Origin of the sequence: Lelliottia sp. 489, assembly GCF_050435885.1 — a bacterium.
GTDB lineage: Bacteria > Pseudomonadota > Gammaproteobacteria > Enterobacterales > Enterobacteriaceae > Enterobacter > Enterobacter nimipressuralis.
The window spans coordinates 115344-172522 of record NZ_JBNDLC010000003.1; the positions used below are offsets into that span (position 1 = coordinate 115344).

Genomic DNA, 57179 nt, shown 5'->3' on the forward strand with positions numbered 1-57179 from the left:
CATGCGTATTGGCCAGACCGCGACTATCGTCAGTGATATTTACGGCGACGACGTGAAGTACACCGGTAAAGTGGTCGGTCTGGATATGGGTACCGGCAGCGCGTTCTCCCTGCTGCCTGCGCAGAACGCCACCGGTAACTGGATCAAAGTGGTTCAGCGTCTGCCGGTTCGTATTGAACTGGACGCTAAACAGCTGACGGATCACCCGCTGCGTATCGGTCTGTCGACCCTGGTAACGGTAGATACCGCTGACCGCGAAGGTCAGATGCTGGCGAATCAGGTCCGAAATCATCCGGCCTATGAAAGCAACGCCCGTGAAATCAGCCTTGATCCGGTCAACAAGCTGATTGACGACATCGTGAAAGCGAACGCCGGTTAATCCGAAGGTGAGTGGTATGCAACAGCAAAAACCGCTGGAGGGGGCGCAGCTGGTCATTATGACCATTGCGCTGTCGCTGGCGACATTCATGCAGGTGCTGGACTCCACCATCGCAAACGTGGCGATCCCGACCATCGCCGGTAACCTTGGCTCGTCCCTGAGCCAGGGGACCTGGGTGATCACCTCGTTTGGGGTCGCGAATGCGATCTCCATTCCGATTACCGGGTGGCTGGCGAAACGCGTCGGGGAAGTTCGACTGTTCCTGTGGTCAACGGTGTTGTTCGTCATCGCCTCCTGGGCGTGCGGCATGTCCAACAGCCTGACCATGCTGATCTTCTTCCGTGTGATTCAGGGGATTGTCGCCGGGCCGTTAATCCCGCTCTCCCAGAGCTTGCTGCTGAATAACTACCCGCCCGCCAAGCGCTCAATCGCTCTGGCGCTGTGGTCGATGACCGTTATCGTCGCGCCGATCTGTGGCCCGATCCTCGGTGGGTATATCAGTGACAACTACCACTGGGGCTGGATCTTCTTCATCAACGTGCCCATCGGTGCGTTGGTGGTGCTGATGACGCTGCAATCCCTGCGCGGTCGGGAAACCAAAACCGAGCAGCGGCGCATCGACGGCGTGGGCCTGGCACTGCTGGTGTTAGGGATCGGCAGCCTGCAGATCATGCTGGACCGGGGTAAAGAGCTGGACTGGTTTGCGTCGCAGGAGATCATTGTCCTTACCGTGGTCGCTGTGGTGGCAATCAGCTTCCTGATTGTCTGGGAGCTGACGGACGATAACCCGATAGTCGATCTGTCGCTCTTTAAGTCGCGAAACTTCACCATCGGCTGCCTGTGTATCAGTCTCGCCTATATGCTCTATTTCGGCGCGATTGTTCTGCTGCCGCAGCTGTTGCAGGAGGTATACGGCTACACGGCGACCTGGGCGGGTCTGGCTTCGGCACCGGTCGGTTTGATTCCGGTCCTGCTGTCGCCGATTATTGGCCGCTTTGCCCATAAGCTCGACATGCGTCGACTGGTGACCTTCAGCTTTATTATGTATGCGGTGTGCTTCTACTGGCGTGCGTACACCTTCGAACCGGGAATGGACTTTGGCGCGTCCGCGTGGCCGCAGTTTATTCAGGGCTTCGCCGTGGCGTGCTTCTTTATGCCACTCACCACCATCACGCTCTCTGGCTTACCGCCGGAACGGATGGCGGCGGCATCGAGCCTGTCGAACTTCACCCGTACGCTGGCAGGCTCCATCGGGACGTCTATCACCACGACTTTGTGGACTAACCGCGAGTCGCTGCACCATGCGCAGCTGACGGAATCGGTGAATCCGTTTAACCCGAACGCCCAGCAGATGTACTCCGAGTTGCAAAGTATGGGGATGACGGAGCAGCAGGCGTCTGGCTGGATTGCCCAGCAGATCACCAACCAGGGATTGATTATCTCCGCCAACGAAATCTTCTGGATTTCTGCGGGTATTTTCATTCTGTTGCTGGGGTTAATCTGGTTTGCCAAACCGCCGTTCGGCGCGGGCGGTGGCGGCGGTGGCGCGCACTAACGCACCGCTTCGCCGGGAAAGTTGTCCATTTCTCTACAGCTTCTGTCAGTCCTGATAAAGCAGCGCTCCTGAAATCGCTTCACGATAGTGAAAAGACAACAGGAGCGCATCATGCTGAAAAACCCCGCACAAAAATACCAACCCTATACGACTGTCTCCCTGCCCGACCGTCGCTGGCCGGAGCAACGCATCACCCAGGCACCGCGCTGGCTCTCCACCGATTTACGTGATGGCAATCAGGCGCTGGCTGAACCGATGGACAGCGCGCGTAAACTGCAGTTCTGGGATTTGCTCCTCGGCTGTGGTTTTAAGGAGATTGAAGTCGCCTTCCCCTCCGCCTCGCAGACCGATTTCAATTTTGTCCGCCAGCTGATTGAAGAGAACCGCATCCCCGATGATGTCACTATTCAGGTGCTCACCCAGGCGCGAGAAGAGTTGATTACGCGCACTTTCGAATCCTTACGCGGGGCAAAACAGGCAACGATTCATCTGTATAACGCCACCGCGCCCCTGTTCCGCCGCCTGGTGTTTGGCATGGATAAAGCTCAGATTATTGCACTGGCCGTTCGCTCAACGCGCCAGATCCGCACCTTGTGCGAGGAGAACCCGCAGACACACTGGCAATACGAATACTCCCCGGAGACCTTCTGCTTTACCGAGCCGGAATTTGCGCTGGAAATTTGTGAAGCCGTTGCGGAGATCTGGCAGCCGTGCGCGCAAAGGCCGATGATCATCAACCTGCCAGCAACCGTGGAAGTCAGCACGCCGAACGTCTATGCCGATCAGATTGAGTATTTTTGCCGCCACTTCAGCCGCCGCCGCGATGTCTGCATTAGCGTTCACCCGCATAACGATCGCGGCACGGGCGTGGCAAGCGCAGAACTGGCGGTGATGGCAGGGGCCGATCGCGTGGAGGGCTGTCTGTTTGGCAACGGCGAACGCACGGGGAATGTCTGTCTGGTCACGCTGGCGATGAATTTATACAGCCAGGGTGTTAGCCCTCACCTCGATTTCAGTAACATGACTCAGGTCGTCGAGGTGGTGGAGAGCTGCAATCAGCTGCCCGTTCATCCACGCCATCCGTGGGCCGGGCGTCTGGCTTATACCGCCTTTTCCGGCTCCCATCAGGATGCGATCAAAAAAGGCTTCGATGCCCGTAAACCGGATGAACGCTGGGAGATGCCCTATCTGCCGGTCGATCCGCAGGATATCGGCTGTTCCTACGAGGCGGTTATCCGCGTTAACAGCCAGTCGGGGAAAAGCGGCAGCGCATGGCTGATTGAGCAAAATCACGGACTCAAATTGCCCCGCGCCCTGCAGCAAGATTTCAGCCAGCACGTACAACAAGAAACAGACAGCCACGGCAAAGAGATGACACAAAACGCGCTGTGGCAGCTTTTTCGGGCGCGTTACGGCCTGGTGGCAACGCCGCATTTTGCCCTGCAAAGCTACCGCAGTGAGAGTCAGCAGGACGGGCAGCTGCGCTTAACCGCCACTGTCGCCGTCGATGGCGGTACGCGCCAGCTTGAGGGGCAAGGAAACGGTCTGTTATCGGCGGCGGCCAGCGGGATGCGTCTCTGGCTGAGTACGCCGTTTGTGATTAAGGATTATCACGAACACTCGCTGGGCGAGCGCAGCGACAGCCGTTCGGTGGCCTATATTCGCTGTCTTTTTCAGGATGGCACTAGCCGCTGGGGTGTGGGGATCGATAACGACGTGGCGCGCGCCTCGCTTCAGGCGCTGTTAAACGCGGTCGGTTAAGCGTCTTTGAAATAGTCGCTGGGTGAGATCCCCATCACCCGGCGGAACATCGCCGTGAAGGCGCTGTGGCTGCCGTAGCCCAGATCGAGTGCCACGCGCAGCACCGGCTGGCCCTGCGCCAGACGCACCAGCGCTTCCAGCAGGCGCGCCCGCCGCGTCCATTCCCCGTAGCTCAACCCGGTCTGCTGCTGAAAATGGCGGTTCAGGGTACGTTCACTCATATTGGTGAGGCTGGCGGCCTGCGCGCTGCTCCAGTTATTCTCTGGCGCGCGGCGGATTTGCTGACAGAGCTGGCGCAGCGTGTCCGTCTCCGGTTCAGGCAAACAGAATGGCAGCACCGGCATCAGGCGGATTTCATCGAGAATCAGCTCATAAACGCGCTCGTCGCGGCTGCCGGGAGAATACGATTCAGGCAGATCGAATGCGCTGACGATCAGTTCACGCAGTAACGGGGAGATCTGTACGATCTGGCACGAAGCGGGGAGATCGGCGCGGGCCAGGGGATCGATAAACAGCGTGCGCGCCGCCACCTTGCTGGTGATACGGATGGCGTGCTGTGTTCCGGCGGGCAGCCAGACGCCACGCCCCGGCGGGACCACCCAGCAGCCTGCTTTTGTATCGACCCGCACTACCCCACTCAGGCTGTGCAACAGCTGGGCACAGTCGTGCTGATGCCACGGCTCGCTGTCGCCGTGCTGATAGTCATGGGCGAAAGGAACCAACGGGCGATGGGTAAAGGAGAAGGTTGAGGTTGTCGTCATAGGGTTTTGCCGGATGGCGGCTGCGCCGTATCCGGCCTACCTGTCGATATTTCGGTAGGCCCGGTAGACGCAGCGCCACCGGGCATCTGCGGGCATCATGCTAGATGTGCAGTTCCTGCAGGGTTTCTTTCGGCAGCGCCAGCTCTTCATTGCTGTTCACGCGAACGTCACGATCGATGATGTGACGCGCGATTTCCTGCGCTTCTTCCAGAGAGTGCATCTGATAAGTACCGCACTGGTAGATGTTCAGCTCAGGGATCTGGTTCTGCTCTTTCACTTTCAGCACGTCGGCCATCGCCGCTTTCCAGGCATCCGCCACGCGCGTTTCATCTGGCTGGCCAATCAGGCTCATGTAGAAACCGGTACGACAGCCCATTGGGGAGATGTCGATGATTTCCACGCCGTTGCCGTTCAGGTGATCGCGCATGAAACCGGCGAACAGGTGCTCCAGAGTGTGAATGCCTTTTTCTGGCATCACTTCTTTGTTCGGCACGCAGAAACGCAGGTCGAATACGGTGATTGTGTCGCCGTGCGGGGTATGCATGGTTTTCGCAACACGTACTGCAGGTGCTTCCATACGGGTATGGTCGACAGTGAAGCTATCTAATAACGGCATACGTCACCTCCGATAGTGATTATTTTTAAAATAAAATGAACTCTTTCTTCCACTGCGCGTCTGAGTATATGAAAGACGCGCATTTGTTATCATCATCCCTGATTTCAGAGATGTATATTTTGGCCACAGCGATGTGGCCTTTTTCTTTTCTGTCAGGCGTTCTTCGCCAGAAACTCTTCAAACGACTCGGTATCCGCAGCTTCGATTTCACGCTGACGCACCACCGATGCCTCACGCTCCGCCACGAAATCCTCTTCGCTTAAGACTTCCAGCGGCTCCTGCTGCAGCATGTCGCGATACTGTGCGGCAAGCGAACGGCCGGTTCCACCGATACCTTGATCAATCATAGAACGCAGAATGCGCGCTGAGAACGTCAGTTCCGGGTTATCAAACGATTCGACCAGCTGATCGCACACCTTTTGATACTCCTCGCCGCCGTAAACGCTGTCCATCGTCTGCGCCACACGTTTGAGATCGCGGAATAGATCTTTGCCGACTTTCGCCAGCGGGAACTGCGCCGTTTCACAGCCGATACCCAGCGTCAGGCCAGGCTTGCGCCCTTCCAGAATCACACGATTCCAGTTGGTGCGCGTACAGAGCAGTTCGTCAGAACTCATCTCTGGCGCATCCGCGAGTACGCACCAGACCATAAACAGATCCAGGAAACGCACCTGCTGCTCGTCGACGCCAATTGGCGAGAACGGGTTGATGTCCAGCGAGCGCACTTCAATGTACTCAATGCCGCCGCGCTCCAGCGCATCTGACGGCGCTTCGCCACTACGCGTAACGCGTTTCGGGCGGATCGGCGCGTACAGCTCGTTTTCAATCTGCAGCACATTGCTGTTGATCTGCAGGCGCTTACCGTCTTTCTCAAGGCCGATTTTCTCGTACTCTTCCGACGGTGTTTTGATCGCTCGCTTCAAGCCTGTCACATATTCGTGCAATTCGTTAAACGTAATTCCGAGATTGCTTTGCGACTTATTGGTATAACCAAGGTCACTCAGGCGCAGAGAGGTGGCGTACGGCAGGTAATACATGCCGCAATCGGTCTTCTCAAACGGCAGTGTGGTCGGTTTGCCCTGCAGGAACGAGGAGCAAATCGCCGGTGAGGCACCGAACAGGTACGGAATCACCCAGCCAAAGCGGTAGTAGTTGCGGATCAGACGGAAATACCCCGCCGAGATCGCCTCTTTATCCGTTTCGCCGCACTTCGCCTGCCAGAACGCCATCGGCAGCGAGAAGTTGTAATGCACGCCGGAGATGGTCTGCATTAACGCGCCGTAGCGGTTTTTGAGGCCTTCGCGATAGAGCGTTTTCAGGCGGCCAATGTTCGAGGTGCCGTATTGCGCCAGCTCAATATCCTGCCCCTGCTCGATATAACACGGCATGCTCAGTGGCCACATGCGTTCATCGCCCAATTGACGGGCAGTAAAGCGGTGAACGTCACGCATCAGAGTCAGCATGTGGTCAATGTCGCCATCGACGGGCGTAATGAACTCAAGCAGCGCTTCGGCGAAGTCGGTGGTGATCCATTTATGTGTCAGCGCAGAGCCTAGCTCTTTCGGATGGCCGGTTGTTGCCAGACTGCCATCTTCATTCACGCGCAGTGTTTCGCGCTCAAGCCCACGCTGAATCCCCTTCAGGGCCTGAGGGTGTTTTTCCAGCCAGGCCAGCGCCTGTGATACGTCCGGGATCAAATTGACCTCCCGCCTGTCAAAATAAGAGTTATCCAGCATAAATTGTAATGGTTGACGATTGAAGGTCGCTTTTTCATTCCACCAATTAGTGCCACCACGTCATGCCCTGCAGGGTTGCCAGTGCCACGAGGACATAGCGCAACGCCTTGCCAAGGCATAAAAAAAAGAGCACTGGTCCCCAGGAGATGCGCATCCATCCCGCCAGCAGACACAGTAAATCGCCTATAACAGGCATCCAGCTTAGTAAAAGCGTGGCAGCACCATAGCGTTTAAGCCAGCCTGCTGCCTTTTCCTGCCAGCGTGATGTTTTACGCAGCGGAAAGAAACGCCCAAGAATAACGTTAGTCAGCCCTCCAAGGCTATTACCCATTGTTGCTATTACTACCAACAACCAGGGCTGACTCACACCAGATAACAGCATCGCGACCAGCACAACTTCCGAATTACCCGGTAAGAGTGTGGCACTTAAAAAACTGCTGGCAAATAAAGAGGTGAGTGACAGCAGGTCACTCACAGCAGGCGAACATCCACAGCGTCCATTCCGGCGTCACGCGCGGCCTGAATGCCAAAGTCTGCATCCTCAAACACCACGCACTTATGCGCCGGAACGCCCATCAGTTCCGCGCAAAGCAGAAAGGTGTCCGGAGCGGGTTTGTGGTTTTGAACATGATCGGCGGCGACAACCGCAGAGAAATAGTGACGCAAGCCCAGATGATTGAGCAGCGCTTCCGCAACAGCACTTTCACTTCCCGTGCCAACGGACATCGGACGACGACCGTGCCACTCTTTGACAACGTCAATCAGCGGAAGCGGACGAACGGTGTCTAAAAGCATGGCTTTGACGGCATCGGTTTTTTCACGGGCCAGCAGATGGGGGTCGAGATCGGCGTGGTTTAGCTCAATCACGGCCTGAGCGATTCGCCAGGTGGGTGAGCCATTCAGCGCAACCATCGCCTGTAAGTCGAACGTCATGCCATAACGACCCAGAACGTCATTCCAGGCTTTACGGTGTGTGGGTTCGGTATCCAGGATGGTGCCATCCATGTCGAAGATCAGACCGTCATACTGTGCGTACATCGTGCTCTCGCCAAACGATTAACAAGACATTACTTTATCGTAAACGAGGATTTTTGTCGCTGATTCTGGTTGTAATACAAAGGGGATGGTGAGTAATTGAACTGTGGTGGAGATACTGAAGAGAAATGGTACATCCGGGGGGATTACTCGGCTGCGCCTCACCCGACGGGCCGTTGCTAAAGCAACGTTATCCTCCCTGATAGTCGCGAGCATCTCGCAGACCTTGAAACAACAGCGTGGCTGCTATCTCGGAGAATATGGTGCATCCGGGAGGATTCGAACCTCCGACCGCTCGGTTCGTAGCCGAGTACTCTATCCAGCTGAGCTACGGATGCATCAGGGTGTACTGCTAATGACATAGTAAATGGTGCATCCGGGAGGATTACTCGGCTGCGCCTCACCCGATGGGCCGTTGCTAAAGCAACGTTATCCTCCCTGGTACTCGCGAGCATCTCGCAGACCTTGAAACAACAGCGTGGCTGTTATCTCGGAGAATATGGTGCATCCGGGAGGATTCGAACCTCCGACCGCTCGGTTCGTAGCCGAGTACTCTATCCAGCTGAGCTACGGATGCATCGGGATTTACTATTTTACTGCTTGATACGTCATATCACTTCTAAAGCAATATGAAGTAATAGATGGTGCATCCGGGAGGATTCGAACCTCCGACCGCTCGGTTCGTAGCCGAGTACTCTATCCAGCTGAGCTACGGATGCATCAGGGGGTACTGCTTTTACTGCTGATTCAATGTCACTCAACAAGCCGCAACACTGAGAATGATGGTGCATCCGGGAGGATTCGAACCTCCGACCGCTCGGTTCGTAGCCGAGTACTCTATCCAGCTGAGCTACGGATGCAAAATGGCGGTGAGGCGGGGATTCGAACCCCGGATGCAGCTTTTGACCGCATACTCCCTTAGCAGGGGAGCGCCTTCAGCCTCTCGGCCACCTCACCACACAACGCCTCTTTCGAGTGCTTCGAGTAACTCGTTAAGAGCTTCTCGTCGCTGCGTGGCGCATATATTACTTTCTGGGACTTATAAGTCAAACAATTTTCCACAAGCTTTTATCGTTTGCACAAATCACACTCAATTCGCATGTAAAAGCCGCAAAGAGGGTGTTTTATAAACGGATTTTGCGGACATCAGCACAGAAATCCTCAGGCAAAATTGCGGTCTTTGAGCGAGATAAGGGTTTGAGAGAGACAAAAAATGGAAGGAATGAAATCGAACGGTAACTTTATGCAGGAAGAATATCGAGAGCGTTGCGTCTCGCCGGGCGGCGAGACGCGATAATATCAGTAACTGGACTGCTGGGATTTTTCAGCCTGGATACGCTGGTAGATCTCTTCACGATGGACAGAGACTTCTTTAGGGGCGTTCACACCAATACGTACCTGGTTACCCTTCACCCCTAAAACTGTCACGGTGACCTCATCCCCAATCATGAGGGTCTCACCAACTCGACGAGTCAGAATCAGCATTCTTTGCTCCTTGAAAGATTAAAAGAGTCGGGTCTCTTGTATCCCGGCATTATCCATCATATAACGCCAAAAAGTAAGCGATGACAAACACGTAATGTGTAAGCAGTCACGGCATCACATTCTGTTAAACGTAAGTTTAGCCGATATACACAAACTCAACCTGACTTTATCGTTAGCGATAGCGTAGTGATAAAAACGCCATAACGGTGAGGTTATGGCGTCTTTTTACGCTTTGTAATTATTACAGTTTAGCGCTTACCCAGCTTTCAACGCTGGCCAATGCTGCTGGAAGTGCTGCCACATCCGTACCACCGGCTTGTGCCATGTCGGGACGACCACCACCTTTGCCACCCACTTGCTGAGCGACCATACCAATCAGTTCCCCAGCTTTCACGCGGTCAGTCACATCCTTAGAGACGCCCGCAATCAGAGAAACCTTACCTTCAGCCGCTGTCGCCAGAACGATAACCGTTGAACCGAGCTGGTTCTTGAGATCATCAACCATGGTACGAAGCATCTTAGGTTCAACGCCTGCCAGTTCGCTGACTAGCAGTTTAACACCTTTAATTTCAACCGCTTTGCTGGAGAGGTTTGCGCTCTCCTGCACCGCAGCCTGCTCTTTCAACTGCTGCAGCTCTTTTTCCAGCTGACGAGTACGTTCCAGCGCGCTACGTACTTTCTCACCCAGATTGTGGCTATCGCCTTTAAGCAGCTGGGCAATGTCGTGCAGTTGGTCGCTTTCAGCATGCAGGCTGGCGATCGCGCCTTCACCGGTCACGGCTTCGATACGACGTACGCCAGCGGCAGTGCCTGATTCAGACAGGATACGGAACAGGCCGATATCACCCGTACGTGAGGCGTGAGTACCACCGCACAGTTCGGTGGAGAAATCACCCATGCTCAGGACGCGAACGCGCTCGTCGTATTTCTCGCCGAACAGCGCCATAGCCCCTTTCGCTTTCGCTGCTTCGAGATCCATGATGTGGGTCTCGATTGGCAGGTTACGGCGAATCTGGGCGTTGACCATATCTTCCACCGCGCGAATTTCAGACGGTTTCATCGCTTCGAAATGCGAGAAGTCAAAGCGCAGTACTTTGTCGTTCACCAGAGAACCTTTCTGAGCAACGTGCGTACCCAGCACATCGCGCAGGGCGGCATGCATCAGGTGCGTTGCAGAGTGGTTCAGACGAATGCGCGCGCGGCGAGCTTCATCCACTTCGGCTTTCACGCCTGCGCCGACTTTCAGGGAACCTGAAGCCAGTTTGCCGACGTGACCAATTGCCTGGCCGTATTTCTGGGTGTCAGTGACGGTGAAGGCAAAATCGCTACCTTTTAGCTCACCTTTATCGCCCACCTGGCCGCCAGATTCCGCGTAGAACGGCGTTTTATCCAGAACGACAACCGCATCCTGGCCTGCGCTGATGCTGTCCACGGCTTTGCCGTCAACAAACAGTGCGGTCACTTTACCGGTCAGTTCCAGATGGTCGTAGCCCTGGAATTCAGAAGCGCTATCGACGCGAATCATCGCGTTGTAGTCTGCGCCGAAACCGCTGGATTCACGCGCACGGCGGCGCTGCTCTTCCATTGCGGCCTCAAAGCCCGCTTCGTCGACTTTAATATTACGTTCACGGCAAACGTCAGCAGTCAGATCGACCGGGAAGCCGTAGGTGTCGTACAGACGGAATGCGGTGTCGCCATCCAGCGTATCGCCGGACAGTTTTGAGAGTTCTTCGTCCAGCAGCGCCAGACCGCGCTCAAGGGTACGTGCAAACTGCTCTTCTTCGGTTTTCAGCACCTGCTCAACCTGCGCCTGCTGGCGTTTCAGTTCGTCGCCCGCCGCACCCATGACGCCAATCAGTGGCCCCACCAGTTTATAGAAGAAGGTGTCCTTCGCGCCCAGCATGTTGCCGTGACGGATCGCACGACGAATGATACGACGCAGCACATAGCCACGGTTTTCATTCGACGGGATAACGCCGTCAGCAATCAGGAAGGCACAGGAACGAATGTGGTCCGCAATGACGCGCAGAGATTTGTTGCTCAGATCGGTCGCACCGGTCACTTCAGCCACGGATTTAATCAGGGTGCTGAACAGATCGATGTCGTAGTTGGAGTTCACGTGCTGCAGCACCGCGGCGATACGCTCCAGACCCATACCGGTATCTACGGAAGGCTTCGGCAGCGGCTCCATGGTGCCGTCAACCTGACGGTTGAACTGCATGAAGACGATGTTCCAGATCTCAATGTAGCGATCGCCGTCTTCTTCTGCGGTGCCCGGAGGTCCGCCCCAGATGTGGTCGCCGTGATCGTAGAAGATCTCGGTACAAGGGCCGCATGGACCGGTGTCACCCATCTGCCAGAAGTTGTCAGACGCGTATGGCGCGCCCTTGTTATCGCCGATGCGAATAATGCGCTCACGCGGGATACCGACTTCTTTTTCCCAGATTTCGTAAGCTTCATCATCGGTTTCGTAGACGGTCACCCACAGACGCTCTTTCGGCAGGTTGAACCAGTTTTCACCGGTCAGCAGTTCCCACGCGTATTGAATGGCATCGTGTTTAAAGTAGTCGCCGAAGCTGAAGTTACCCAGCATCTCGAAGAAAGTATGGTGACGTGCGGTGTAACCGACGTTTTCCAGATCGTTGTGTTTACCGCCCGCACGCACGCAACGCTGTGACGTTGTGGCGCGGGAATAATTACGCTTGTCGAGACCAAGGAAAACATCCTTGAACTGGTTCATCCCGGCGTTGGTAAACAGAAGAGTCGGGTCATTGTTCGGTACCAGGGAGCTGCTGGCAACAACCTGGTGTCCCTTACTATGGAAAAAGTCGAGAAACGCCTGACGGATCTCAGCGGTGCTCTTGCTCATAATTATCCTGAAATCAAGCTAACGAAATGTCGCAGCCAGCCTGTCTCTGTTGATGCCTGGACGGACTGACTACTGGAAAAAGTGGGAATAAGATAAGTTTTCTTGCAAGGGAAGTAAAATCCCGCATGCGCTCAATCGGCAAAATTACGCCATATATCCTGAATATCTTCCATCAGGAAGCCGCGGTACAACAAAAATCGCTGGATTTTAACTTTTTCTGAAAATTCACGCGGCAGGGGTTCACCGTATTTACGAATCGCCTGCTCGCGGGCCAGCTCACACCAGTCAATGTCGCACTCACGCATGGCCTCATCGATGGCCGCACGCGCGATGCCTTTTTGGTTTAGCTCCTGACGGATCCTGGCCGGGCCATAGCCCTTGCGGCTCCGGCTGGAGATGAAGCGCGTGACAAAACGACTGTCATCGAGGTACCGATATTCATAGCACCAGGCAATGACGCGATCATAATCTTCTGCCGTAGCGTCGATTGCTTCCGGGCCGTTTTTTCCCATCACGGGCGCGGAGAGTTTACGGCGCAGCTCTTGCTCGCTGTGATCGCGTACGGCAAGAATGCGTACAGCTCTATCCAGTAAACGGGCGTAGGCAGGGCGGCGCGAGGTGTTTTCACTCATAACAAACCCGCTGTTTTATAAATGCAAAAAGGGCCGCAATCGCAGCCCTTGTTTTTAGACGAAGAGATTAGAAATCTTCTTTGGTTTCTTCAGCATCAGCGCTATCGACAACGAAGTCAGGCTTAGAGTCCTGGTTGTTGAGAAGTAGTTCGCGCACTTTCTTCTCAATTTCTTTCGCTGCCGCCGGGTTTTCTTTCAGCCAGGAGATTGCGTTTGCTTTGCCCTGACCAATTTTGTCGCCGTTGTAGCTGTACCAGGCGCCCGCTTTTTCAATCAGCTTCTCTTTCACGCCCAGATCCACCAGCTCGCCGAAGAAGTTGATGCCTTCGCCGTAGAGGATCTGGAACTCAGCCTGCTTGAACGGCGCAGCGATTTTGTTCTTCACGACCTTCACGCGGGTTTCGCTACCAACGACGTTATCGCCCTCTTTCACCGCACCGATACGGCGGATATCCAGACGGACAGAGGCGTAGAACTTCAGCGCGTTACCACCGGTAGTGGTTTCCGGGTTACCGAACATGACGCCAATCTTCATACGGATCTGGTTGATGAAAATCAGAAGCGTATTGGATTGCTTCAGGTTACCAGCCAATTTACGCATCGCCTGGCTCATCATACGTGCCGCGAGGCCCATGTGAGAGTCACCGATTTCGCCTTCGATTTCCGCTTTTGGTGTCAGCGCGGCAACGGAGTCGACAACCAGCACATCTACAGCACCTGAACGCGCCAGGGCATCACAGATTTCCAGTGCCTGCTCACCCGTATCTGGCTGAGAGCAGAGCAGGTTGTCGATATCAACGCCCAGTTTACGTGCATAGACTGGGTCCAGCGCGTGTTCGGCGTCGATGAACGCACAGGTTTTACCTTCGCGCTGTGCGGCTGCAATGACCTGCAGCGTCAGGGTCGTTTTACCTGAAGATTCCGGCCCGTAGATTTCTACGATACGGCCCATTGGCAGGCCGCCCGCACCCAGTGCGATATCCAGAGAAAGCGAACCGGTGGAGATGGTTTCCACGTCCATGGAACGGTCTTCACCCAGGCGCATGATGGAGCCTTTACCAAATTGTTTTTCAATCTGGCCGAGTGCTGCCGCCAACGCTTTCTGTTTGTTTTCGTCGATAGCCATTATTACTCCTGTCATGCCGGGGATGTGCGCCGGATAGTGAATTCTGTTCTGTTGGTGCAATTATACTGTATGGTCATACAGTATCAAGTGTTTTGTAGAAATTGTTGCCAGAGCATTTTTAACGCATATTCCGTCGCCTGTCGGCGCACGCTTTCACGGTCACCGCTGAAGCATTCGCGGAAGGTAAGGCCCTGCCCCTGGGAAGTGGCAAAACCAAACCAGACGGTGCCCACAGGTTTGACATCACTGCCACCGTCCGGCCCGGCAATACCGCTGATGGCGATCGCGTAGTCCGCACGCGCCGCTTTGAGCGCGCCAATCGCCATTTCCACCACCACCGGTTCGCTGACAGCGCCATGCAGTTCCAGCGTCGATTCGCGCACGCCAATCATCTGCGCTTTGGCTTCGTTACTGTAGGTCACAAAACTGCGTTCGAACCAGGCGGAGCTTCCCGCAATATCCGTAATCACTTTTGCCACCCAGCCGCCGGTGCAGGATTCAGCCGTCGTCAGCGTCGCGCCGCGCTGCTTCAACGCCAGGCCCACAACTTCGCTCAGCTGCATCAATTCATGGTCAGTCATCATCGCTTTAGGCTCCTGAAAAACATGCAGCACAAGATAGCACTTTCTCATGGGATATGGGGATGAGGTTCCGGTTTTACGAGGAGGCTTCAGAAAAAAGCCGATGCGGTCGCATCGGCGTGGAAAGGCTGATTATTTCATGCTGTCGGCGAGGGTATTGACGTTGTGGCGAAACGCATTCACGTAAGTATCCGCCACGCCACCTTTGGCGGAAAGCGCTTCGGGATAAAGCTCTCCACCCGGCTGGGCGCCCGTCGCGCTGGCAATCTGCTTCACCAGACGCGGATCGAGCTGGTTCTCCATAAACCAGGTTTTGACGCCATCGGCTTTAATCTGGTTGATGATCTCCGCCACCTGCGCGGCGCTGGCTTCGCTCTCAGAGGAAAGGCCTTGCGGGGCCAGAAACGTCACGCCGTAGGCGCGGCTGAAATAGCCGAAGGCGTCATGGCTGGTGAGGACTTTGCGCTTCTCCTGCGGGATCTGGCTAAAGCGCGATTTCGCCCATCCGTCGAGCTGTGTCAGCTGCGTAATATAGGGTTTGCCCGTGGCCTCCAGCGCCGATTTCTCATCCGGATCGGCACTGACCAGTCCTGCCAGAATATTTTGTGCATACAGCGCGCCATTCGCAGCGCTATTCCAGGCATGCGGATCGGTCACGGTTTTGCCGTCCTCCTCCAGCGTATGGGTTTTCACCCCTTTTGATGCCACGACCAGCGTGCCTTTAAAACCTGAGGCTTTAACCAGGCGATCCAGCCACCCTTCCAGCCCAAGCCCATTCACAACCACCACGTCCGCTTTGCTGAGCGCCGCGCTGTCTTTTGGCGACGGCTCGAAGGTGTGCGGATCGCCGTCCGGCCCCACCAGCGTCGTCACTTTTACATGGTCGCCGCCCACTTCTTGCGTGATGTCACCCAAAATAGAAAAACTGGTTACCACGTTCAGCGTTTTTGCCAGCGCGCCTTGCGACAACAGCCCCAGCGCAAGCGCCATCATTACCCCTGTCTTCTTCATCATTTCCCCTTGCGTTAAAAATGCGCACGCAGCCTGCTGCGCGAGCCACATAAAACCGAAATAAAGAACCAGCCGCTGGCCGTCAGCACAATGGAAGGCCCGGCGGGGAGGCTCACTGCCCACGACAGGCTCAATCCGAGCCAGGCGCAGAAAACGCCGCTGACGCCTGCCATCAGCAGAAGCCCCGGTAAGGTGCGCATCCAGCAGCGAGCGGCAACAGCAGGCAGCATCATCAGACCTACCGCCATCAGCGTGCCGAGGACCTGGAATCCGGCGACCAGATTCAGCACCAGCAGCGCCAGGAACAAACCGTGCAGTAGCGCGGGTAGCCAGTGTTTGTTGGCCTGCAGCCACGCGGTGTCAAACGCCTCGGTCACCAGCCCGCGGTAAAACAGGGCCAGCAGCATTAAGGTCAGGGCGCAGACACCGGCGACAAACAGGGCCGCACTGTTATCAACCGCCAGAATCGAGCCAAAAAGCAGATGCAACAGATCGACATTCGAACCACGCAGCGAAACCAGGGTCACACCCAGCGCCAGCGAGCCCAGGTACAGCCCGGCGAAACTGGCATCCTCTTTCAGGGGCGTGCGTCGGCTGACTAAACCTGCCACCAGCGCCACGACGATCCCGGCGATAAACCCGCCGATATTCATCGCCAGCAGAGACATTCCGCTGATCAGATACCCCACCGCCACGCCCGGTAAAATGGCGTGTGACAGCGCATCACCCATCAGACTCATACGCCGCAGCAACAGAAAAACACCGAGCATTGTGGTGCTGACGGACAACGCCAGGCACACCACCAGTGCGCGGCGCATAAAGCCGTATTCGATAAACGGCTGGAAGAAAATATGCCAGATCATGCGACTCTCACCCGCTCCGCGCCCCAGTGGGGTATCGCCGTATCCAGCCGCAATGTCTGCGGGAAATGGCGCGATACACGCTCGCTGTCATGCAGCACCGCCAGCACCGTTTGCCCACTCAGATACATTTCCAGCATCAATTCCATCAGCACATTACAGGTAGCTTCATCGACCCCCGTGAACGGCTCATCCAGCATCACCAGCGGCGCCTGCTGCACCAGCACTCTGGCGAACAACATGCGCTGAAACTGGCCACCCGATAGCTCGTCGATGGTGGCGGCTGCAAGATCCTGCAGGCCGACGCGCTCCAGGGCATGGGCGATTTTCAGACGGGTTTCGCGTCGAAAAGCCGCCAGCAGCGAAATCTGCGGCCAGCAGCCCATACTCACTACGTCCTGAACCGTCAGGGGGAACTGCGCCTCCAGCATATGACGCTGCGCCAGCCAGCCGATCGTCGGGCGTTTCTCGCGCCAGCGAAATCCCCCGCTAACCGGCGGAATAAATCCCGCCAGGGTTTTGAGGAGTGTCGATTTGCCGCAGCCGTTCGCGCCGACAATCGCCGTCATACTGCCGCGTTCGATCACACCATTCAGCATCTGCGTGACGGGCTGGCGGTCATACCCTGCCACCAGATTTTGCAGTTCAATCATGGGAGAACCACCGCCCAGCGCACCGCCAGGCCAATCAGCGCAATCAGAATCGCCGCGAGTAACAGGCGATTGAGCGCAGAAAGAGAGAAGAGAGACATCGTTGCACCATCATCAAATGTTATAACATAACAATAATGAAATGCGATGCAGATGTAAACGCGAATAAAAGAGTGGGAGTGTGGCGAAATGTTTCTGTCAAAAGCGAGTGTTGCCCGGTGACGATTCGCTTAACGGGCAATACTCGTGGAGGGTGCGGGCCGGGTAAGACGAAACCGCTACCCGGCAAAATGCAAGATTACTGACTAAACGGTGATGCCGCCGGTACGCGCGCCAGCGAAACCGCCTGGCCCAGCTGCCACACCGCCATCGCGTAGTGCGTGCTGTGGTTGTAACGGGTGATGGTGTAGAAGTTCGGCAAACCGTACCAGTATTGGTAGCCAGTGCCGATATCCAGACGCAGCAGGCTGGCCGTCTGATGATCACCCAACGACTGCATCGGCGTTAAACCCGCCGCTGCCAGCTGCGACACGCTGTATTTCGTTTTGAAACCATTCTCAAGCCCAGGTGCCTGGCCGTTCGCCTGCACCGCCACCGGATCGCCCTTCACCCAGCCGTGCGCTTTGAAGTAGTTCGCCACGCTGCCAATGGCGTCCACCGGATCCCACAGGTTGATATGCCCGTCGCCGTTAAAGTCGACGGCGTACTCTTTATAGGAGGACGGCATAAACTGGCCGTAGCCCATCGCACCCGCAAATGAACCTTTCAGATCGAGCGGATCGTCCTGCTCGTCACGCGCCATCAGCAGGAAGGTTTCCAGTTCAGACTGGAAGTATTCCGCACGACGTGGATAGTTGAAGGAGAGCGTCGCCAGCGCATCGAGAATACGGGTTTTGCCCATCACGCGGCCCCAGCGGGTTTCCACGCCGATAATCCCGACGATAATTTCCGGCGGCACGCCGTACACCTGCCACGCGCGCGTCAGCGCATCTTCGTATTGATTCCAGAACGCCACGCCGTTTTGCACGTTATCCGGGGTAATAAACTGTTTGCGATAGCGCAGCCACGCGCCGTTTGGCCCGGTCGGCACTTGCGCCGTCGGTGCCTGGCGGTCCATCAGACGCAGCACATAGTCCAGACGCTTCGCCTGAGACAAGATCTCGTGGAGTTGCTGTTTATTGAAACCATGTTTGTTCACCATCTTATCGATGAACTGTTCGGCGGCCGCGTTGTTGGCGAAATCCCCGCCCATCTGCATCATGTTGTGCTGCGGTTCAAGGAGAAAACCACCCGATGGGGCGCCCGCCGTCTGTTGAACTTCCTCTGTTTTCGGCTTACTGCTACAGGCAGCAAGCATAATCAGCGCGGGTAAGAGCGCTGCGTAACGACGCTTGACCATGAGACATCCATTTAACGAATTCGATAAGTGGCAAGTATGGTAAAGCATCCGCAATGCCTCAAGGAAGCGGTACTCACCTCCCCCGTAAAATCTTTACGCTCCCCCACGCAAATCGGTGCTTTTTTCATCCAAAAAGTCGTCACCCCATCAATTAACTTTCAAAATAATCCATTTTTCTTTCATTGTGAGATCTAATTAACACTTTAAAACCTTTCAAAGTGATTATTATTAGCCGCAGTCAGACCAAAACAAAAAAGCCCCACAGGAGAGAAGAATGATAGAAACCATCACCCACGGCGCCGAGTGGTTCATCGGGCTGTTTCAGAAAGGCGGAGAGGTGTTCACCGGTATGGTGACCGGCATCCTGCCCCTGCTGATAAGCCTCTTAGTAATCATGAATGCGTTGATTAACTTTATCGGCCAGCAGCGTATCGAACGCTTCGCTCAGCGCTGCGCCGGAAACCCGCTGTCCCGCTATCTTGTTCTGCCCTTCATCGGAACCTTTGTTTTCTGCAACCCGATGACCTTAAGCCTCGGCCGCTTTATGCCAGAAAAGTACAAGCCGAGTTATTACGCCGCCGCATCCTATAGCTGCCACTCCATGAACGGCCTGTTCCCGCACATCAACCCCGGCGAACTGTTTGTTTACCTCGGCATTGCCAGCGGCCTGACCACACTTGGCCTGCCGCTCGGCCCGCTGGCGGTGAGCTATCTGCTGGTTGGCCTGGTCACCAACTTCTTCCGCGGCTGGGTGACGGATCTCACCACCGCCATTTTTGAGAAAAAAATGGGCATCCAGCTTGAACAGAAAGTCCATCTTTCAGGAGCCACAGCATGAGCCGTATTCGTATTGAAAAAGGTGAAGGCGGCTGGGGCGGCCCGCTGGAGTTCGATGCCGTTGCAGGCAAGAAAATCGTCTACATCACCGCAGGCACGCGTCCGGCAATTGTCGACAAGCTGCGCGATCTGACCGGCTGGGAAGCGGTCGATGGCTTCAAAGAGGGCGAGCCGCCTGAAGCGGAAATTGGGGTAGCGGTGATCGACTGCGGCGGCACGTTGCGCTGCGGCATCTATCCGAAGCGCCGTATTCCGACAGTGAATATTCACGCAACCGGTAAGTCAGGCCCGCTGGCGCAGTACATCCTCGAAGATATTTACGTGTCCGGCGTCAGAGAAGAAAACATTCGCCTGGTTGATGGCTCCCCTGCTCAGCCAAAAGCCGCGCCGCGGGATTACGACACCAGTAAAAAAATCACCGAGCAGAGCGACGGCCTGCTGGCGAAAGTGGGTATGGGAATGGGGTCGGCCGTCGCGGTGCTGTTCCAGTCAGGGCGCGACACCATCGATACCGTTCTGAAAACCATTCTGCCGTTTATGGCGTTCGTTTCGGCGCTTATTGGCATCATCATGGCGTCCGGTCTGGGCGACTGGATTGCCCACGGCCTCGCCCCGCTCGCCAGCCACCCGCTTGGGCTGGTGACGCTGGCGTTGATCTGCTCCTTCCCGCTCCTGTCGCCGTTCCTCGGGCCGGGTGCGGTGATTGCGCAGGTTATCGGCGTGCTGATCGGCGTGCAAATTGGGTTAGGCAATATCCCTCCACACCTTGCCCTTCCGGCTCTGTTTGCGATTAACGCCCAGGCGGCGTGCGACTTCATTCCCGTTGGGCTGTCCCTTGCGGAAGCGCGTCAGGACACCGTGCGCGTGGGCGTGCCGTCCGTGCTGGTCAGCCGTTTCCTGACGGGCGCTCCGACAGTGCTGATTGCCTGGTTTGTCTCCGGCTTTATTTATCAATAAGAGGTTCCTGCGATGACCGTGATTTACCAAACCACCATTACCCGCATCGGCCAGAGCGCAGCCGATGCGTTGAGCGACCAGATGCTGATTACCTTCCGCGAAGGGGCGCCTGCGGATATCGAAGAGTTTTGCTTTATCCACTGCCACGGCGAGCTACACGGCGAGCTAAAGGTCGGCAGCCAGCTGGAGCTGGGTGACGCGCGCTATGCCGTCACCGCCGTCGGCGACGTAGCTGAACAAAACCTACGCGAGCTGGGGCACATCACGTTGCGTTTCGACGGCCAGCCGCAGGCGGAATACCCCGGTACGGTTCACGTGGATGGCCCGGTTCCGCAGGCTGTTACCACCGGCTGCACATTAAAATTTGTTGCGTAATTTAAGGAGAATCACATGAGTCAGGTTGCCGTTGTCATTGGTGGGGGCCAAACCTTAGGCGAGTTCCTCTGCCGTGGGCTTGCTGCAGAAGGGTACCGCGTGGCGGTTGTGGATATTCAGAGTGAAAAAGCCGCCCGCGTGGCGGACACCATTAACACTGAGTTTGGTGAAGGGATGGCATATGGTTTTGGTGCCGACGCCACCAGCGAGCAGAGCGTGATGGCGCTCGCCCAGGGCGTGGATGAGATTTTTGGCCGCGCCGACCTGCTGGTTTACAGCGCGGGAATAGCGAAAGCGGCCTTCATCAGCGACTTCGCGCTGGGGGATTTTGACCGTTCACTGCAGGTGAACCTGGTGGGTTATTTCCTCTGCGCACGCGAGTTTTCCCGCCTGATGATCCGCGACGGTATCCAGGGGCGCATCATTCAGATCAACTCAAAATCCGGCAAAGTGGGCAGCAAGCATAACTCCGGCTACAGCGCGGCGAAATTTGGCGGCGTCGGGCTGACCCAGTCTCTGGCGCTGGATCTGGCCGAATACGGGATTACCGTGCATTCACTGATGCTTGGCAACCTGCTGAAATCACCAATGTTCCAGTCTCTGCTGCCGCAATACGCTACCAAGCTTGGCATTAACGCTGATGAGGTGGAACAGTATTACATCGATAAAGTGCCTTTGAAGCGCGGCTGCGACTATCAGGACGTATTAAATATGCTGCTGTTTTATGCCAGCCCGAAAGCCTCTTATTGCACCGGGCAGTCAATTAACGTCACCGGCGGGCAGGTGATGTTCTGATTAAACAGGCTAACGTCCCCCTCCCCCTCGTGAGGGGGAGGGAATACCAAAGGAGCTAAAATGGTTACCGCACTCATCACCGTCGCCGCCATCGCCTGGATCTGCCAGATGGCGTTTGGCGGCTGGCAAATTCACCAGTTTAACCGGGCGTTCGATGCCCTGTGTCAGAAAGGCCGCGTGGGCGTTGGGCGCTCAGGCGGACGCTTCAAACCCCGCGTGGTGGTGGCGATTGCGCTGGACGAAGACAACAACGTCTGCGACTCACTGATCATGCGCGGGATGACCGTATTTGCCCGACCGGCGAAAATCCAGGCAATCAACGGCATTTCATTGCAGGAATTACAGCCTGATGTGATCTTTCCCCATGATTCACTCTGTCAGAATGCACTATCATTAGCGCTTAATCTGAAACATGGATAATTTCGTTTTGAAAGCTATAGGCTTGCGAAATTATCATTTCGCAACGTAAGGAACGAAGCGCCTATGAAACCACGTCAGCGGCAGGCGGCCATTCTGGAGCATCTGCAAAAGCAGGGAAAATGCTCGGTAGAGGATTTGGCCCACTACTTTGACACCACCGGCACGACAATACGCAAGGACCTGGTATTGCTCGAAAACTCTGGCGCAGTCATTCGAACCTATGGCGGAGTGGTACTCAACAAAGACGAAGCCGATCCGCCGATTGACCATAAAACCCTGATCAATACCCACCAGAAAGCGCTGATTGCCGAAGCCGCCGTCCAGTTTATTCACGACGGCGACTCTATCATTCTCGATGCGGGCAGCACTGTCCTGCAGATGATCCCGATGCTCAGCCGCTTTAATAACATCACGGTGATGACCAACAGCCTGCACATCGTCAATGCCCTGTCCGAGTTTGACAGCGAGCAGACCATCCTGATGCCCGGCGGCACCTTCCGTAAAAAATCGGCGTCTTTTCACGGCCAACTGGCGGAGAACGCCTTCGACCATTTCAGCTTTGATAAACTCTTTATGGGCACCGACGGTATTGATCTGAACGCGGGTGTAACCACCTTCAACGAGGTGTTCAGCGTCAGCAAGGCCATGTGCAACGCCGCACGGGAAGTGATCCTGATGGCGGACTCGTCCAAGTTTGGCCGCAAAAGCCCCAATATTGTCTGTAGCCTTGAAAGCGTCGATACGCTGATTACCGACGCAGGCATCGACTCGGTGTTCAAAAAAGCGCTGGAAGAGAAAGGAATCGACGTGATCGTAACCGGAGAGAGAAATGAGTGATTTTCTGCTAAACACAGGCCGTCAGACGTTAATGCTGGAGCTTCAGGAAGCCAGCCGCCTGCCGGAAAGGCTGGGCGACGATTTTGTGCGCGCGGCCAATACCATCATCCACTGCGAAGGCAAAGTGATTGTCGCGGGCATCGGGAAATCCGGTCATATCGGTAAGAAAATAGCCGCCACCCTCGCCAGCACCGGCACGCCCGCGTTTTTTGTTCATCCCGCCGAAGCGCTGCATGGCGATCTGGGGATGATTGAAAGCCGTGACGTGATGCTGTTTATCTCCTACTCCGGCTCAGCGAAAGAGCTGGATCTGATCATTCCGCGTCTGCAGGAAAAATCGGTCGCCCTGCTGGCAATGACCGGAAAATCGCGCTCGCCGCTGGCGCTGGCCGCCAAAGCCACGCTGGATATCTCCGTGGAGCGCGAAGCCTGCCCGATGCATCTCGCGCCAACGTCCAGCACCGTCAACACCCTGATGATGGGCGATGCGCTGGCGATGGCAGTCATGCAGGCGCGCGGTTTTAACGAAGAAGATTTTGCCCGCTCACACCCGGCCGGCGCGCTGGGCGCACGTTTGCTGAATAAAGTGCATCATCTGATGCGTACGGACGACGCCATCCCGCAGGTTAAACTCACCACCAGCGTGATGGACGCAATGCTCGAACTGAGCCGCACCGGGCTGGGGCTGGTTGCCGTGTGTGATGACAACGGGCTGGTCAAAGGGGTCTTTACCGACGGCGACCTGCGTCGCTGGCTGGTCGGCGGCGGCAAGCTGGAAGCGGTCGTCAGCGATGCCATGACCACCGGCGGCCTGACGCTCAACGCCGAAAGCCGCGCTATCGAAGCCAAAGAAGTACTGATGAAGCGCAAAATCACCGCCGCCCCGGTGGTCGATGACAGCGGCAAACTGTGCGGCGCCATCAACCTGCAGGACTTCTATCAGGCCGGGATTATCTAACCCTTCAGCCCAAGACGTTTCGCCAGCCGATGCAGGTTGGCGACGTCCGTCTCTAACGCCCGCGCGCAGGCCGCCCAGCTACGGTTATTCTGCTCCAGCGCGCGGGTAATCATCTGACGTTGAAACGCTTCCGTGGCCTCACGCAGGTTGGCATTGCTCATCGCTGGCACGTCCGGCTGCGAGACAGGCACCGCCTCATCGTGCAACGCAAAATGCGCCGCGTGGATCACCACCTCATCGCCGATGCGCGTCGCGCGCGCCAGCACCACCGCACGATGGATCGCATGCTCCAGCTCGCGCACATTGCCCGGCCAGCCATAATTCAGCAGATGCCTGCGCGCACCGGGGCTTAACACCACGCGCGACAGCCCCATTTTCAACCGGCACTGCTCGCAGAAATAGCCCGCCAGCAGAACCACATCCTCGCCACGCTCGCGCAGCGGCGGCACGAAGAGCGGGAACACGCTTAAGCGATGGAACAGATCGGCGCGGAAATTGCCCGCCAGCACCTCTTCGCGCAGATCGCGGTTGGTCGCCGCCAGCACGCGCACATCTACCCGCAGGCTGCGGTCGTCACCCACGCGCTGAATATCGCCGTACTGCAACACGCGCAGCAGTTTGGCCTGCAACGCCAGCGACAGCTCACCAATTTCATCGAGGAACAGCGTGCCGTTGTCAGCCATTTCAAACTTACCGCTGCGGTTGCTGATGGCCCCGGTAAACGCCCCTTTCACGTGGCCGAACAGCTCGCTCTCCGCCACGCTTTCCGGCAGCGCGGCGCAGTTCAGATACACCAGCGGATTAACCGCGCGCGGCGAGCCTTCGTGGATCGCCTTCGCCACCAGCTCTTTCCCGGTGCCGGTTTCCCCGCTGATTAAGACGTTCAGATCCGACGCCGCGACAATCTCGATCTCTTTTTTCAGCTGCGCCATACCCGGCGACAGGCCAATCATTTCCGTGTGCGCGACCTGCTCAAACACCGCCGGACTGCCCGGCAATATGTTCTGGCTCTCCAGCTGCTCAATCAGCAGCGCGTTATTAAGCGCCCCGGCGGCCAGCGCGGCAATCAGCCGCAGCTCTTCGTCGCTGAAGGTATCGAACTGATCCGGCTGCAGGCCGTCGAGGGTCAGCGCGCCAATCAGATTCTGCCCGGCAAACAGCGGCAAACCGATACAGGCGTGGACCTTCAGGCTCTCCTGGCCGGGAATCAGGCCGTCGTAGGGATCGGGCAGATCGCTGTCCGCCGGGAAACGCACCACGTCACCCGCGCGGGCGATGGTCTCCAGACGCGGATGGCCCTCGAGGGTGAAGCGCCGCCCCAGCACGTCCTGCGCCAGCCCGTCGATCGCCAGCGGAATAAACTGTCGCCCTTCGTAGCGCAGCAGCGCCGAGGCATCACACTCCAGCACATGACGCAGGGTTGAAATTAACCGCTGGAAACGATCCTGATGGCCGATACCGGTCTGTAATTCAATGGCGATCTTCGCCAGCACATCTACGGAAAAGCTCATTTGCGCCTCGCTGTCATTTTGACAATTCATACTGTCATATTGACCATAAAACAGATAGTCATTCTGACTACCCCTTGCGAGTGATATTTTTAAAAACCATTAAATATCAATAACTTTAAAAACTGGCACGTAACTTGATATATGCACATCAACTTATCGAAACACACTGTATTTATTGAGGTTGCTATGTCTATTCTGGTTAAAAATAATATTCATTGGGTGGGTCAACGTGACTGGGAAGTGCGCGATTTTCACGGCACCGAATACAAAACCCTGCGCGGCAGCAGCTATAACAGCTATCTCATCCGCGAAGGCAAAAACGTCCTGATCGATACCGTTGATCATAAATTCAGCCGCGAGTTCGTGCAGAACCTGCGCAGCGAAATCGATCTGGCTGACATCGATTACATTATTATTAACCATGCGGAAGAAGACCACGCGGGCGCCCTGACCGAGCTGATGTCTTATATTCCCAACACGCCAATCTACTGCACCACCAACGCCATCGACTCTATTAACGGCCACCATCACCACCCTGAATGGAATTTTCATACGGTGAAAACCGGTGACTCGCTGGATATCGGTAACGGCAAACAGCTGATTTTCGTCGAAACCCCGATGCTGCACTGGCCCGACAGCATGATGACGTACATGACCGGCGATGCGGTGCTGTTCAGCAATGACGCCTTTGGTCAGCACTACTGTGATGAACGTCTGTTTAACGACGAAGTGGATCAGACTGAGCTGTTCGAACAGTGCCAGCGCTACTACGCCAACATCCTGACGCCGTTCAGCCGTCTGGTAACGCCAAAAATCACCGAAATCCTCGGCTTCAATCTGCCGGTCGATATGATTGCCACCTCGCACGGCGTGGTCTGGCGCGAAAATCCAACCCAAATCGTGGAGCTGTATCTGAAATGGGCGGCGGATTATCAGGAAGATCGCATCACGCTGTTCTACGACACCATGTCCAACAACACCCGCATGATGGCGGACGCCATTGCCCAGGGCATTAACGAAGTCGACCCGAACGTGGCGGTGAAAATCTTCAACGTGGCGCGCAGCGATAAAAACGAAATCCTGACCAACGTCTTCCGCTCCAAGGGCGTGCTGGTCGGCACCTCCACCATGAATAACGTGATGATGCCGAAAATCGCCGGTCTGGTTGAAGAGATGACCGGTCTGCGTTTTCGTAACAAACGCGCCAGCGCGTTTGGCTCCCACGGCTGGAGCGGCGGTGCGGTAGATCGTCTCTCCACGCGTCTGCAGGATGCCGGTTTTGAAATGTCGATGAGCCTGAAAGCCAAATGGCGCCCGGACATCGACGCACTTGAAGTCTGCCGCCAGCATGGCCGCGATATCGCACGTCAGTGGGCGCTCGCTCCACTGCCGGAAGCAACAGCGAAAGCCCCAGAGCAACAAGAAGCCTGCGCCTGTGCCGCTGCAGAAGCCGCCGATCTTGGCCCGAGCATGCAGTGCAGCGTCTGCCAGTGGATTTACGATCCTGCCCTCGGCGAACCTTTGCAGGATGTCGCCCCAGGCACCCCGTGGCGCGACGTGCCGGATAACTTCCTGTGCCCGGAATGTTCCCTCGGGAAAGACGTGTTCGACGAACTGGCGACGGAGGCAAAATGAATCACGGCATTGTCATCATTGGCTCGGGCTTTGCCGCCCGACAGCTGGTGAAAAATATACGCAAACAGGATGCGAACGTGCCGCTGACGCTTATCGCCGCTGACAGCATGGACGAGTACAACAAACCCGATTTGAGCCATGTTATCAGCCAGCATCAGCGTGCCGACGACCTCACCCGCCAGACGGCGGGGGAGTTCGCCGAACAGTTTAATTTGCGACTGTTTCCGCATACCTGGGTCACGGAGATCGACGCCAGCGCCCATGTGGTGAAGGGCAAAGATAATCAGTGGCACTACGACAAACTGGTGCTGGCGACGGGGGCATCCGCCTTTGTACCGCCCGTTGAGGGACGCGAGCTGATGCTGACCCTAAACAGTCAGCAGGAGTACCGCGCCTGTGAAACCCGGCTTCGTGACGCAAAGCGGGTGATGATTGTCGGTGGCGGTCTGATTGGCACCGAACTGGCGATGGATTTTTGCCGCGCCGGGAAAGCCGTCACTCTGGTCGATCACGCAGCAAGCATTCTGTCTGCGCTGATGCCAGCGGAAGTGAGCAGTCGCTTACAGCATCGTCTGACGGAGATGGGCGTCCATCTGCTGCTGAAATCTCAGATCCAGAGCCTGACGACAACCGACAGCGGCATTCGCGCGACTCTCGATCGTAAGCGCAGCGTGGAGGTCGATGCCGTGATCGCCGCGACGGGCCTGCGTCTGGAAACGGCACTGGCCCAGCACGCCGGGGCAGAAACGGGGCGCGGAGTGAAGGTGGACAGCTATTTGCAAACCAGCCAGCCCGATATTTTCGCCCTGGGTGACTGTGCGGAAATCAATGGCCAGGTCCTGCCGTTCCTGCAGCCGATTCAGATCAGCGCAATGTATCTGGCAAAAAACCTGCTGGGGAATAACACGCCACTCAAACTGCCGGCGATGCTGGTGAAGGTCAAAACGCCTGAACTGCCGCTGCACCTCGCGGGCGAAACGCAGCGACAGGATTTACACTGGCACATGGCCATTGAACCACAGGGAATGGTCGCAAAAGGCGTTGATGGCGACGGTGAACTGCGCGCCTTTGTGGTCAGCGAAGACCGGATGAAGGAGGCTTTCTCCCTGCTGAAGTCGTTACCCGTTTAACCCGCAAACCTCTGCCACGCTGACTTAACCTTAGGATTTTATTATCCGCAGCCCCGATGTCCCGGGGCTTTTTTTTGCGCATTCTATTCACAAGGTAAATACATAATAGATAAATCATCGCCATCAATCCCTATTTCATTATTTATATGAATATATAAATCCGAGAAGATGGATATATTTGCGATAAATATCCATTCACCCTGAGATATATAATTATTTTATTATTGATAAATAAATCATCAGGCGTAATTTAATTTAAACAGAGATGAAAAAGCAATTTTTGCTTAGATTATTTTTTTAAATAATGCTCGAAACCGTCAGCCCCCCAGCGCGTCATAGCCGCGCCAGCGGTAGTTCAGCATTGAAAGACACCAACAGACAATAAACAAACCAATAACAATAAAACCGGCGTTACCGAGATTATTATTAACACTCCCCACCAGGCTCCAGACGCCCCCACTTAATTCAAATTTATCTTTTATTAACCCGAGCGCTTCCAGCCCGCCAATAAAGAGCGCGACGACAACCGAGGTGCCGGTAATGGTCATATTGTAATAAAGTTTGCGCTGCGGTTTATTGAATGCCCAGCCGTACGCGCCGATCATCAATAAATTATCCAGCGTATCTACTAACGCCATACCGCTGGCAAACAGCGCCGGGAAAATCATGATCGACCACACCGACATTCCGTTCGAGGCACTGGCGGCAGAAATGCCCAGCACGCCAATTTCAGTGGCGGTATCAAATCCCAGGCCAAACAGAAAACCGACCAGGTACATCTGCCAGCTTTTGCTCACCAGACGGAACGTGGCGCCAAACAGCCAGCTCATGATCCCGCCCGACACCGGCGCGTCCCCCTCGCCGCCCGTCGTATGACCGTTTTTCAGCGCCTGAAAGCTGCGCCAGACGCCGAGCAAAATCACCGTGTTGATCAGCGCCATCGCCAGTAAAAAGGTCGCGGAAACGGCAGTGCCAATGAGACTACCGGTCTCATGAAACCACGCCATGTTCTTTTGAAATGCCGTGGCCGTGGCGGCAATGGCGACGGAGGCCAGCACCACAATGGTCGAATGGCCCAGCGAAAACCACGCCCCCACGCCAGACGGGCGTTTGCCCTGCTGCATCAGCTTGCGGGTGACCGTATCGATCGCGGCGATATGATCTGCATCGACCGCATGCCGCAGACCGTAGCACCACGCCAGCAGGCTGGCCGCCATCAGCGTGGTACTGCCGCTAAACGTGTGCCAGGCCCAGCCCCAGGCCAGACCATTCGCGGCCAGCAGGATCATCAGAAGCGGTTCGTTGCGAATCCGTCGTTGCATGTCAGTTCCTGTGTGAAAGGATACGGGCGGCAGCGACGACCGCCTGTCCGAATGAAATCGCCCCGTCGCCTGCAGGCAATTTTTCAGGGAACAGAAGCGTGAATTCAGAAAGATAAAACTGCAGGCGCGCCCGCAGCAGCCGATTGTGCAGCACGCCGCCGCTAAAGCAGAGCGTCGATATCGCCAGACGTCGGGCGTGATGAGCCATCAGTGCCGCCAGCCCTTTCGCCAGCGCATCATGGAATGCCCACGCCCGTTCGGCGGGCGCCGCCTGCCAGTCGAGCCACTGCTGCCAGAAGGTGGACAGATCTCCCACATCCAGCGTGACCGGATGCTGCACACCTGAACAGGTCGCGGCCAGTGCATCAAGCTGACAGGCCGCTTCGCCTTCGTGATGCTGCCTGTCGGGCACGATATCCAGCGCACAGGCCACGGCGTCAAACAGTCGCCCACAGGATGAGGCCAGCGGCGCGTTGATTCCACGCGCCACCGCCGTCGCCAGCAGTGTCCAGTTGTGCGCCAGAACGGCACGCATTTCCGATCGCTGTTGCCAGTCAGGAATAAACGCCAGCCCCTGTGCCAGCAAGTTCCGCCACGGTTCGACCGCTGCCAGATCGCCGCCGGGCAGCGCCACGGCGGGCAACCCACCGAGGTGCTCGCACGCCTGATAGTTCACCCGCAGGCACTCGCCGCCCCACAGCGCGCCGTTTTCGCCCATCCCGATGCCGTCAAGCGTCAGCGCAATCACATCGCCTGCGTTCAGCGGCCAGCCATTTTCCGCCAGACACGCCGCCGCGTGGGCGTGGTGGTGGAGCACCGTCTGTTTCGGCAGCGCCAGCGCTTCGGCCCACCGGGCAGAGCGGTAGCCCGGATGGGCATCGTACACCACAAGTTCCGGACGGAAATCATACATTTGTTGAATGATCGCCAGCGCGCCGCGCCACTGATGCTCCACGCCGTCATCACTCAGATCGCCAAAATGCTGGCTGATAACCGCCTGTCCGCCGCGCACCAGACAGAAGGTATTTTTCATCTCCGCGCCGAGGCATAGCATCGGGGGGATATCCTTAAATCCTTCAGGCAGCGGAATGGCGTCCGGCACGTAACCCCGCGCGCGGCGCAGCATTGCGCCCTGCTCGTCCAGAACCGAATCATCCATGCGTTGCAGAATGTCGCGGTTATGCAGCAGAAAACCGTCGGCGATATCGCGCAGGTCATCCAGCGCCTGATCATTGCTCAGCGCGGGGGGTTTACCGCTGAGATTCCCGGAAGTCATCACCAGCGGGCGCGCGCAGTCGTCCATCAGCAGATGTTGCAGCGGGCTGGAGGCCAGCATCACGCCGATGCAATCCAGGCCCGGCGCAATGTTCTGCGGCAGTTCCGGTAGCAGGCGCTTTGCGGTCAACACGATGGGTGCGGCGGGCGATTGAAGACGCTCCCGAAGGGGAACAGGCAACTCATCAGTACAAGGCAGCATCACCGCTAATGGTTTGGTCGGACGACGTTTTCGCGCGCGCAGCCGCGCCACCGCCTGCGGGTTTTGCGCGTCGCAGGCCAGATGAAAACCGCCCAGCCCTTTGATTGCCACGATCCCACCGTTTTTCAGCATCTCAACGGCTGCGGATAACGCGGCATCTCGTGTCAGATGGACGCCCTCTGCACGCCATTCCAGCTGCGGCCCACAGTCCGGGCATGCCACCGGCTGGGCGTGAAAGCGCCGATCCGCCGGATTGCGGTATTCGCTCTCACACGGGGCGCAGAGCGGGAAAGCGGCCATCGCCGTATCCGGTCGGTCATAGGGCATGGCGCGAATAATGGTGAAACGCGGGCCGCAGTGGGTGCAGTTGATAAACGGATAGCGGTAGCGGCGCTCGCGCGGATCGCGCATCTCGGCCAGGCAGGCCGGGCAGGTCGCTGCGTCCGGCACGATTTGCGTCGCCATCGCCCCGCCCGCGCTGTGGCGGATGGTGAATTCCGTCGGCATTTCCGGCCAGGTCAACGGCTGAGTTTCAATGGTATCAATGCGCGCCAGCGGCGGGCACTGCGCTAACAAACGTGTCTGAAACGCCGTCGGATCATCAGCCAGACGCACCAGCACGCCTTCGCCGTCGTTACAGACGTCACCGCGAAGGCCAAGCTGATTCGCCAGCTGCCAGACAAAGGGGCGGAAACCCACCCCCTGCACTTTTCCGCGCACCCGCAGCTGCGCGCCGTTACAGCTCATCGCGGCTTAAAACAGCATTGATGACGATGTATCGAACGCCGCGCGACGGCGCTTCTCGGCACTCATCTGTTCAAGCTTGTTACGATCGACGCAGACCAGAGCGTGCGTCGGGCAGGCTTCGATACACGCCGGGCCGCTTTCGCGATGGTTGCACAGGTCGCATTTGTTCGCTTCGGCTTTTTCGGCACGCACACTCAGGCCCGCGCCGCTGTTGCGTACCACCGGGCGCACAACCACTTCCATCGCACCATACGGACAGGCCACCACGCAGGTTTTACAGCCGATGCAACGCTGCTGCATCACCTGCACAAAGCCGTTTTCGCGGCTAATGGCACCGTTAGGGCAGACATTGGCGCAAGGCGCGTCTTCACACTGGCGGCAGATGGCCGCCGTTGAGATATTCACGCCCTTAATGACATGAATACGTGGCAGGAAAGATTCTGGGGTCAGGGAGGCGCAATCCTGCTCCGCCTGATGGGACACTACACACGCCACCTCACAGGTGCGACAGCCAATACATTTACTGGCATCGGCCATAATAAAACGGTTCATCTGCTTCTCCAGCATTAAGTTATGCGGCGAAACATACATAAAACGTGCCACATTTTAATTAACTGATTTCACTGAATTTAATCAGTGCCCCTCGGTGTCATCGACACGAATGACGATGACACCTGTCGACGTCAGACGCGAACGTTGGCGATGACGGAATCGCGCAAGATCAGCTCACCGGGGAAGGCTTGCTGATAGCTGAACTCGCCGCCATCGAGCATAAAAATCAGGCGGCTGATGGTCTCTTTGATCATCTCCGTCACCGGAATGCGCACGCTGGAGAGCGACGGCACGATGTAGGGCGCGATAGCGACATCATCAAATCCCACCACCGACACTTCGCCCGGCGTGGCGATCCCGCTGTCGTGAAGCTGCTTTAGCGCACCAATGGCCATATCGTCATTGCTGGCGACCAGCGCGGTGAATTGCGCTTTGCGCGCCAGCAGCGTGGTCACTCCCGCCGCCCCGCTTTCCGGAGTCCATTTCCCCTCCACCAGCAATTCGTCGCGCAGCGGGATCTGATACTGCGCCAGCGCCGCTCTGTACCCAGAAAGACGTTCGATACCGGTGGGAGAGTCGAGCGAACCGGTGATAAACGCGATATCACGATGGCCCATTTCAATCAGCTGTGAGACCGCATCCTGACAGGAGGCTTTATGATCCGACCAGACGCACTGGCTGCTGTTTTTACGCAGACGACGGTTAAGCACCATGATCGGCTGCTCCTGTTTTTCGATGATCTCATCCATCTCATCAACGCTTAGAAAACGCGGATAGATGATGATCGCGTCGCAACGCATATCGAGCAGATACTGGATCGCCTCGCGCTCTTCATCGGCGCTGTGCTTACCGTCTGCGAGGATCAGCTGACGCCCTTTTTCTTCCGTCATGCGTGCCGCGTGGAACAGCAGCTCGCTGAAATACACGCCGTGGTAAAGGGTGTTCGTCACTACCAGCCCCAGGGTTTGGGTACGTTTGGTCGCCAGGTTTCGCGCCAGCAGATTGGGGCGGTAGCCGCTCTCTTCAATCGCCTGAAAAACCCGGTCTTTTGTCTCCTGGCTCACGTAGCCATTGCCCGAAAGCACCCGAGAAACCGTTGCCTTCGACACCCCTGCCCGCTTCGCCACTTCAAGCATCGTGGTCATCTGATTATTCTCTTTAAACCTGATGCGCCGAAGTGTACTGCACTGCACGAAAATTGTCGCAGCGCGAATCTCACGCTTTTAAACACTCAAAGTGATCGTTATCACGAATGTAAAAAATGCACAGATCATCATCTTGTTTCACACGAAGAAACTCATCATGATTTTGTGGAACCGGTTTCCTACATGTTCTCACAACTACAACAGGATCACTTCCGATGGCCAAAAATTATGCCGCGCTGGCGAAAGACATTGTCAGCGCGCTCGGCGGGAAAGATAACATCGTCGCCGTCACCCACTGTATGACGCGCCTGCGCTTTGTGTTGCAGGACGAAAGCGCCATCGACAGCGCCACGCTCAAAAGCCTCTCCGGCGTGCTCGGCGTGGTGCGTAACGATAACCAGTGTCAGGTGATCATCGGCAACACCGTGTCTCAGGCCTACCGCGAGGTGGTGAACCTGCTGCCTGCCGGGATGCGCCCTGCCGAGCCGCAAGGCCCGCAAAAACTGACGCTTCGCCGCATCGGCGCTGGCGTGCTCGACGCGCTGATCGGCACCATGTCCCCGCTGATCCCGGCGATCATCGGCGGCTCGATGGTGAAACTGCTGGCGATGATCCTGGAGATGACCGGCGCGCTGCCGAAAGGTGCCCCGACGCTCACGATTCTGACGGTGATCGGTGACGGAGCCTTCTTCTTCCTGCCGCTGATGGTGGCCGCGTCTGCCGCCGTGAAATTCAAAACCAACATGTCGCTGGCGATTGCCATCGCAGGCGTGCTGGTGCATCCAAGCTTTATTGAGCTGATGGCGAAAGCCGCCCAGGGCGAGCACGTCGAGTTCGCGTTTATCCCGGTGACGGCGGTGAAATACACCTACACGGTGATCCCGGCGCTGGTCATGACCTGGTGCCTGTCGTACATCGAACGCTGGGTGGACAAGATCACGCCAGCGGTCACCAAAAACTTCCTGAAACCGATGCTGATCGTGCTGATTGCCGCCCCGCTGGCGATTGTGCTGATTGGGCCGCTGGGTATCTGGATTGGTAGCGCGATTTCGTCGCTGGTCTACACCATTCACGGCTATCTGGGCTGGCTGTCCGTGGCCATTATGGGCGCACTCTGGCCGCTGCTGGTAATGACCGGTATGCACCGCGTCTTTACGCCAACGATTATTCAGACCATCGCCGAAACCGGCAAAGAAGGGATGGTGATGCCGTCGGAAATCGGCGCGAACCTCTCTCTTGGCGGTTCTTCCCTGGCGGTGGCCTGGAAAACCAAAAACCCGGAACTACGCCAGACGGCGCTCGCCGCAGCGGCGTCCGCCATCATGGCGGGGATTTCTGAACCGGCGCTCTACGGCGTGGCGATTCGCCTGAAACGCCCGTTGATTGCAAGCCTGATCAGCGGCTTTATCTGCGGCGCGATCGCCGGTATGGCGGGGCTTGCCAGCCACTCGATGGCGGCACCGGGCCTGTTCACCAGCGTACAGTTCTTCGATCCGGCCAATCCAATGACCATCGTCTGGGTGTTTGGCGTGATGGCCCTGGCCGTGGTGCTTTCGTTTGTTCTGACGCTGATCCTCGGCTTTGAGGATATCCCGGTGGAAGACGAGGCCGAGAAAGCACGCGCCCTGCAAACCGCACCGGTTCCGGCACAAGAAGCACGAGCATAAATGAATAACGAGGTAAAAATGTCTGTTTTTCCAGAAGGATTTTTATGGGGCGGCGCACTGGCCGCCAACCAGAGTGAAGGCGCTTATCGCGAAGGCGGTAAAGGGCTGACCACCGTCGATATGATCCCCCACGGCGCAAACCGTATGGCGGTGAAAGTCGGTAAGGAAAAACGTTTCTCGCTGCGCGACGACGAGTTTTACCCGAGCCACGAGGCGATAGATTTCTACCATCGCTACAAAGAAGACATCGCACTGATGGCGGAGATGGGCTTTACGGTGTTCCGCACCTCGATTGCCTGGAGCCGCCTCTACCCGAACGGTGACGAGCCGCTGCCGAATCAGGCCGGTATCGCCTTTTACCGCGCGGTGTTTGAAGAGTGCAAAAAGTACAATATCGAGCCGCTGGTGACCCTGTGCCACTTCGATGTGCCGATGCATCTGGTCACCGAATACGGCTCCTGGCGCAACCGCAAAATGGTCGATTTCTTCGCCCGCTACGCGCGCACCTGCTTTGAAGAGTTCAATGGTCTGGTGAAATACTGGCTGACCTTCAACGAGATCAACATCATGCTGCACAGCCCGTTCTCGGGCGCGGGGCTGGTCTTTGAAGAGGGTGAAAACGAAGATCAGGTGAAATACCAGGCCGCGCACCACGAGCTGGTGGCAAGCGCACTGGCGACCAAAATCGCCCATGAAGTGAACCCGGAAAACCAGGTCGGCTGTATGCTGGCAGGCGGCAGTTTCTACCCATACTCCTGCAAGCCAGAAGACGTGTGGACCGCGCTGGAAAAAGATCGCGAAAACCTGTTCTTTATTGACGTTCAGGCGCGCGGCACCTATCCCGCCTACTCGGCGCGCGTGTTCCGCGACAAAGGGGTGACGATTGTTAAAGACCCGGCCGACGACCAGATCCTGAAACATACCGTCGATTTTGTCTCGTTCAGTTATTACGCGTCACGCTGCGCCTCAGCGGAGATGAACGCCAATAACACCAGCGCGGCTAACATCGTTAAATCCCTGCGCAACCCGCACATTGAGGTGAGCGAATGGGGCTGGGGCATTGACCCGCTGGGCCTGCGCATCACCATGAACATGATGTATGACCGCTACCAGAAACCGCTGTTCCTGGTGGAAAACGGCCTCGGGGCGAAAGACGAGATCGACGCCAGCGGCGAGATCAACGACGACTACCGCATCAGCTATCTGCGTGAGCATATCCGCGCGATGGGCGATGCGATTGAAGACGGCGTGCCACTAATGGGTTACACCACCTGGGGCTGTATCGATCTGGTGGCAGCCTCCACGGGCGAGATGAGCAAGCGCTACGGGTTTGTGTATGTCGATCGTGACGATGCAGGCAACGGCACGCTGGATCGTAAACGCAAGAAATCGTTCTGGTGGTATAAGAAAGTGATTGCGAGCAACGGGGCGGATTTAGCGTAACGGGGTTCTGCCCGGTGGCACGTCGCTCACCGGGCATTCACTTCTCAGAGCTGTGCAAAACCTCCGTCCCCTGCCCATCCTGCAAGCCGGGAATAGACCGTTTCCACCGCCGCTTTTATCGCGGGAGTCATCGGATAATAAAAGCCGACAATATCCGGCTGAATGCCCAAAAACAGCACCTCGCCCACGTCGTCTTTAATCTGATCGACCAGATAGTTGAGCGGCATATTGTGAGTGGTCATCATGAACATCTCAGCAATGTCGTCCGGGTCGATGAGGCGGATTTCGCCGGGGTTTAGCCCCATGTCGGTTGCATCGACAATCAGCAGCCGGTCCGGGCGCAGCTCCCGAAGGGCAACCACGTCATTTTCCGGCGCGCTGCCGCCGTCGATCACCTGCCAGTTACCCTGCGGATTTGCGAAGCACATTTCCGCCAGCAGCGGGCCTGCGCCGTCGTCACCCATCATGCTGTTACCCACACACAGTAAAACGTCAGTCACGTAATCTCCTCACCATCAGGTAGATGGCGCTCTCCTGATGAATATCATGCAGCATACTGAGCACCGTCTTGCTCCACGCCTGCTGCTCAGGGGTTTGCACTGCGAGCGCCGCATCGAAGGCATTCGCCAGCATGGCGATGTGATTGCTGTCGATGACAATCTCGCCATACTTCGGCACTCCTTCCATTTTGCGTCGTGCCGTGCTGCCCGCCTCCAGCGTGCCGATCCACGCCAGATAGTCCTGCCACGGACAGCTCAGCGCCGCCTCTAAACAGTCGATCACCCCGAGATGGTGGCCAATCGCCAGGCTGTAATAGACCACCTGCTGGGCCGCATCCGGCGTCGCGTCGTTCTCATCGATAAATTTACGGCTCAGCTGACTGAACACCACCTTTTCACTCATCGGATACGCGCCTCATCCACCACCTGATCCAGGTTTGCCACGATCTCGTTCAGACGCGGATCTTTCTCCGCCTCCAGCCAGCGCGCCACCTGATGCTCACCCTGGCTCAACAGACGCAGATAGTCATCGGCAATCTGGCGGCCATAGCGATACCCGGCGAGGCGTCGCGCCGTGCGATCGACCTTCACGCGCAGAGGCTGCACCATATCCGGGTGCAAAATCTGCGCGGGCTGATTGTCCAGCTCACCCGGGGCGCGAGCGTGAATTTTCTGCTCCAGCAGGCCCAGCGCCATCGCAAAACCGTACAGCGTCGCCGCGGGCGTCGGCGGGCAGCCAGGGATATACACATCCACCGGCACGATTTTGTCGGTGCCGCCCCACACGCAGTAGAGATCGTGGAAGATCCCGCCGCTGTTGCCGCAGGCGCCGTAGGAGATACAAATTTTTGGATCCGGCGCCGATTGCCAGGCGCGCAGCGCCGGAGATCGCATCGCGCGCGTCACCGCGCCGGTAAACAGCAGAATGTCCGCGTGGCGCGGGGATGGCACCACTTTGATACCAAAACGTTCGGCATCAAACAGCGGCGACAGGGTGGCGAAGATTTCGATTTCGCAGCCGTTGCAGCCGCCGCAGTCCACGCGGTAGACGTAGGCGGAACGTTTGATGTTTTTCAGCAGGGAGGCTTTCATGCTCGCGATGGATTCGTCCACCGTCATCGGCACCGGAATGCCGTTATCGTCGCGCGGGCCGAGTAAATTATTCATCAGCTGGCTTCTCTCATGTGGCGGGTGATATCAATGCGGTCGGACGGCAGCAGGCATTTCTGACGCTTGCATTCCGGGCAGGTTTCAAACCCCTCCCGGTGCATTTCGGCGCGCGCATCACCGTTGTGTTTCAGCAACGCAATGGCGTAGTCGATCTCTTTTTGCACGGCGAACGGATGCTGGCAAACGCGGCAGTGGCACAGGTCAAAACGCGACTGCTGGAGGAAATCCTCTTTTTTCCACACCGCCAGCTCGTACTCCTGCGACAGCTTAATCGCCGCCGTCGGGCAGACCTCTTCACAGCGGCCACAAAAAATGCAGCGCCCGAGGTTGAACTGCCAGGCCAGCTGATTCGTCGCCAGATCCGTCTCCACCGTCAGGGCATTCGACGGGCAGGCGTTAACGCACGCCGCGCAGCCGATGCACTGCTGCGGGTTGTGCTCTGGTTTGCCGCGAAAGTTTTTGTCGACCGGCATCGGCTCAAGCGGATAACGGCTGGTGACCGTACCGGTTTTGATCACTTTTTTGATAAAGGTAAACATGACGGTTCCTTATTTCAGCGGCGAGTTCTTGCGCTCGATGCTGTAGCGTTCAAGCTCTTTGTACGGCACCACCTGGCTTTTCTTCTTGCGCACATCCACCACCGTCATGCGGTCGGTACAGGAGTAGCAAGGATCGAGGCTGCCGATGATCAGCGGCGCGTCAGAGACCGTATTGCCGCGCAGCATGTAGCGCAGGGTCGGCCAGTTGGCGTAGGTCGCCGCACGGCAGCGCCAGCGGTAGAGCTTCTGGTTGTCGCCAGTCATGCTCCAGTGGATATCATCCCCGCGTGGCGCCTCGGCGAACCCGAGTGCAAAACGGTTCGGGATATAGGTAAAGCCTTCCACCGCCAGCGGACCGCCGGGCAGATTATCCAGTCCAAAATCGATCATATTCAGGGCGGTAAAGACTTCGTTGATACGCACTTTCAGACGCGAGATAACGTCGCAGCCCTGCTCGCTGTGTACGGTCATCGGCAACAGACCGTAACCGACAAACGGGTGATCGGCGCGGGTATCACGGGCGTGACCGCTGGCGCGCACCATTGGGCCGACGTTGCTGAAGTCGCGGGCGATCTGCGGATCGAGACGGCCCACACCGACGGTGCGCTGTTCGATATTTGGCGTGCTCAGAAGCATATCCACCAGATCCTGCACATCGCGGCGCATCTGCTGTGCCAGCAGGCGGGTCTGGATCATGTCGTCTTTCAGCAGATCGCGGCGAATCCCGCCGATCAGGTTCAGGCCGTAAGTTTTACGCGCCCCGGTGAGGATTTCCGCCATCTTCATCGACGCTTCACGCACGCGGAAGAACTGCATAAACCCGGAATCAAAGCCGACGAAGTGACAGGCGAGGCCGAGGTTCAGCAGGTGCGAGTGCAAGCGTTCGACCTCCAGCAGAATGGCGCGGATCATCTGCGCCCGCTCAGGCACCACAATGCCCATGCCGTTTTCCACCGAGGTGGTGTAGGCGGTGCTGTGGGCAAAGCCGCAGATGCCACACACACGATCCGACAAGAAGGTGACTTCGTTGTAACCCATACGGGTTTCCGCCAGTTTTTCCATGCCGCGATGGACGTAGAACAGGCGGTAATCGGCGTCGATAATGTTTTCGCCATCGACAAACAGGCGGAAGTGGCCCGGTTCATCGGAGGTGACGTGCAGCGGGCCAATCGGCACCACGTTGTTCTTTTTGCTGCCGAGTTCGTTGATGAACTCGTAGGTTTCGCTGTCGGTCGTCGGCGCAGGACGCTGGCGATAATCCATGCTGTCTTTGCGCAGCGGATAGAGTTCATCCGGCCAGTCGTCAGGTAGCACCAGACGGCGTTCATCCGGCAGGCCAACCGCCACCAGGCCGTACATGTCGCGCACTTCTCGCTCGCCCCAGACGGCGGCAGGCACGCGCGGCGTGACGGACGGGTATTCCGGTTTATTCGGATCAACTTCGACGCGCACCGTGAGCCAGCACTTCACGCCCTGCTCCATCGACAGCACGTAGTAAACCGCGTAGTTGCCGCACAGCTGACGCTCATCGTTGCCGAACAGTACCGATAGCCAGCCGCCCTGCTGGTAATAGAGAAACTCCACCACTTCCGGCAGGTAGTTCACCTTGATGGTGACGGTGATCTGGTCTTTGGTCTGCCAGCTCTCCTCCAGCACCACGCCGGGAAACGCCTGATGCAGTGCGGCAAGATACTGTTGACCTACTTTTTCTTCAGACATGCTAAGACTCTCTGTAATCACGCCACCAGCAAGGAGACGAAAGCTAAAAATGCGAACCCAAAACCGGCCCAGGTGACGCGCGACGTGGCGTTGAAACGCAGTCGCGCCATGCTGTTTTCAAACAGTGCGATAATCAGCACCCCCGCCACCAGCTTGAGCACGGCGATAACCACTGCCAGCAGCAAACCCGCCGCCGAGAAATGTGTCATCTGCCCCCACGGGAAGAAGACGCCGACAAACATTTGCAGGACCACCAGCTGTTTGAGGCTGATGCCCCACTTCAGCACCGCAAAGCCGTAGCCGCTGTACTCCGTGAGCGGTCCTTCCTGCAGCTCCTGCTCCGCTTCCGCGAGGTCAAAGGGCAGCTTTCCCATCTCAATAAAGGTGGCGAAAGCACAGGCGCAGAGCGCCAGCAGCAGCGGAACGGTGCGCGTAACCGGCCAGTGATAAACCGTGTCAGTGATAAAGCTGATATGGGTGGAACCCGCGACCTGCGCGGCTACCCATAGGCCCAGCAGCAGGATAGGCTCCACCAGCACGCCGAGCATCGCTTCGCGGCTGGCGCCGATACCGGTAAACGGACTGCCCGTATCCAGCCCTGCAATCGCAAAGAAAAAGCGCGCGATAGCGAAGAGGTAGATCAGGGTGATCAGATCGCCGAGCACCGGCAGAGGCGACGCGACGGTCACCACCGGCAGCGCGGTGGCGATGGTCAGCATCACGCCGACCATCACGAACGGCGTCAGGCGGAACACCCAGCCGGACGCATCCGGGGCGATGCTCTGACGACCCATCAGTTTGATGAGGTCACGGTACTCCTGAAGCACGCCCGGACCACGACGGTTGTGCATTCGGGCGCGGGCCACGCGGGTAATGCCCGAAAGCAGTGGCGCAACGGCGAATAACACCAGCGCCTGAAGTAATGCCAGTAACAGACTCATGTCAGGCTCCTCGGGAAATCACAATCACCACCAGCACCGCCAGCTCGACCACGGCGAGACGACGGAACAGCATCGGTGCAGCCGCGCTTTGCCAGCCGGGAATTATCTTCACCGGGTTGAGCGCGTGGCGCAGTTTCAGGACAAAGGCGAAGTTCTCTTTCACCGGCATCGCAAAACCGTGGGCGGTGATGACCATCGATTGTTCGTGCTCGTACCCGCACGCCCATGCCGTTCCGCGTGAGCGCGCAGGCAGACGGTCGCGTTTGAAGAACATCATCAGCACCAGCGGCAACAGCGGCGTGGCGATCAGCAGCAGGGCAATCATCGGCTGGGAAACAGCGGTGTGCGCGGTCGTGAGCGGTAGCGGAACCGCACTCCCCAGCAGCGGCAGCAGCCACGGCGCGGCAACGCCACCCGCGATGCAGCACAGGGCCAGCAGAACCACGCTTGCGGTCATCAGCGCCGGTGCACTGTGGGCATTTTCTGCCTCCGGAGTACGCGGTGCGCCAAGGAAGGTGACGCCGTAAACTTTCGCCATACACATCACCGCCAGCGCCCCGGTGATCGCGAGGCCGACCGCCAGCATTGGCCCGAGCAGACGGGCAATAAAGAGGTCGCTCTGACCCAGCGCAAAGAAGGACTGGTAGATCACCCACTCACCGGCAAAACCGTTGAGCGGCGGCAGTGCGGCCATCGCCATCAGCCCCACCAGCATCGCGAGCGAAATCAGCGGCATTTTTTTGCCGATACCGCCCAGCTTTTCGATATCGCGATGCCCGGTGCGGAACCAGACGCTGCCCGCCCCCAGGAACAGGGTGCTTTTAAACAGGCTATGGTTAACCAGATGATACAGCCCGCCGATAAACCCGGCGGCGACCAGCGCCGGATGGTTCAGCGCCAGCCCCGTCACACCCGCGCCTAAGCCAAGCAGGATGATGCCGATGTTTTCCAGGGTGTGATACGCCAGCAGGCGCTGGATGTTGTGCTCCATCAGGGCGTACAGCCCGCCGACAAAAGCGGTGATCATCCCGGCAATCAACAGCACCACGCCCCACCACAGCGGCGGTTGGCCACCGATAAGCGAAAGCGTGAGGATGCCAAACAGACCGACTTTCATCACCACCGTCGAGAACAGCGTCGCGGCGGGCGCTGACGCAGTGGCATGCGCCTGCGGCACCCAGCTGTGCAGCGGAATAATCCCCGCCAGCAGACCAAAGCCGACCACGCCAGAAAGCCAGATATCGGCCCCAAATGGCAGCAACTGCGCGCGGGCGCTCAGCAGATCCAGGTCAAGCGTGCCGTAGCGCTGCCACACCAGCCAGCAGGTGAGCGCCAGCAAAAGGGTGCCGAGACGCCCCAGGAAAAACCACAGTTTCCCGGACGGGCTGCATCCCGTGAGGAACACCCCGCACAGCGCCATGATCTCCGCCATTACGACCAGCGCAGCCAGGTTGCTGGCCACCACGGTACAGACGGCGGCGGCGAGCAGCAGATTGACCAGCAGGCCGTTCGGTTTGGTCTGCGGGTGACGGTGCCAGTCAATATTAAACAGACTGACAAACAGCCCGCACAGGCCAAAGGTCACCAGCCAGATCGCATTCAGCGGCGTGAGCTGAAGAGTGTGGCGAATCAGCGGCATGACGCCTTCTGCATGGACACCCTGCGTCAACACCATGAATCCGGCTATCGCCGTGATGACACTCCCCACCGCGCCGCCGATTCCGGCAATCCATCCGCTGAGGGTTTTGTGAAAAGAGAAGACCAGCGCCAGCACCGCCGTCGCAGCAAAGCAGGCTACGGCGGTGTTAATCAGATAGACAGCGTTCATTTCGCCCCCTCGTTTTGCGCCTGAAACAGCGACAGATCGCCAAAGTCGGTATTAATGGTCAGTTCGCGTTTGCGCTTACTGGTGCGAGCGATATCGTGGATATTTACCAGAATCAGCGCTTTAGTTGGGCAGGTGCGTACGCAGGCGGGGCCTTGTTCATCAAAGCTGCACAGATCGCACTTCACCGCCACGGCGCGCACGCCCGGCACCCAGTCCAGCAGGGTACTGACGCGAGCCGGTGCGGGAGGCGCAGGCGGCGCTTTTGGCGAATTGGCATTGGCCGGAATATGCAGCGGGCGGCTGCCAGAAAATTCAATCGCACCAAACGGGCAGGCGATGCCGCACAGTTTGCAGCTTACGCACAGGCTTTCGTTCAGCTGAACAGCGCCATCGATACGGTTGATGGCATTCACAGGACAGACGCCCGCGCAGGGAGCATCCTCACATTGATGGCAGAGCTGCGGGGCAGACTCTTTTTCATTACGCATAACGCGCAGGCGCGGCATGGACTGCAGCCCGTGCAGGCGGTGTGTTTCGGAACACGCCGCTTCACAGGTGTGGCAGCCAATACAGACCGTCGAGTCAGCAATTACAAAACGGTTCACCGGGTAGTCCTCAGGACAGTGTCATTTTTGACGACGGACGTGCCATATCGACACATCTCGACACGCAAGCATCAGGCCGTGTGCGGTTCGCTGGTAAGCGACTGCAGATTCACCGGCAAATTGTGCTCGACCGCGGAATAGAGGCCGTTGTAAACCGGCGCGATTTTTTCCAGATAGTGTTCAAGCACCTGGTGGCGATCGCGGGTGCTAACGTGGCCGTCAACCATACCGTCGATCATCAGCTGCGCCTGTGCAATCCGCTGTCTGTCGCCATCTTTGGTCTCGACGTGATACTCAATGACGTGGCTGTTAAAGGCATCGGCCAGGGTGACGTAAATCGTAAAGTGGCCGAACAGGATGAAGCACAAATCCTCTTGCGCCGCACAGCTCATCGCGTGGTGCAGATGGGCTTTTGACAGGGTGATGCCCTGAACCAGTGAGTTGCAGTAGAGGTGCCACTGCTCCTGTAATTGTTGATGGCGTTGCGCAATGTAATCCGCTTTTTCGCTAAGTTCCCAAATAGTCATCTCAGGTATCCGGTTAATGGAGATAGCGGCTGTTAAGCAGATTTTGTGCCAGTTTTTATCTTGCTGATAATTAACGATTTAAAAATAAAACAGACTGTCAAAACGCATGTGTCGACGTGTCATTTCGTCAGCGCCGTCATCGACACTCCCTTTCCTAAATCAGGCTGGCATCGTTATTGCATCACCGCCCCAAATCACCGAGGAGGCGTCATGCACGAAATCACCCTCTGCCAGCGAGCGCTGGAACTTATCGAACAGCAGGCGAAGCAGCACCACGCAAAACGCGTCACCGGCGTATGGCTCAAAGTCGGGGCATTTTCCTGCGTCGAGCCAGGTGCCCTCACCTTTTGCTTTGAGCTGGTGTGTCGCGACACGCTGGCAGAAGGCTGCGAGCTGCATCTCGAAGAGCAGCAGGCCGAATGCTGGTGCGAGACCTGCCAGCAGTACGTCACGTTGCTGTCATCGAAAGTGCGAAGCTGCCCGCAGTGTCAGAACACCGGGCTTCGCATCGTCGCGGACGACGGTTTGCAGATCCAGCGCCTCGAAATAGACCAGGAGTAAATCATGTGTAGTACCTGCGGTTGCGCCGAAGGCAACCTGTATATCGAAGGGGATGAGCATCGCCCCCACTCCGCGTTTCGCTCCGCACCCTTCTCTCCCGCGCCGCGCAAAGTGGCGGCGCTGACCGGCATCACTTTTGCCCCGAAACAGTCTGACGCGGGCGATCTGCACTACGGCCACGGTGAAGCGGGCACGCATGCGCCGGGCATGAGCCAGCGCAAAATGCTGGAGGTCGAAATCAACGTGCTGGATAAGAACAACCAGCTCGCCGCCCGCAACCGTGCGCGTTTCGCCGCTCGCCAGCAATTAGTGCTGAACCTGGTGTCCAGCCCCGGTTCCGGTAAAACCACGCTGCTGACGGAAACCCTTAAACGTCTGAATCACCGCGTCTCCTGCGCGGTAATCGAAGGCGATCAACAGACCGTTAATGATGCGGCGCGCATTCGTGAAACCGGCACCCCGGCCATTCAGGTGAATACGGGCAAAGGCTGTCATCTGGATGCGCAGATGATTGCCGACGCCGCGCCGCGTCTGCCTCTTGCCGATAACGGCATTCTGTTTATCGAAAACGTCGGCAATCTGGTCTGCCCGGCCAGTTTTGATCTCGGCGAACGGCATAAAGTGGCGGTGCTGTCGGTGACAGAGGGCGAGGACAAGCCGCTGAAATATCCGCATATGTTTGCCGCCGCCTCGCTGATGTTGCTTAACAAAGTTGACCTGCTGCCGTATCTCAATTTTGACGTTGAGAAGTGCCTGGCCTTTGCCCGGGAAGTGAACCCGGAGATTGAAATTTTGCTGGTTTCCGCCACCAAGGGGGACGGCATGGAGAGCTGGCTGGCCTGGCTGGAGAACGAACGATGTGCATAGGCGTTCCGGGACAAATCCGCGATATCGACGGTAATCAGGCCAAAGTGGACGTCTGCGGCATACTGCGCGATGTCGATTTAACGCTGGTGGGCGCGGTTGACGAAAACGGTGCCTCGCGCCTCGGCCAGTGGGTTCTGGTGCACGTCGGTTTTGCCATGAGCGTGATTAACGAAACCGAGGCCCGTGACACCCTGGCGGCGCTGCAAAATATGTTTGAAGTGGAGCCAGACGTCGGCGCCCTGCTGTTTGGCGAGGAGCGATAAATCATGCGCTACGTTGATGAATATCGCGCGCCGGAACAGGTGATGCAGCTTATCGCACACCTGAAAACGCGCGCTGCGCGGCTGGATTACACCGCAGAGCGCCCGCTGCGCATCATGGAAGTGTGCGGCGGCCACACCCATGCGATCTTTAAATTCGGTCTCGATCAGCTCCTGCCCGATAACATCGAATTTATCCACGGTCCTGGCTGTCCGGTGTGCGTGCTGCCGATGGGCCGCATCGATAGCTGCATTGAGATTGCCCGCCAGCCGGACGTCATTTTTTGCACCTTTGGCGACGCGATGCGCGTACCGGGGAAAAACGGTTCGCTGATGCAGGCCCGCGCACACGGCGCGGATGTGCGTATCGTCTACTCGCCGATGGATGCCCTGAAGCTGGCGGCAGAGAATCCGGCACGCAAAGTGGTCTTTTTCGGCCTGGGGTTTGAAACCACCATGCCCGCCACGGCCATCACCCTACAGCAAGCAAAAAAGCAGAATCTGACCAATTTTTTCTTTTTTTGTCAGCACATTACGCTTATCCCGACTCTGCGAAGCCTGCTGGACGAACCCGACAACGGGATCGATGCGTTTCTGGCGCCGGGCCACGTCAGCATGGTGATAGGCACCGAGGCCTATGGGTTTATCGCCGCAGAGTATCATCGCCCATTAGTGGTGGCTGGATTCGAACCACTTGATCTACTACAAGGCGTGAACATGCTGGTTGAGCAGAAAATAGCAGCCCTGAGTTCGGTAGAAAATCAGTACCGCCGCGTGGTCCCCGATGCGGGCAACCGGCTGGCGCAGCAGGTCATCGCCGAAGTATTTAGCGTCGAAGGCGACAGTGAATGGCGCGGGCTAGGTTTGATCGCGCAGTCCGGCGTGCATCTGACCGCCGCGTATCAGGCATTCGACGCCGAAGCGCATTTCCGCCCGCAGCCGCAGCAGGTGTGCGACGATCCCCGAGCCCGCTGTGGGGCGGTGTTAACCGGCAAATGCAAACCGCATCAATGCCCGTTATTTGGCAACACCTGTAATCCGCAAACAGCGTTTGGCGCGCTGATGGTTTCGTCCGAAGGGGCCTGCGCCGCGTGGTATCAGTACCGCAATCAGGAGTGTGAAGCATGAAGACGGTGGAAATGGCCCACGGCAGCGGCGGCCAGGCGATGCAGCAGCTGATTGGCCAGCTGTTTATGGCAGCCTTCGATAATCCCTGGCTGGCCGAGCAGGAAGATCAGGCGCGTATCGCGCTCTCTTCCCTCACCGCGCAGGGCGACCGGCTGGCGTTTTCCACCGACAGCTACGTCATCGACCCGCTGTTTTTCCCCGGCGGTGATATCGGCAAGCTGGCGGTGTGTGGCACGGCGAATGATGTGGCGGTAAGCGGGGCAATCCCCCGCTATCTCTCCTGCGGCTTTATCCTCGAAGAGGGCCTGCCGATGGAAACGTTAACCACCGTCGTCAACAGCATGGCGCAGACCGCGCGCGACGCAGGTATTGCGATTGTCACCGGCGATACCAAAGTGGTGCAGCGCGGTGCGGCAGACAAACTGTTTATCAATACCGCAGGCATGGGCGCGATCCCGGCGGAGATCCACTGGGGGGCGCAGCAGCTTACCGTCGGTGATGTGCTGCTGGTGAGCGGCACGCTGGGCTGTCACGGCGCGACGATCCTGAATCTGCGCGAAGGGCTGGGGCTGGACGGCGAACTGCGCAGCGACTGCGCGGTGCTGACGCCGCTTATCCAGACTTTGCGCAACTGCGCAGGCGTTAAAGCCCTGCGCGATGCCACGCGCGGCGGCGTAAATGCGGTGGCTCACGAGTTCGCCGCCGCCAGCGGTTGCGGCATTGAGCTGGTAGAAAGCCAACTGCCCGTCAAACCGGCGGTGCGCGGGCTGTGCGAACTGCTTGGCCTGGATCCGCTAAACTTTGCCAACGAAGGCAAACTGCTGATTGGCGTTGAACGCAGCGCAGCCGAAAACATACTGGCACAGCTGCGCAGCCATCCGCTGGGGCAGAACGCCGCGATCGTTGGGGAGGTGGTGGAGCGCAAAGGGGTGCGACTGACCGGCCTGTATGGCATCAAGCGCACACTGGATTTACCACACTCAGAACCGTTACCCCGAATTTGCTAGAACCGCGCGAAAAGCGGTCAGCACTGTTTCTCTTTTTTTGCCAGTTTCTTTGGAAGCGATATGTCGTATACACCGATGAGCGATCTTGGACAGCAAGGGCTGTTTGATATTACGCGTACACTTTTACAGCAGCCCGACCTGGGTTCACTGAGCGATGCCCTCACACGGCTGGTCAGGCAGTCTGCCCTCGCAGACAGCGCCGCGATTGTGCTCTGGAACAGCACCAGTCATCGCGCCAGCTACTATGCTACGCGCGATAACGGCAAGCCTGTCGAATATGAAGATGAAACGGTGCTGGCGCACGGCCCGGTGCGTCGTATTCTGTCGCGCCCGGACGCCCTGCACTGCAATTTCGACGAGTTTCGCCAGGCCTGGCCACGGCTTGCTGAAAGCCCGCTGTATGCGCCCTTCGGTCATTACAGCCTGCTGCCACTGGCGGTGGATGGGCGTATCTTCGGCGGCTGTGAGTTTATCCGTAACGCCGATCAGCCCTGGAGCGAGGCAGAGTACGAGCGCCTGCATACCTTTACGCAAATTGTCAGCGTGGTGGCGGAGCAGATCCACAGCCGGGTCACGGATAATGTCGACTACGATCTGCTGAGCCGCGAGCGTGATAACTTCCGCATTCTGGTCGCCATTACCAATGCGGTGCTCTCCCGGCTGGACATGGACGAGCTGGTGAGCGAAGTCGCCAAAGAGATCCATCACTACTTCAAAATAGACGCCATCAGCATCGTGCTGCGGGGTCATCGCAAGGGCAAACTGACGATTCATTCCACCCACTATCTGGATGAAACTAATCCGGCCCATGAGCAGAGCGAAGTTGACGAAGCCGGAACCTTGTCCGAACAGGTGTTTAAAAACAAAGAGATGCTGCTGCTCAACCTGAGCGAGCGCGACGAGCTGGCCCCCTACGAGCGAATGCTGTTTAACTCCTGGGGCAACCAGATCCAGACCCTGTGCCTGCTGCCGCTAATGTCTGGCAACACCATGCTCGGCGTACTGAAACTGGCCCAGTGTGAAGAGCACATCTTTACCACCACCAACTTAAAGCTGCTGCGCCAGATTGCCGAGCGCATCGCCATCGCCCTCGATAATGCGCTGGCGTATCAGGAGATTCACCGTCTGAAAGAGCGGCTGGTGGATGAGAACCTGGCTCTGACGGAACAGCTGAACAATGTCGACAGCGAATTCGGCGAGATCATTGGCCGCAGCGACGCGATGTTCAGCGTGCTCAAGCAGGTGGAGATGGTGGCCCAGAGCGACAGCACGGTGCTAATCCTCGGCGAAACCGGCACCGGTAAAGAGCTGATCGCCCGCGCGATCCACAATCTGAGCAACCGCAACAGCCGCCGAATGGTGAAAATGAACTGCGCGGCGATGCCGGCAGGACTGCTCGAGAGCGATCTGTTTGGTCACGAACGCGGGGCGTTTACGGGCGCAAGTACCCAGCGCATCGGTCGTTTTGAGCTGGCCGATAAAAGCTCGCTGTTCCTCGATGAAGTGGGCGATATGCCGCTGGAGTTGCAGCCAAAACTGCTGCGCGTGCTGCAGGAGCAGGAGTTCGAACGCCTCGGCAGCAACAAACTGATCCAGACCGACGTGCGCCTGATCGCCGCCACTAACCGCGATCTGAAAAAGATGGTTGCCGATCGCGAGTTCCGTAACGATCTCTACTATCGCCTGAACGTGTTCCCGATTTGCCTGCCTCCCCTGCGCGAACGTCCGGACGACATTCCGCTGCTGGTTAAAGCCTTTACCGCCAAAATCGCCCGCCGGATGGGGCGCAATATCGACAGTATTCCGGCGGAAACCCTGCGCACGCTCTCCGCGATGGAGTGGCCGGGCAACGTCCGTGAGCTGGAAAACGTTATTGAGCGGGCGGTGCTGTTAACGCGCGGTAACGTGTTACAGCTCTCTCTGCCGGAGCTGATGGTTGCAGAAAATCCGCTGCCTGCGGCAGAACTTCCGCAGGAGGGTGAGGACGAATACCAGCTGATAGTCCGCATTCTAAAAGAGACCAACGGCGTGGTCGCCGGGCCGAAAGGTGCCGCGCAGCGCCTGGGGCTGAAGCGCACCACGCTGCTTTCACGCATGAAACGGCTGGGTATTGAAAAGGATATGCTGGTCTAGACGCGATATGCCGTGCCCGGCACGGCATCACGTCTTCGGACGATATTTTTCTGGCAGCTCTGGCACCGGGCGGCGATCGTCAATCAGATGACGAATCGTCAAAATCGGGTGACGCCACAGCATTCGCGGCCCTGCCCAACGCATAATCTGCTTCATCTCTTCGCGTTTTGCGGGCTGGTAGCAATGAACCGGGCACTGCTTGCAGGCGGGCTTCTCTTCACCAAACACGCATTTATCCAGACGTTTTTCCGCATAGGCTTTCAGCGCCTGATAATGCCCTGCCTCATGTGTGGCCGCCGGGCATTGCTGTTCATACAGGGCAATCATTTTCCCGATAGTCTCTTTTTCGCGGGAGAGGCGTTTTCCTGACATGTCACGTTACCGGTTAATAAAGTGCATTTATAATACATTTTTATATCCCCTGTTTCAGCCCGATTTCATCATTTGCATTTCATTTTCTGAAGGCCGCTTCCAGTTTTAAACCGACTCCCGGCGCATTTCACTGGTATTTTATACAGGTAAATCTAAAGCCATCCTGGCCGCTGTTAAGGGAGTTTTTATGTCTGACATGATCATTGCTCAACCCCATCGCCATCTTAAAGTGGGCTACTTCAGAAAGCGTCACGAAGATCGGAAGACCAAAATTCCGAAGCGCTACAGCGTACACCCCGCCCTCAGCCTGAAAGGCGACTGGCTGGAACAGGCAGGATTTAAAACAAATTCACAGGTGCGGGTGAGGGTCGAACACGGGAAATTGCTCATTGAGCTGATGGATGAAGCGGCGGCGTAAACTCGCGACTTTTTACTGCGCCACGCCATTTTTTCATGCGACAATAGAGGGAATTAACGAGCTGTGGGTCGCTCAAAACGCAACAATTTCAAAGAAATGGATATCATAACTCCATGAGCACAATCGACAATTTAACCGCGCATACCCCGATGATGCAGCAGTACCTGAAGCTGAAAGCTCAGCATCCGGAAATTCTGCTGTTTTATCGTATGGGCGACTTTTACGAGCTTTTCTATGACGATGCCAAACGGGCGTCGCAGCTGCTCGACATCTCTCTGACCAAACGTGGCGCGTCAGCAGGTGAACCGATCCCGATGGCCGGGATCCCGCATCATGCAGTGGAAAACTATCTGGCGAAGCTGGTGAATCAGGGTGAGTCCGTTGCCATCTGCGAACAGATAGGCGATCCGGCGACCTCCAAAGGCCCCGTTGAGCGCAAGGTTGTGCGCATCGTTACGCCGGGTACCATCAGCGACGAAGCGCTGTTGCAGGAGCGTCAGGATAACCTGCTCGCCGCCATCTGGCAGGACAGCAAAGGCTACGGATACGCCACGCTGGATATTAGCTCCGGGCGTTTTCGCCTGAGCGAACCCGCCGACCGTGAAACCATGGCGGCAGAGCTGCAGCGCACCAATCCGGCGGAACTGCTTTACGCCGAAGATTTCGCCGAGATGGCCCTGATTGAAGGGCGTCGTGGTCTGCGCCGTCGACCGCTGTGGGAGTTCGAAATTGACACGGCTCGCCAGCAGTTAAACCTGCAGTTTGGCACCCGCGACCTGATTGGTTTTGGTGTAGAGAACGCCCCGCGCGGTCTCTGCGCTGCAGGCTGCCTGCTGCAGTACGTGAAAGACACGCAGCGCACCACCCTGCCGCACATTCGCTCAATTACCATGGAGCGTCAGCAGGACAGCATCATCATGGATGCCGCTACGCGCCGTAATCTGGAGATCACTCAGAATCTGGCCGGTGGGGTTGAAAACACGCTCGCGGCGGTGCTCGACAGTACTGTCACGCCGATGGGCAGCCGTATGCTTAAACGCTGGCTGCATATGCCGGTGCGCGATACGGCAGTGCTGAAAAGCCGCCAGCAGACCATTGGCGCGCTGCAGGACCGCTTTACAGAATTACAGCCCGTGCTGCGCCAGGTAGGCGATCTGGAGCGTATTCTGGCCCGTCTCGCGCTGCGTACTGCGCGTCCGCGCGATCTGGCCCGTATGCGCCACGCCTTCCAGCAGTTGCCTGAACTGCGCGCGCAGCTGGCGGAAGTCGACAGCGCGCCGGTGCAAAAGCTGCGCGAAAGCATGGGTGAATTTACCGAGCTGCGCGAACTGCTGGAGCGCGCGGTTGTGGAAGCGCCCCCGGTGCTGGTTCGCGACGGCGGTGTGATTGCCCCGGGTTACAACGAAGAGCTGGACGAATGGCGTGCCCTGGCAGACGGGGCCACTGATTATCTGGATAAGCTTGAGATCCGCGAGCGCGAACGTCTGGGCCTGGATACCCTGAAAGTCGGCTACAACGCGATTCACGGCTATTACATTCAAATCAGCCGTGGACAGAGTCACATGGCGCCGATTCACTACGTTCGTCGCCAGACGTTGAAAAATGCCGAACGCTACATTATTCCAGAGCTGAAAGAGTACGAAGACAAAGTTCTCACCTCCAAAGGCAAAGCCCTGGCATTGGAAAAGCAGCTTTATGAAGAGCTGTTCGACACCCTTCTTCCGCACTTGGCTGATATGCAGTTGAGCGCAAGCGCGCTCGCCGAGCTGGATGTGCTGGTGAACCTGGCAGAACGCGCTGATACGCTCAATTACACCTGTCCAACATTCAGCGAAAAACCAGGTATACGCATTGCCGAAGGGCGTCATCCGGTGGTTGAGCAGGTGCTCAACGAGCCGTTTATCGCCAACCCGCTGAACCTCTCCGCCCAGCGTCGCATGCTGATCATCACCGGCCCGAACATGGGCGGTAAAAGTACCTATATGCGTCAGACTGCGCTTATCGCCCTGCTGGCTTATATCGGCAGCTATGTTCCGGCGCAGAGCGTGGAGATTGGTCCTATCGATCGCATCTTCACCCGCGTGGGGGCGGCGGACGATCTGGCCAGTGGCCGCTCGACCTTCATGGTCGAGATGACCGAAACCGCTAACATTCTGCACAATGCGACGGAAAACAGCCTGGTGCTGATGGATGAGATCGGTCGCGGTACCTCTACCTACGATGGTCTTTCCCTTGCATGGGCGTGCGCTGAAAGTCTGGCGAATAAGATCAAAGCCCTGACTCTGTTTGCGACGCACTACTTTGAACTGACGCAACTGCCAGAGAAAATGGAGGGTGTCGCCAACGTTCATCTGGATGCGCTTGAGCACGGCGATACCATCGCTTTCATGCATACGGTGCAGGACGGAGCGGCCAGCAAGAGCTACGGCCTGGCGGTTGCCGCGCTGGCGGGCGTGCCAAAAGAGGTGATTAAACGCGCGCGCCAGAAACTCCGCGAGCTGGAAAGCCTGTCGCCGAACGCTGCTGCGACGCAGATTGACGGCTCACAGATGTCGTTGCTGACGCTGGCAGAAGAGACCTCACCGGCGCTCGAAGCGCTGGAGAATCTCGATCCAGACTCTCTGACGCCGCGTCAGGCGCTGGAGTGGATCTATCGCCTGAAGAATCTGGCGTGAATTATCTCAGGCAGCATTAACCGGCTCGGGTGCGCAGATAGTCGATAAACACGCGCACCTTAGCCGAGACATGCTGCGCATCGGGATAGACCGCGTAAATGCCCTGCTGCGCAAAGGTGTAGTCGGGTAAGACGTGTATCAGCCGCCCCTTTTCCAGTGCGCTTTTTACCAGCCATTCTGGCAGCAATGCCACGCCCGCTCCCGCGAGCGCAAAGGCCATCAGCGCCTGGGCGCTGTCGGCAAACAGCCGCGCAGGGCGCGTGATCTCTAACAGCGCTTTTTTTCCAAAGGCATCCGTCACCTGCCAGCGTAATGGCGCAGGAAGGCGGTCGTGAATCAGCCACTCGGCCTGCGCCAGGGCGTCCAGCGAATCAACCGGGTGTGTAGAGAACCATTCAGGGGCGGCCACGGGCAAAATCGTGAAACGCGAAATCTGCGCAGCGTGATAGCGAGAGTCGGCCAGCGTCCCCAGTCGAATGGCGACGTCAAAACGCTCTGCAATCAAATCGGCATGATGCGACGACGCAACGTGGCGTATCCGTAAATCCGGATGAAGCCGACTGAACTCCGCCAGAACCGGGATAATCACCTGCGCACCGTACTCCGGCGTGGAGGTGATTCGTAGCTCACCGCTCAGCCCAACGTGGCTGGCCCTGACTTCATCCTGCAAATTCTCCGCCGCTTTTAACAGCTCGACGCCACGCTGATAAAAGAGCGCGCCCGCTTCCGTGAGGGTGATTCTACGCGTAGAGCGCAGGAGTAACGTTACGCCCAGCTCATTCTCCAGCTGGCGAATATTAAAACTGACAACGGCTTTGGTTTGCCCAAGCGTTGTGGCCGCCGCGGTAAAACTGCCGGTATCCACCACCGCCACGAAAATCGTCATTCGTTGTAGATTGAGCATTGCTGAGCGCCATTACTGTCAAAATTATTTTGACAGTATATCGCCAGCGATGCCGTTTATCCCACGCTTTCTGGCAGATACATTACCGCTCCTTAACAGAGGGTAAATCATGACGTATCGCCATAAAGTCGCCATCGTGTTTCTGCTGGGCTTTTTTCTCGACCTTATCAATATGTTTATCGCCAGCGTCGCCTTCCCGGCGATGGCGGTGGAGCTAAACTCATCCGCCCCTGCGCTGGCATGGGTCAGTAATGGCTACATAGCTGGCATGACGCTGGTCATCCCTTTTAGCGCCCTTATCACCCGCAGGATTGGCGCAAAGCGCCTTTTTATTCTCTCCCTGACCCTGTTCTGTGCTGCGGCGTCCGCCGCCGGGCTGGCGGAGTCACTGAGCCATCTTATCTTCTGGCGGGTGCTTCAGGGAGCGGGCGGTGGTCTGCTGATCCCGGTTGGGCAGGCCCTGGCGTGGCAACAGTTTAAACCCCACGAGCGGGCCGGATTATCGACAGCAGTGATGCTGGTCGCCCTGCTCGCTCCCGCGAGTGCGCCGGCGCTGGGGGGAGTGCTTATTCAGTTCTTTAGCTGGCGATGGATCTTTTTTGCACCGCTGCCGCTTGCGGTCGTCACGCTGCTGCTGGCCTGTCTGTGGCTCAAAAACGACACCACGCCATCAGGGCCTGCTCGTTTACTGCATTTGCCGCTGCTGTCCGACCCGCTGCTGCGCTTCGCGATGCTGATCTATTTATGCGTACCGGGGATTTTCATTGGCGTGAACGTGGTCGGCCTGTTTTATCTGCAGAGTGTGGTGAAGATGACCCCGGCGGCAACGGGTGCGCTGATGCTCCCCTGGTCGCTCGCCTCGTTTATCGCCATTTCCACCACCGGCAAATATTTCAACCGTCTTGGCCCACGCCCGTTGATAATCACCGGCTGTCTGCTGCAGGCGGCGGGAATCGCGGGTTTATCAGTGGTCTCGGCGACAACCCCTGAATACATCATCATCGCCCTCTTCGTACTGATGGGGGCTGGGGGCAGTCTGTGCAGCAGCACCGCACAAAGCACCGCTTTTCTTAACGTGGCCTTTGACGAGATGCCGGATGCCAGCGCGCTGTGGAATATCAATCGCCAGCTGAGTTTCCTTCTGGGGGCTACGCTGCTGGCCGTGATGTTGAGCACTCTGCAACAGATTTTCACCCCTCTTCAGGCCTGGCACGGGACATTCATTCTTGCAGGCCTCATCACGCTTGTACCGCTGTTTAGCGCGATCCGCCTGAACAACCAGCAGGTACTTATCCACCTTCATAAGGAACCATCATGAATCTGTTTAAAGATGAAATTATCGACGCGCACATTGCCATCGAAAACTGGCTCGGCAAAGGCGAAGGCGATCACGACGCGCTAATGGCGCATTTCTGCGAGGGATTTACCATGGTGACACCGACCGGGGCATGCCTGGATTATCCTGCCCTGAGCGCGTTCTTTCTGGCACAGCGCGGCAGCCGTCCGGGGCTTTCGATTCTAGTCGACAGCATGGACGTGCTGGAGGCGTGGCCGGATGGCGCAGTGCTACGTTATCGCGAAGTACAACGTCAGCCTTCAGCGCTAACGACCCTACGATGGTCAACCGTGGTATTACGTCAACAAGGGGATAGCGTTCTCTGGCGCCATCTTCACGAAACAGTCGAACCTTAGAAAAGAAAAAGGCCCGTCTCTCGACGGGCCTTTTTTGATGAAAAGGTGCTTATTCGCGGAACAGCGCTTCGATATTCAGCCCTTGTCCCTGCAGGATTTCACGCAGGCGACGCAAACCTTCTACCTGAATCTGACGAACACGTTCACGAGTCAGGCCAATCTCACGGCCAACATCTTCCAGTGTCGCAGCTTCATACCCCAGCAGACCGAAACGACGTGCCAGCACTTCACGCTGTTTGGCGTTCAGTTCGAACAGCCATTTGACGATGCTCTGTTTCATATCATCGTCTTGCGTGGTGTCTTCCGGGCCATTGTCTTTTTCATCGGCCAGGATGTCCAGCAGCGCTTTTTCGGAATCGCCACCCAGCGGGGTGTCGACGGAGGTAATGCGCTCGTTAAGACGCAGCATACGGCTTACGTCATCAACCGGTTTATCGAGCTGCTCGGCAATCTCTTCCGCACTTGGCTCGTGGTCCAGTTTATGGGACAACTCACGTGCAGTACGCAGATAGACGTTCAACTCTTTGACGATGTGAATCGGCAGGCGGATCGTACGGGTTTGATTCATAATCGCCCGTTCGATAGTCTGACGAATCCACCAGGTCGCGTACGTAGAGAAACGGAACCCACGTTCTGGGTCAAACTTCTCAACGGCGCGGATCAGGCCCAGGTTGCCCTCTTCAATCAGATCCAGCAGTGCCAGACCACGATTGCTGTAACGACGAGCAATTTTCACCACCAGACGCAGGTTACTTTCGATCATGCGGCGGCGTGAGGCTACATCTCCACGCAATGCGCGACGCGCGAAATAGACTTCTTCTTCGGCCGTTAACAGTGGGGAATAACCAATCTCCCCAAGGTAAAGCTGAGTCGCGTCAAGCACACGCTGTGTGGCGCCCTGCGATAACAGCTCTTCTTCAGCTAAATCGTTATCACTGGGTTCCTCTTCAACCAAGGCTTTCTCATCAAAAGACTCGGCTCCGTTCTCATCAAATTCCGCATCTTCATTTAAATCATGAACTTTCAGCGTATTCTGACTCATAAGGTGGCTCCTACCCGTGATCCCTGA

55 protein-coding genes and 5 tRNA genes (1 of these 60 only partly in view) are annotated in these 57179 nt (G+C 57.2%); 24 read left to right on the forward strand and 36 right to left on the reverse strand.

All coding sequences use genetic code 11. The features are described 5' to 3' along the window. The 3 genes from emrA to leuA all read left to right on the forward strand — a co-directional run. Window positions 1-379: the final stretch of a multidrug efflux MFS transporter periplasmic adaptor subunit EmrA gene (gene emrA, locus ABIE11_RS11785; protein WP_100779187.1), read on the forward strand. It extends 797 nt beyond the left edge of the window; only the last 379 of its 1176 coding nucleotides appear in the window; its start codon lies beyond the left edge, outside the window; it ends in the stop codon at window positions 377-379. Between the two features lie 16 nt (window positions 380-395). Then, window positions 396-1934, forward strand: coding sequence for a multidrug efflux MFS transporter permease subunit EmrB (gene emrB / locus ABIE11_RS11790; protein WP_100779186.1), 1539 nt, complete (start codon window positions 396-398; stop codon window positions 1932-1934). 111 nt (window positions 1935-2045) lie between these two features. Further along, window positions 2046-3695, forward strand: coding sequence for a 2-isopropylmalate synthase (gene leuA / locus ABIE11_RS11795; RefSeq protein ID WP_429184559.1), 1650 nt, complete (start codon window positions 2046-2048; stop codon window positions 3693-3695). Here the strand turns inward: leuA and ABIE11_RS11800 are convergent. The 19 genes from ABIE11_RS11800 to mltB form a co-directional block, all read right to left on the reverse strand. Further along, window positions 3692-4456: an AraC family transcriptional regulator gene (locus ABIE11_RS11800; RefSeq protein ID WP_429184560.1), complete on the reverse strand. Its 765-nt coding sequence runs from the start codon at window positions 4454-4456 to the stop codon at window positions 3692-3694. The two genes, leuA and ABIE11_RS11800, sit on opposite strands and share 4 nt — an antisense overlap. 100 nt (window positions 4457-4556) lie before the next feature. Beyond that, window positions 4557-5072: an S-ribosylhomocysteine lyase gene (gene luxS / locus ABIE11_RS11805; protein ID WP_100779183.1), complete on the reverse strand. Its 516-nt coding sequence runs from the start codon at window positions 5070-5072 to the stop codon at window positions 4557-4559. Window positions 5073-5224: 152 nt separating this feature from the next. Continuing rightward, complete coding sequence (gene gshA, locus ABIE11_RS11810; protein WP_429184561.1) at window positions 5225-6769, reverse strand: glutamate--cysteine ligase; 1545 nt, start codon at window positions 6767-6769, stop codon at window positions 5225-5227. An 85-nt stretch (window positions 6770-6854) separates the two neighbouring features. Continuing rightward, on the reverse strand, window positions 6855-7283 hold the full coding sequence (locus ABIE11_RS11815; RefSeq protein ID WP_429184562.1) for a YqaA family protein: 429 nt from the start codon (window positions 7281-7283) through the stop codon (window positions 6855-6857). Continuing rightward, a complete protein-coding gene (gene yqaB, locus ABIE11_RS11820; protein ID WP_100779182.1) occupies window positions 7280-7846 on the reverse strand; it encodes a fructose-1-phosphate/6-phosphogluconate phosphatase in 567 nt (188 codons plus the stop codon). Before yqaB ends, ABIE11_RS11815 begins: the two co-directional genes overlap by 4 nt. Before the next feature lie 258 nt (window positions 7847-8104). After that, a tRNA-Arg gene (locus ABIE11_RS11825) sits at window positions 8105-8181 on the reverse strand. A gap of 162 nt (window positions 8182-8343) precedes the next feature. Continuing rightward, a tRNA-Arg gene (locus ABIE11_RS11830) sits at window positions 8344-8420 on the reverse strand. Between the two features lie 65 nt (window positions 8421-8485). Continuing rightward, window positions 8486-8562 (reverse strand) — tRNA-Arg (locus ABIE11_RS11835). A 64-nt stretch (window positions 8563-8626) separates the two neighbouring features. Beyond that, a tRNA-Arg gene (locus ABIE11_RS11840) sits at window positions 8627-8703 on the reverse strand. A gap of 4 nt (window positions 8704-8707) precedes the next feature. Continuing rightward, window positions 8708-8800 (reverse strand) — tRNA-Ser (locus ABIE11_RS11845). A 342-nt stretch (window positions 8801-9142) separates the two neighbouring features. After that, window positions 9143-9328 carry a carbon storage regulator CsrA gene (gene csrA, locus ABIE11_RS11850; protein WP_000906486.1) on the reverse strand — a complete coding sequence of 62 codons (186 nt, stop codon included), beginning with the start codon at window positions 9326-9328 and terminating at the stop codon, window positions 9143-9145. Window positions 9329-9569: 241 nt separating this feature from the next. Next, complete coding sequence (gene alaS / locus ABIE11_RS11855) at window positions 9570-12197, reverse strand: alanine--tRNA ligase (protein ID WP_181826751.1); 2628 nt, start codon at window positions 12195-12197, stop codon at window positions 9570-9572. Between the two features lie 131 nt (window positions 12198-12328). After that, window positions 12329-12829 (reverse strand): recombination regulator RecX, encoded by a 501-nt coding sequence (gene recX / locus ABIE11_RS11860; protein ID WP_429184563.1) that lies wholly within the window; start codon window positions 12827-12829, stop codon window positions 12329-12331. Between the two features lie 67 nt (window positions 12830-12896). Further along, window positions 12897-13955: a recombinase RecA gene (gene recA, locus ABIE11_RS11865; RefSeq protein ID WP_100779179.1), complete on the reverse strand. Its 1059-nt coding sequence runs from the start codon at window positions 13953-13955 to the stop codon at window positions 12897-12899. Window positions 13956-14038: 83 nt separating this feature from the next. Continuing rightward, window positions 14039-14536 carry a nicotinamide-nucleotide amidase gene (gene pncC, locus ABIE11_RS11870; RefSeq protein ID WP_429184711.1) on the reverse strand — a complete coding sequence of 166 codons (498 nt, stop codon included), beginning with the start codon at window positions 14534-14536 and terminating at the stop codon, window positions 14039-14041. Between the two features lie 132 nt (window positions 14537-14668). Next, window positions 14669-15547, reverse strand: coding sequence for a metal ABC transporter substrate-binding protein (locus ABIE11_RS11875; protein WP_429184712.1), 879 nt, complete (start codon window positions 15545-15547; stop codon window positions 14669-14671). Window positions 15548-15561: 14 nt separating this feature from the next. Further along, a complete protein-coding gene (locus ABIE11_RS11880) occupies window positions 15562-16410 on the reverse strand; it encodes a metal ABC transporter permease (RefSeq protein ID WP_429184564.1) in 849 nt (282 codons plus the stop codon). After that, entirely contained in the window at window positions 16407-17060 is a 654-nt protein-coding gene (locus tag ABIE11_RS11885) for a metal ABC transporter ATP-binding protein (protein WP_429184565.1), read from the reverse strand. Before ABIE11_RS11885 ends, ABIE11_RS11880 begins: the two co-directional genes overlap by 4 nt. Window positions 17061-17355: 295 nt before the next feature. Beyond that, a complete protein-coding gene (mltB, locus tag ABIE11_RS11890) occupies window positions 17356-18456 on the reverse strand; it encodes a lytic murein transglycosylase B (protein WP_187469886.1) in 1101 nt (366 codons plus the stop codon). A gap of 274 nt (window positions 18457-18730) precedes the next feature. On the opposite strand from mltB, the gene srlA reads away from it, so the two are divergent. The 7 genes from srlA to gutQ all read left to right on the forward strand — a co-directional run bounded on the left by srlA (window position 18731) and on the right by gutQ (window position 23635). Beyond that, window positions 18731-19294 carry a PTS glucitol/sorbitol transporter subunit IIC gene (gene srlA / locus ABIE11_RS11895; protein WP_023333189.1) on the forward strand — a complete coding sequence of 188 codons (564 nt, stop codon included), beginning with the start codon at window positions 18731-18733 and terminating at the stop codon, window positions 19292-19294. Beyond that, window positions 19291-20250 carry a PTS glucitol/sorbitol transporter subunit IIB gene (srlE, locus tag ABIE11_RS11900; RefSeq protein ID WP_100779174.1) on the forward strand — a complete coding sequence of 320 codons (960 nt, stop codon included), beginning with the start codon at window positions 19291-19293 and terminating at the stop codon, window positions 20248-20250. Before srlA ends, srlE begins: the two co-directional genes overlap by 4 nt. A gap of 12 nt (window positions 20251-20262) precedes the next feature. Then, window positions 20263-20625, forward strand: coding sequence for a PTS glucitol/sorbitol transporter subunit IIA (gene srlB, locus ABIE11_RS11905; RefSeq protein ID WP_102105420.1), 363 nt, complete (start codon window positions 20263-20265; stop codon window positions 20623-20625). A gap of 15 nt (window positions 20626-20640) precedes the next feature. Beyond that, window positions 20641-21420, forward strand: a complete 780-nt coding sequence (srlD, locus tag ABIE11_RS11910; RefSeq protein ID WP_100779172.1) for a sorbitol-6-phosphate dehydrogenase — start codon at window positions 20641-20643, stop codon at window positions 21418-21420. Between the two features lie 60 nt (window positions 21421-21480). Then, on the forward strand, window positions 21481-21840 hold the full coding sequence (gene gutM, locus ABIE11_RS11915) for a transcriptional regulator GutM (protein ID WP_100779171.1): 360 nt from the start codon (window positions 21481-21483) through the stop codon (window positions 21838-21840). A 63-nt stretch (window positions 21841-21903) separates the two neighbouring features. Further along, window positions 21904-22677 (forward strand): glucitol operon DNA-binding transcriptional repressor SrlR, encoded by a 774-nt coding sequence (gene srlR / locus ABIE11_RS11920; protein ID WP_429184566.1) that lies wholly within the window; start codon window positions 21904-21906, stop codon window positions 22675-22677. After that, the gene (gene gutQ / locus ABIE11_RS11925; RefSeq protein ID WP_107702960.1) at window positions 22670-23635 is read left to right on the forward strand and encodes an arabinose-5-phosphate isomerase GutQ; all 966 of its coding nucleotides are present in this window, start codon (window positions 22670-22672) and stop codon (window positions 23633-23635) included. Before srlR ends, gutQ begins: the two co-directional genes overlap by 8 nt. Here the strand turns inward: gutQ and norR are convergent. Further along, entirely contained in the window at window positions 23632-25146 is a 1515-nt protein-coding gene (gene norR / locus ABIE11_RS11930) for a nitric oxide reductase transcriptional regulator NorR (protein ID WP_100779168.1), read from the reverse strand. The two genes, gutQ and norR, sit on opposite strands and share 4 nt — an antisense overlap. A gap of 186 nt (window positions 25147-25332) precedes the next feature. Here norR and norV point away from each other — a divergent pair, with 186 nt between their 5' ends. Beyond that, window positions 25333-26781, forward strand: coding sequence for an anaerobic nitric oxide reductase flavorubredoxin (norV, locus tag ABIE11_RS11935; protein WP_429184567.1), 1449 nt, complete (start codon window positions 25333-25335; stop codon window positions 26779-26781). Beyond that, complete coding sequence (norW, locus tag ABIE11_RS11940) at window positions 26778-27911, forward strand: NADH:flavorubredoxin reductase NorW (protein ID WP_429184568.1); 1134 nt, start codon at window positions 26778-26780, stop codon at window positions 27909-27911. The genes norV and norW overlap by 4 nt, the downstream gene beginning before the upstream one ends. 317 nt (window positions 27912-28228) lie before the next feature. Here the strand turns inward: norW and ABIE11_RS11945 are convergent, their stop codons facing one another. From ABIE11_RS11945 to ABIE11_RS11960, 4 genes are all read right to left on the reverse strand, one after another. After that, window positions 28229-29233, reverse strand: a complete 1005-nt coding sequence (locus ABIE11_RS11945; protein ID WP_429184569.1) for a HoxN/HupN/NixA family nickel/cobalt transporter — start codon at window positions 29231-29233, stop codon at window positions 28229-28231. A 1-nt stretch (window position 29234) separates the two neighbouring features. Beyond that, window positions 29235-31457 carry a carbamoyltransferase HypF gene (gene hypF, locus ABIE11_RS11950; protein ID WP_429184570.1) on the reverse strand — a complete coding sequence of 741 codons (2223 nt, stop codon included), beginning with the start codon at window positions 31455-31457 and terminating at the stop codon, window positions 29235-29237. Between the two features lie 6 nt (window positions 31458-31463). Next, window positions 31464-32009, reverse strand: coding sequence for an electron transport protein HydN (gene hydN / locus ABIE11_RS11955; protein ID WP_123428889.1), 546 nt, complete (start codon window positions 32007-32009; stop codon window positions 31464-31466). Window positions 32010-32140: 131 nt separating this feature from the next. Continuing rightward, complete coding sequence (locus ABIE11_RS11960; RefSeq protein WP_429184571.1) at window positions 32141-33154, reverse strand: LacI family DNA-binding transcriptional regulator; 1014 nt, start codon at window positions 33152-33154, stop codon at window positions 32141-32143. Between the two features lie 215 nt (window positions 33155-33369). On the opposite strand from ABIE11_RS11960, the gene ascF reads away from it, so the two are divergent. Both ascF and ABIE11_RS11970 read left to right on the forward strand, forming a co-directional pair. Continuing rightward, the gene (ascF, locus tag ABIE11_RS11965; RefSeq protein ID WP_102105428.1) at window positions 33370-34821 is read left to right on the forward strand and encodes a PTS cellobiose/arbutin/salicin transporter subunit IIBC; all 1452 of its coding nucleotides are present in this window, start codon (window positions 33370-33372) and stop codon (window positions 34819-34821) included. An 18-nt stretch (window positions 34822-34839) separates the two neighbouring features. Beyond that, entirely contained in the window at window positions 34840-36264 is a 1425-nt protein-coding gene (locus ABIE11_RS11970) for a 6-phospho-beta-glucosidase (RefSeq protein WP_102105458.1), read from the forward strand. A gap of 44 nt (window positions 36265-36308) precedes the next feature. Here the strand turns inward: ABIE11_RS11970 and hycI are convergent, their stop codons facing one another. From hycI to hycA, 9 genes are all read right to left on the reverse strand, one after another. Continuing rightward, window positions 36309-36764, reverse strand: coding sequence for a hydrogenase maturation peptidase HycI (hycI, locus tag ABIE11_RS11975; protein ID WP_107702953.1), 456 nt, complete (start codon window positions 36762-36764; stop codon window positions 36309-36311). After that, the gene (locus ABIE11_RS11980) at window positions 36757-37167 is read right to left on the reverse strand and encodes a formate hydrogenlyase maturation HycH family protein (protein WP_100779160.1); all 411 of its coding nucleotides are present in this window, start codon (window positions 37165-37167) and stop codon (window positions 36757-36759) included. The genes hycI and ABIE11_RS11980 overlap by 8 nt, the downstream gene beginning before the upstream one ends. Then, entirely contained in the window at window positions 37164-37931 is a 768-nt protein-coding gene (locus ABIE11_RS11985; RefSeq protein ID WP_100779159.1) for an NADH-quinone oxidoreductase subunit B family protein, read from the reverse strand. The genes ABIE11_RS11980 and ABIE11_RS11985 overlap by 4 nt, the downstream gene beginning before the upstream one ends. Next, entirely contained in the window at window positions 37931-38473 is a 543-nt protein-coding gene (locus tag ABIE11_RS11990) for a formate hydrogenlyase complex iron-sulfur subunit (protein WP_100779158.1), read from the reverse strand. Before ABIE11_RS11990 ends, ABIE11_RS11985 begins: the two co-directional genes overlap by 1 nt. Window positions 38474-38482: 9 nt before the next feature. Beyond that, window positions 38483-40192: an NADH-quinone oxidoreductase subunit C gene (locus tag ABIE11_RS11995; RefSeq protein WP_102105431.1), complete on the reverse strand. Its 1710-nt coding sequence runs from the start codon at window positions 40190-40192 to the stop codon at window positions 38483-38485. Window positions 40193-40209: 17 nt separating this feature from the next. Then, a complete protein-coding gene (locus ABIE11_RS12000; RefSeq protein WP_100779156.1) occupies window positions 40210-41133 on the reverse strand; it encodes a respiratory chain complex I subunit 1 family protein in 924 nt (307 codons plus the stop codon). A gap of 1 nt (window position 41134) precedes the next feature. Beyond that, window positions 41135-42961 carry a formate hydrogenlyase subunit 3 gene (gene hycC, locus ABIE11_RS12005; protein ID WP_429184572.1) on the reverse strand — a complete coding sequence of 609 codons (1827 nt, stop codon included), beginning with the start codon at window positions 42959-42961 and terminating at the stop codon, window positions 41135-41137. Beyond that, window positions 42958-43566, reverse strand: coding sequence for a 4Fe-4S dicluster domain-containing protein (locus ABIE11_RS12010; protein ID WP_100779154.1), 609 nt, complete (start codon window positions 43564-43566; stop codon window positions 42958-42960). The genes hycC and ABIE11_RS12010 overlap by 4 nt, the downstream gene beginning before the upstream one ends. Before the next feature lie 71 nt (window positions 43567-43637). Next, the gene (gene hycA, locus ABIE11_RS12015; protein ID WP_100779153.1) at window positions 43638-44093 is read right to left on the reverse strand and encodes a formate hydrogenlyase regulator HycA; all 456 of its coding nucleotides are present in this window, start codon (window positions 44091-44093) and stop codon (window positions 43638-43640) included. Between the two features lie 210 nt (window positions 44094-44303). Between hycA and hypA the strand changes: the two genes are divergently transcribed. Genes hypA through flhA form a run of 6 tightly spaced genes read left to right on the forward strand, consistent with a single transcriptional unit; the run spans window position 44304 to window position 50049 of the window. Continuing rightward, window positions 44304-44654, forward strand: a complete 351-nt coding sequence (gene hypA, locus ABIE11_RS12020; protein WP_107702949.1) for a hydrogenase maturation nickel metallochaperone HypA — start codon at window positions 44304-44306, stop codon at window positions 44652-44654. A 3-nt stretch (window positions 44655-44657) separates the two neighbouring features. Beyond that, on the forward strand, window positions 44658-45521 hold the full coding sequence (gene hypB, locus ABIE11_RS12025; RefSeq protein WP_100779151.1) for a hydrogenase nickel incorporation protein HypB: 864 nt from the start codon (window positions 44658-44660) through the stop codon (window positions 45519-45521). After that, window positions 45512-45784: a HypC/HybG/HupF family hydrogenase formation chaperone gene (locus ABIE11_RS12030; protein WP_429184573.1), complete on the forward strand. Its 273-nt coding sequence runs from the start codon at window positions 45512-45514 to the stop codon at window positions 45782-45784. Before hypB ends, ABIE11_RS12030 begins: the two co-directional genes overlap by 10 nt. A gap of 3 nt (window positions 45785-45787) precedes the next feature. After that, window positions 45788-46909: a hydrogenase formation protein HypD gene (gene hypD / locus ABIE11_RS12035; RefSeq protein WP_429184574.1), complete on the forward strand. Its 1122-nt coding sequence runs from the start codon at window positions 45788-45790 to the stop codon at window positions 46907-46909. Continuing rightward, window positions 46906-47916, forward strand: coding sequence for a hydrogenase expression/formation protein HypE (hypE, locus tag ABIE11_RS12040; protein WP_312156630.1), 1011 nt, complete (start codon window positions 46906-46908; stop codon window positions 47914-47916). The genes hypD and hypE overlap by 4 nt, the downstream gene beginning before the upstream one ends. A gap of 60 nt (window positions 47917-47976) precedes the next feature. After that, entirely contained in the window at window positions 47977-50049 is a 2073-nt protein-coding gene (gene flhA / locus ABIE11_RS12045) for a formate hydrogenlyase transcriptional activator FlhA (protein ID WP_429184575.1), read from the forward strand. 27 nt (window positions 50050-50076) lie between these two features. Here the strand turns inward: flhA and ABIE11_RS12050 are convergent, their stop codons facing one another. Continuing rightward, window positions 50077-50421, reverse strand: a complete 345-nt coding sequence (locus ABIE11_RS12050; RefSeq protein ID WP_100779146.1) for a nitrous oxide-stimulated promoter family protein — start codon at window positions 50419-50421, stop codon at window positions 50077-50079. Between the two features lie 187 nt (window positions 50422-50608). Here ABIE11_RS12050 and ABIE11_RS12055 point away from each other — a divergent pair, with 187 nt between their 5' ends. Together ABIE11_RS12055 and mutS are read left to right on the forward strand one after the other, a co-directional pair. Then, the gene (locus ABIE11_RS12055; RefSeq protein ID WP_102105440.1) at window positions 50609-50839 is read left to right on the forward strand and encodes a SymE family type I addiction module toxin; all 231 of its coding nucleotides are present in this window, start codon (window positions 50609-50611) and stop codon (window positions 50837-50839) included. A 113-nt stretch (window positions 50840-50952) separates the two neighbouring features. After that, on the forward strand, window positions 50953-53514 hold the full coding sequence (gene mutS / locus ABIE11_RS12060; RefSeq protein WP_429184576.1) for a DNA mismatch repair protein MutS: 2562 nt from the start codon (window positions 50953-50955) through the stop codon (window positions 53512-53514). A gap of 16 nt (window positions 53515-53530) precedes the next feature. Here the strand turns inward: mutS and ABIE11_RS12065 are convergent, their stop codons facing one another. Further along, on the reverse strand, window positions 53531-54418 hold the full coding sequence (locus tag ABIE11_RS12065) for a LysR substrate-binding domain-containing protein (RefSeq protein WP_429184577.1): 888 nt from the start codon (window positions 54416-54418) through the stop codon (window positions 53531-53533). A 109-nt stretch (window positions 54419-54527) separates the two neighbouring features. On the opposite strand from ABIE11_RS12065, the gene ABIE11_RS12070 reads away from it, so the two are divergent. Further along, window positions 54528-55736, forward strand: coding sequence for an MFS transporter (locus ABIE11_RS12070; protein WP_409255789.1), 1209 nt, complete (start codon window positions 54528-54530; stop codon window positions 55734-55736). Next, entirely contained in the window at window positions 55733-56110 is a 378-nt protein-coding gene (locus tag ABIE11_RS12075) for a DUF4440 domain-containing protein (RefSeq protein ID WP_429184578.1), read from the forward strand. Before ABIE11_RS12070 ends, ABIE11_RS12075 begins: the two co-directional genes overlap by 4 nt. Before the next feature lie 49 nt (window positions 56111-56159). On the opposite strand, the gene rpoS is transcribed toward ABIE11_RS12075, so the two are convergent. Beyond that, entirely contained in the window at window positions 56160-57152 is a 993-nt protein-coding gene (gene rpoS / locus ABIE11_RS12080; protein WP_095283101.1) for an RNA polymerase sigma factor RpoS, read from the reverse strand. Window positions 57153-57179 lie beyond the last annotated feature (27 nt).

Coding starts and splice junctions, on each gene's coding strand:
- ascF (WP_102105428.1), top strand. CDS start 33,370: ATGGCCAAAAATTATGCCGCGCTGGCGAAAGACATTGTCAGCGCGCTC.
- ABIE11_RS12050 (WP_100779146.1), bottom strand. CDS start 50,421: ATGTCAGGAAAACGCCTCTCCCGCGAAAAAGAGACTATCGGGAAAATG.
- ABIE11_RS11885 (WP_429184565.1), bottom strand. CDS start 17,060: ATGATTGAACTGCAAAATCTGGTGGCAGGGTATGACCGCCAGCCCGTC.
- gutM (WP_100779171.1), top strand. CDS start 21,481: ATGGTTACCGCACTCATCACCGTCGCCGCCATCGCCTGGATCTGCCAG.
- mutS (WP_429184576.1), top strand. CDS start 50,953: ATGAGCACAATCGACAATTTAACCGCGCATACCCCGATGATGCAGCAG.
- pncC (WP_429184711.1), bottom strand. CDS start 14,536: ATGACTGACCATGAATTGATGCAGCTGAGCGAAGTTGTGGGCCTGGCG.
- emrB (WP_100779186.1), top strand. CDS start 396: ATGCAACAGCAAAAACCGCTGGAGGGGGCGCAGCTGGTCATTATGACC.
- ABIE11_RS12065 (WP_429184577.1), bottom strand. CDS start 54,418: ATGCTCAATCTACAACGAATGACGATTTTCGTGGCGGTGGTGGATACC.
- ABIE11_RS11800 (WP_429184560.1), bottom strand. CDS start 4,456: ATGACGACAACCTCAACCTTCTCCTTTACCCATCGCCCGTTGGTTCCT.
- ABIE11_RS11875 (WP_429184712.1), bottom strand. CDS start 15,547: ATGAAGAAGACAGGGGTAATGATGGCGCTTGCGCTGGGGCTGTTGTCG.
- leuA (WP_429184559.1), top strand. CDS start 2,046: ATGCTGAAAAACCCCGCACAAAAATACCAACCCTATACGACTGTCTCC.
- ABIE11_RS12070 (WP_409255789.1), top strand. CDS start 54,528: ATGACGTATCGCCATAAAGTCGCCATCGTGTTTCTGCTGGGCTTTTTT.
- ABIE11_RS12000 (WP_100779156.1), bottom strand. CDS start 41,133: ATGAGTCTGTTACTGGCATTACTTCAGGCGCTGGTGTTATTCGCCGTT.
- hycA (WP_100779153.1), bottom strand. CDS start 44,093: ATGACTATTTGGGAACTTAGCGAAAAAGCGGATTACATTGCGCAACGC.
- ABIE11_RS11970 (WP_102105458.1), top strand. CDS start 34,840: ATGTCTGTTTTTCCAGAAGGATTTTTATGGGGCGGCGCACTGGCCGCC.
- csrA (WP_000906486.1), bottom strand. CDS start 9,328: ATGCTGATTCTGACTCGTCGAGTTGGTGAGACCCTCATGATTGGGGAT.
- mltB (WP_187469886.1), bottom strand. CDS start 18,456: ATGGTCAAGCGTCGTTACGCAGCGCTCTTACCCGCGCTGATTATGCTT.
- norR (WP_100779168.1), bottom strand. CDS start 25,146: ATGAGCTTTTCCGTAGATGTGCTGGCGAAGATCGCCATTGAATTACAG.
- luxS (WP_100779183.1), bottom strand. CDS start 5,072: ATGCCGTTATTAGATAGCTTCACTGTCGACCATACCCGTATGGAAGCA.
- ABIE11_RS11960 (WP_429184571.1), bottom strand. CDS start 33,154: ATGACCACGATGCTTGAAGTGGCGAAGCGGGCAGGGGTGTCGAAGGCA.
- hycC (WP_429184572.1), bottom strand. CDS start 42,961: ATGAACGCTGTCTATCTGATTAACACCGCCGTAGCCTGCTTTGCTGCG.
- alaS (WP_181826751.1), bottom strand. CDS start 12,197: ATGAGCAAGAGCACCGCTGAGATCCGTCAGGCGTTTCTCGACTTTTTC.
- hypF (WP_429184570.1), bottom strand. CDS start 31,457: ATGAGCTGTAACGGCGCGCAGCTGCGGGTGCGCGGAAAAGTGCAGGGG.
- norW (WP_429184568.1), top strand. CDS start 26,778: ATGAATCACGGCATTGTCATCATTGGCTCGGGCTTTGCCGCCCGACAG.
- ABIE11_RS11995 (WP_102105431.1), bottom strand. CDS start 40,192: ATGTCTGAAGAAAAAGTAGGTCAACAGTATCTTGCCGCACTGCATCAG.
- hypA (WP_107702949.1), top strand. CDS start 44,304: ATGCACGAAATCACCCTCTGCCAGCGAGCGCTGGAACTTATCGAACAG.
- ABIE11_RS12055 (WP_102105440.1), top strand. CDS start 50,609: ATGTCTGACATGATCATTGCTCAACCCCATCGCCATCTTAAAGTGGGC.
- ABIE11_RS11985 (WP_100779159.1), bottom strand. CDS start 37,931: ATGAATAATTTACTCGGCCCGCGCGACGATAACGGCATTCCGGTGCCG.
- srlB (WP_102105420.1), top strand. CDS start 20,263: ATGACCGTGATTTACCAAACCACCATTACCCGCATCGGCCAGAGCGCA.
- srlR (WP_429184566.1), top strand. CDS start 21,904: ATGAAACCACGTCAGCGGCAGGCGGCCATTCTGGAGCATCTGCAAAAG.
- srlA (WP_023333189.1), top strand. CDS start 18,731: ATGATAGAAACCATCACCCACGGCGCCGAGTGGTTCATCGGGCTGTTT.
- norV (WP_429184567.1), top strand. CDS start 25,333: ATGTCTATTCTGGTTAAAAATAATATTCATTGGGTGGGTCAACGTGAC.
- ABIE11_RS11945 (WP_429184569.1), bottom strand. CDS start 29,233: ATGCAACGACGGATTCGCAACGAACCGCTTCTGATGATCCTGCTGGCC.
- srlE (WP_100779174.1), top strand. CDS start 19,291: ATGAGCCGTATTCGTATTGAAAAAGGTGAAGGCGGCTGGGGCGGCCCG.
- ABIE11_RS12075 (WP_429184578.1), top strand. CDS start 55,733: ATGAATCTGTTTAAAGATGAAATTATCGACGCGCACATTGCCATCGAA.
- recX (WP_429184563.1), bottom strand. CDS start 12,829: ATGAGTGAAAACACCTCGCGCCGCCCTGCCTACGCCCGTTTACTGGAT.
- ABIE11_RS12030 (WP_429184573.1), top strand. CDS start 45,512: ATGTGCATAGGCGTTCCGGGACAAATCCGCGATATCGACGGTAATCAG.
- flhA (WP_429184575.1), top strand. CDS start 47,977: ATGTCGTATACACCGATGAGCGATCTTGGACAGCAAGGGCTGTTTGAT.
- hydN (WP_123428889.1), bottom strand. CDS start 32,009: ATGAACCGTTTTATTATGGCCGATGCCAGTAAATGTATTGGCTGTCGC.
- ABIE11_RS11990 (WP_100779158.1), bottom strand. CDS start 38,473: ATGTTTACCTTTATCAAAAAAGTGATCAAAACCGGTACGGTCACCAGC.
- hypB (WP_100779151.1), top strand. CDS start 44,658: ATGTGTAGTACCTGCGGTTGCGCCGAAGGCAACCTGTATATCGAAGGG.
- hypE (WP_312156630.1), top strand. CDS start 46,906: ATGAAGACGGTGGAAATGGCCCACGGCAGCGGCGGCCAGGCGATGCAG.
- ABIE11_RS11880 (WP_429184564.1), bottom strand. CDS start 16,410: ATGATCTGGCATATTTTCTTCCAGCCGTTTATCGAATACGGCTTTATG.
- hypD (WP_429184574.1), top strand. CDS start 45,788: ATGCGCTACGTTGATGAATATCGCGCGCCGGAACAGGTGATGCAGCTT.
- recA (WP_100779179.1), bottom strand. CDS start 13,955: ATGGCTATCGACGAAAACAAACAGAAAGCGTTGGCGGCAGCACTCGGC.
- gutQ (WP_107702960.1), top strand. CDS start 22,670: ATGAGTGATTTTCTGCTAAACACAGGCCGTCAGACGTTAATGCTGGAG.
- rpoS (WP_095283101.1), bottom strand. CDS start 57,152: ATGAGTCAGAATACGCTGAAAGTTCATGATTTAAATGAAGATGCGGAA.
- yqaB (WP_100779182.1), bottom strand. CDS start 7,846: ATGTACGCACAGTATGACGGTCTGATCTTCGACATGGATGGCACCATC.
- ABIE11_RS11980 (WP_100779160.1), bottom strand. CDS start 37,167: ATGAGTGAAAAGGTGGTGTTCAGTCAGCTGAGCCGTAAATTTATCGAT.
- srlD (WP_100779172.1), top strand. CDS start 20,641: ATGAGTCAGGTTGCCGTTGTCATTGGTGGGGGCCAAACCTTAGGCGAG.